The sequence below is a fragment of the Peptoniphilus sp. oral taxon 386 str. F0131 genome (genome assembly GCF_000090945.1).
GTDB lineage: Bacteria > Bacillota > Clostridia > Tissierellales > Peptoniphilaceae > Anaerosphaera > Anaerosphaera mikwangii.
This window is the reverse complement of sequence record NZ_GL349422.1, coordinates 554,736-608,458: the sequence shown is the minus strand read 5'-3', so window position 1 is coordinate 608,458 and position 53,723 is coordinate 554,736. Positions and strand designations below refer to the sequence as shown.

Sequence of the window (53,723 nt, the reverse complement as noted above, 5' to 3'; positions counted from 1 at the left end):
TTGTTATTTGACAACCGAATTTTTTATTCTATTTTCTTTCTTTGATATATTAAATTTTAAATAACTATTCATATCTTAATGCATCAATCGGATTTAATTTTGCAGCTTTATTTGCAGGATAATATCCAAAAAATATCCCTATTACCATAGAAAATCCTACTGCAACTAAAACTGATACGGCTGATGGCAGTGTAGGCGATTTTAATAAAATACTTCCTCCATATCCCAAAGATGTTCCAAATAGAATCCCAATTAAGCCGCCTATTGAGCAAATTATTATACTCTCTATAATGAATTGACCTCTTATATCAGAATTTGTAGCCCCAAGCGCTTTTCTAATTCCAATTTCTCTTGTTCTTTCCGTAACTGATACAAGTAATATATTCATTACTCCTATGCCTCCTACAATAAGAGATATGGCAGCTATTGCTCCTATTGCAAGTTTTATTGTTCCCATAACTTTATTTATCTGTGATATTTGAGATTCAATTGTTTGACAAGTTACCTTATAGTTTTCATTTTCATTATAGTAATTATCATTAAAAAACTTTTCAATCATAGCTGAAGTTTGTGATATGACTTCTCGGCTCTTGGCATTTACATTAATTGTCTGGTAAGATTCAGTTACTGTATTACTTGTTCCAAATTGCCTATTGCCTACTGTCATAGGAATATATACGTTTGTTGTTTCTCCCGAGGTATCTCCTCCAAAAATTCCAAAATCTATAGGTTCATATTTATATACCCCTACTACAAGGTATGTTCGTATTCCGGAATTATTTGTATTTATCTCAATTTCTGACCCAAGTGCATTTTCAACTTTCCCGCCATAAATTTTATTTACAACTTTATCTGAAATTACAGCAACTTCTTTTTGTTGATTCACATCCTTATCATCAATAAATCTTCCCGACACCATCTTTAAATTGTTTACATCTTTTGCCCCGGCTGTTACTGATTCTATTCTTACATTTGATTTTGCTCTACCCGCAAAAACTTTTCCCGATGCTCCCATACCCGAAATACTTATTGACTTTATATAATCCGAATATCTATTTAACATTTCATCAATTTGATATTGTTTAATTTTATCCCTGTCATTTATATCGGGCGTATAATCAAAATTCTGATCTTTTTCTCTCGCAGTAACAGATACACTTATAACCGTATTTCCAAATGAGTCGAAGCCTTTTGATACAGAATTTGACATTGCATGACCTATTGTCCAAATCCCTATTACCGAAGATATACCTATTATTATCCCCAGCATAGTTAAAAAGCTTCGCATTTTATTTAACCTAAGCCCTTCAATAGCTATCTTTATATTTTCAAATATACTCATTTAGACACCTCTATTCTTCCATCAGACATCGTTAAAATCCTTGGAGTTTCATCTGCGAGTTCTCTATTATGAGTTATTAAAATAATTGTCTTTTTTTGAACATCGTTTAATTTATGAAATAAATCCATTACTATTCTTCCGGTTTTTGAATCAAGTGCTCCTGTTGGTTCATCAGCAAGAATAATTTCAGGATTATTCGCCATAGCTCTTGCTATCGCAACTCTCTGTTTTTGTCCTCCTGACAATTCATTTGGATTATGATTTGCCCTTGTATCCATTTCAACAAGCCTTAACAGTTCCATAGCTCTTTCTTGTCTTTCAGCTTTGGGTACTTTACCATATAACATGGGTAATTCAACATTACCGAGTGCAGAAAGTCTTGGTATAAGGTTAAAATTTTGAAATACAAATCCTATTTTTTTATTTCTGATTATTGACAGCTCAGTATCAACCGCCTTATTTATGTCAAGTCCTCCAAGTATATATGAGCCCTCTGTGGCCCTGTCTAAAAGACCTATTATATTCATCAAAGTAGACTTTCCGCTACCGGATGCTCCTACAATTGATATGAAATCCGAATCAAAAACCTCTATATCAATCCCGTGAAGTATTTCAAGTTCATTGGGCTCGCCAATATAATATCTCTTCACAATACCCTTCATATCTATTATTTTTTGCATATTACACACCTGTTTGCATATCTACTACATTTACATCTACACCTGCACTATAATTATCAGGAGAATTTATAACTCTCATTTTCTCATTTAATTCTTTAGACTCTATAACAGACTCAAAATCATTTCCGGATGAAACGGTTACTTCGATTTCTCTGATTTTAAAAACTCCACTGTCTCCGTCAACGGCTAATATAAATGATTTTTTATTTTTCTCATATATTGCATCAGATGGAACTACAAATACATTTTGTTTTTTCTCCATAACATATTTAACTCTAATACTCATGCCGGGTTTTAAATCTGTTACTGATGTATCATCAAACGAAATTTTTGTAGTATATACAACTTCATTTGAATTTTGAGATTGGTCCCTCTTCTTTGATGGAGTAGGATTTATAGATTCAACTTTCCCCTTGAATATTTTGTCTTTACCAAATGCATCACTTGTTATCTCTACATCCATTCCAACCTTTACTCTATTTAAATCAAATTCCTTTATCTGACTTTCCACTATTGTTCTGTCTATTGTCTCAATTTTTGCAACGTAATCTGTCGGCACTTGCCCCTGTATTAAATTTTTTTCTGTAATTGTTCCATCCATTGGTGCTTTTATAACTGTTCTTTCTAAATCTTGATATAAATTTTTAAGTTCAATTGAATTTACAGTAGTATCTCCATTAGCACCCGCTGTTTTTAAGTTGTTTTTCAATGCATTTATCTCATTATCCTGTGCAACTTCAGCAACTTTTACATTTTTTATCGCATTTTCATATGCATGTTTTAAATCATCAGCATTCTTTCTATAAGACTTCAGCATATCCTGTCTTGATTTATCTGAAAGATTTTTTTGTTCTACATTTGATGAAATATTTTTGTTTGCATTTTCAAGCGCAAGCCTTTGTTGTTCAAAGTCTTTTTTCTTTTCATCAATTGTTTTTCTACCTGTTTCTACCTCTGCCTGATATTTTTTAATATCTGATTCAAGCTCAACTATTTTCGCCTTCAAATCTTTTGAAATAGTATTTAATTCAGAAATTTGATTTGTAACATTCTCAAGCTCTTTAATTAAAGAGGAATTGTCTATCATTGAATTTTTAATTTCTGCCTGAATTGAATCAATTAGCTTTTGTTGATTCTCTACACTTAATTGTAAAATATTTATTTCATTTTCATCTTTCGGAACTCTAAGCTTTTCAAATTCTAATCTATTTTTCAGATTAACCATATCCGAATTAGCCTGAGTAAGTCTCGCAGATAACACCGGATCAATTTGAGGTGCCGTACTTTGCGCTTTTAATGTCTCCTGTTTTCTCTGAAGTTCGGCAATTCTTCTGTCATTTTCCGAATCTCTCGCCTTCAAATTTCCAAGCTCTACCGATTTCATATAAGCAAGTCTTCCGCTTTCGTTAAGTGACTGAATTTCTTTATTCAATCTGTCATTAGATTGAGCATAGTTTAATCCTGCACTATTCGCTCCATTTTGTAATGAATCCATTGTGCTCTTATTGGCAACAAGCTGTTCATTATATCCTTCTTCAAGACTTTTCTTATAGTTATTATAAGTTTTTTCCGCAGTAATCCACGCATCATAAGCTGCAGTTACTGCATTATTTGCAGATACAACACTTCCATTAGTACCGTCAGATTTATTTTTTAACGCCTCATCCAACTTATCTTGAGCATTTTTAACTTGAAGTGATGTAGACTTATTTGTTGCTCCTATCATTGCACTCTTAATAGCTATCTGTTGTTTTATAGTTGTATCATCAAGTCTTGCTATCACATCACCTTTTTTTACCTGCATTCCGACTTCAATATTAATTTCTTTTACAGGTAGTGATTTCTCAGCATAAATTTGCGCTGAATCTTCGCTCAATACTTTTCCGGATTCATTTACCGCACTTACAAACTCTTTCTTTTTTAATTCTGTAGTTTCATTCTTTAAAAGAGGTTGATAGTTTCCTCCTTTATTTCTAAAAGAAAAAAATCCTATTATTAACAATAAAAAAATTCCCGCGACAATGACGGTTTTTTTACGTCTTTTAAAAAATCCCAAGATTCTTGTCATAATATCCTCCTAAATTTTTCAATATTATAATTAATTATATACCCTTATATTAAAATCTTATACGCAATATTTTTAAATAATAACAAATAAAAGTCTAAGATTTATCTAAGCCCATACTATCTCCATATAAAAATAGAGGTAAGAAATACCTTACCTCTAACATCTCATTAATCTAAATCTTCAAATCTGTACAGCGGACTTCTTTCATATGCAATTTCAGAAATTTGTGGAACGATTCTTTTAAAGTGCTCTGTACTTTGATGAGCTTCAAGGCTCTCTTTACTGTCCCACTCTTCATAAATACACAAACCGTATTTATTGTCAATATCTCTGAAAGCTTTATATACTATACATCCCTTTTCAGCTTGTGATTTTTTTACAAGTTCTTCTATAAGCTCCAAAGCTTTCTTATAATCTTCTTCTTTAAAAATTTTTCTGTTAAATAAAAACATTTTATCTTTCCTTTGCAAGTGATCCCATCGGATCCCATGGTTCAAGTTCAATTGTTTCTGTATCCCACGCCTTTAATATTTCTTCCGATAAATATTTTTTATTTACAACAACTTGATACATATATTGATCAAACCATCTATCACTCATTACAAGATATCCATCTTTTCCGCTGTCTTTTCCCCAAGAATTTTCAACTCTCCATCTTTTACTTATTCCGCCTTCATCTACTTCAACGCCCATAAATACCATTGCATGAGTCATAAGAGATTCACCGTAATCAAGTTTTTCTTCTTTTGTCATATCAAATTCCACATTAAATAAATCGTCCATTTTTATCGTTTCTGTATCAAGAACAGAACCCGACCTGTAGAAAAATTGTCCTACATCGCAACCAAACCATACAGGTTCTCCATCCTTCATTTGGGATATTGCAGCCTTCTTCAATTCTTCAATCGGCAGATTCAAATATTTTACTTTATTTCCCTCAACAACATTTCCAAGATATTTTACCGTAAATGTTCTGTTATACGGCTTATCCTTTGTAGGTGCATTTATAATTGAAATATAGTCATCTAAATTCATCTTTACATATTTATTGAAAAATTCAATCGGCGTTAAGTTTTTCTCACATATATAATTATCATCCTTATCTCTAACTTCAAAATCAAATTCTGTTGGAGGCGTACCAAGACTTATGCAAAGAGCATTATAAATTTCTTCCATGTATTTTTCTACCATGGAATTTAATTCATCCATTCCTTTTTTGCTCTCATGAGCCTTTCTAAGCTTTACAGCATATCCTCTGAGAAGTTTAGTAAGATAATCATCAAGTGCTCTTGTGTTTGATGAATTTGCACTTTCACCCATTACATATTTTGGAACCACACCATACTTCTTCACAAGATTTACAAACATGTCCCACTGTCCTCCGTCCCCAAGAGGATCTCTTAAAATATGAGCAACCAGTCTTGAATGAATATCTTCATCAAGAGTTTTTAATATACTTTCTAAAAAGTAATTACTTTTTTCAAGCTTATCGTAAAACAACGGATATGATTGAGAAAGTTCAAATGTCTTTAAATTTAAATCTTTTATTATTCTGTATCTCATCACATTAAGTGCAGAAAACATCCAACATCTTCCGGATTGTTTTTGGTTGGTGATGTCTCCTTGATTTAAATTTACATTAAAACTGTGTCTTTGTTCTTCATACACCATATTTTTTACTGCAGCTTTATCAATTCCATTTTCCATTGCAGCATTTTGTGCAACTCTATTCGCTCTATCAGCACCAAATTTATTTCTAAGTTCATCTAATTTATTAATTTTTAATTCCATATTATCACTCCTTCATAAATATTATATAATAATAAATCAATTAATTTTTTCAAGTTATAACTAATTTTCCATTTATCTAAATTAATATTTTAAAAAAAACAAAAATCTCAACTTATTTTCCATAAGTCAAGATTCTATTTAATTATTTAATATTTCTTAATATATTCTTCAACTGCAGGTATTAATGTCTCTAAAAAACTGACTTCCCCAAATGCATTTACCTTTGAAAACACATCTTGAGAACCTCCTGATGTTATAGCCGATATAAAAAGTTCTTCATCACTTTCAATTAAAGTAATGCTGAGACTTACTCTATTAGAACCTCTATAGCTGAATCTTTCAAAAATACTCACAGATGCCTTAAATTTTTCATTTTCAAAATAGCTTTGATCTTCTAAACTTGCAGTCAAACTCTTTTTTTCAATTGTATCCTTACATAGTTTTAAAACTTCATCAAAATTTCCTTTAAAACGTCTTTCATATTTTGCCATAATCTTCACCCTTATTACATAATATACTTAAAACACTTTTCTCTATTATAATTATTAAATAACAAAAATGTAATTTTCAATATTAAATTTCTAATTTCACATAGATTAATGAACATTTTTTAAATTATTTTTTCCTCTCAATATATCTATACCATGTTTTAAGAAAGGTATTATAGCTTCAAAATTTTCTCTTATCGCTTTAGGATTTCCGGGGAAATTTATTATCAAAGTATTTTTTCTAATACCCGATTCTGCTCTTGACAAATAGCTCATAGGTGTAAATTTAGCTCCATAGCTTCTCATTGCCTCTGAAATTCCCGGCACTCTCCTATCACATAATTCAATTGTAATTTCCGGAGTTATATCTCTATCAGAAAAACCCGTTCCACCTGTAGTTAATATAAGAGCTAAATCATCTTCATCAACCCATTCTTCAATAGTCTCTCTTATATTGATTCTTTCATCCGGTACTATTTTAAAATTTTTAACCTCAAATCCAAGCTTTTCTATCAATTCTATGAGTATAGGTCCCCCTAAATCTTCTCTTTCTCCCCTATACGATCTATTGCTGATAGTTAAAACCCCGGCGCTGTATTTATCACTCATAATCACCTTACAGAAGCCCCCCGACAGACATTTTTATAAATTCATCTTTATTTACAGGAGAATTTGAAAATATTTTAGGTAACAGCAAGTCCAAACTTGTCTTTGAAGAATGGATTGAAGCTCCCGGAACTCCAACTATATATGTCTTTTTTAAAACTCCTACTGTCAGCATATTTCCAGGCTGTATCGGAACTCCCTTAAATATTATATCCGAACTGATATTTCTTATAGCTGTCGGTGTAATGTCGTCAGGATCTACACTCATTCCTCCGGATAATATTAAAAGCTCTATGTCTTTACTCAATAACTCTCTCATGGATTCAAGTAATTTATCAATATCATCCGGAACAAATATTACATCTACGATTTCTCCACCATAAAATTTTAACTTTTCTCTAATCATCGGCTCAAACATATCTTTAATTCTTCCCGAATATATTTCACTGCCTGTAATTATTATTCCCACTCTCTTTTTATAAAATTTCAATACTCGATATATGGGATTATTTTCTTCTGATATTTTTTTAGCCTCTTCAACTACATCCCTTGTAGTATATAACGGAACAATTCTTCCGCCTATAAGCTTATCTCCTACATCAACAACCGTATTATTAGAAATTGAAGCAAATGTATAATCTTCGATAGAATTCAATTTAAAGGCGGCTTCTTCATTTACTTTAAAAAGTCCTCTTACTTTACTTTTAAATGTAATTTTTCCTTCAGACGGAAGTCCCCACTCAATGTTATCATCAACAATTTTAGGAGCAATTTCTAAAATTGCATCCTCTTCATGCACTTGATTATCTTCCAATTCTCCGACATATATATGTTCTTTGCCTATGTCTTTCAACTTATCTATATCATCACTTTGAATTATATGATTTCTCTTGAATAAAACTCCCTTAAAACCGTCTTTTCTGATAGATGTTATGTCGTGAATTAAAGGTTTTCCAACCGCATCTTCTGTTCGTACTTTTTCTATCATATCGGTCACCTACCTTTCAATAAAATTAATACTGTCTCCCGGAAAAATTTTTCCCTCTTTTAAAACTATACCAAAAATTCCCTCTCTCGGCATTACACAATCGCCTGTGATTTTTCTTATTTCGCATCCTTTATGACATTCTTTTCCAATCTGTGTAACTTCTATTTTTGTATTTCCTATCTCAAGTACCGTACCTACAGAAAGGTTATACAATTCTATACCCTCTGTCAAAATATTTTCAGCAAAATCTCCGGCAGATAAATTAGGAAATTCTAATTTCATTTTATTAAGACTCTCAATTCCCAACAGGCTTATTTGACGATGCCAATTACCCGCATGTGCATCTCCAATAATCCCATGATCCTTCTTTATTTCAATATATGATACCGGAATTTTCTTAGTTCCTTTTTCTTTACTTATAGATACGCTCACAACTCTCATATTACAATACTTCCATATTCTCCACTTTTACCTCCGACTTTTCCCATCAAATAAATATTAGTTAGAATAATATCTTTCTGAACAGCTTTACACATATCATAAATTGTAAGCATAGCTACTGATACAGTATGTAGTGCTTCCATTTCCACTCCGGTTTCAGAAGTAGTTTTTATTATTGACTGAACCTCAATTATATTTTTATCCTCATCCAATATAAACTTAATATCTACTCCGGACAAATTTATATTATGACACATCGGAATAATATCCGATGTTTTTTTTGCCGCCATAATTCCTGCAACTTGAGCTACTGCCAATACATCTCCTTTTTCAATAGTCTTATCCTTAATTCTCTTGAAAGTTTCGGCATTTAGCAATACTTGTCCACTTGCTGCAGCTATTCTGACTGTCTTATCTTTTTTGCTTACATCAACCATTTTTGGCATTCCATCTTCATTAAAATGAGTAAATTTTTTCATCTCATCCTCCGATTAAATTCATAGTTCTATTAGTTTCACTTTCTCCTCTAAGTAATTTATGTTGAAACGGCTTTGCAAATACTGCCTCTTTAAACTTTTCTTCTACTTGTTCTTTTGATAAATTACAAATATCAAATTCTTCCTTAGAATGTAAACATGGTTTTAATTTTCCGTCAGATGTCATCCTAATACGATTACAGTTTTCACAAAAACATGAACTTATAGGACTGATTAAACCAATTTCACCACAATATCCCGGTATTTTATACACAGATGCAACTCCAAAATTTCCAATTTGTTTTAATCCTTTAATTTTATCTAAAACTATGTCGTTTTTTACAAAAACATCTTCTTGCCAATTTTTTGTAACACCCATTCTCATTAATTCAATAAAACGCAATTCTACCGGTAATTCTTTTGTAAGTTCAACTAAATTTGATATTTCATCCACATTAATTCCGCCCATTAATACTGTATTAATTTTTACTTTAAATCCCAATTTTAAAGCTTCATCCAATCCCTCTAAAGTTGATTTTAATTTTCCCCCTCTTGTTATATCGCTAAACTTTTTAGAATCTAATGTATCCAAACTCAAATTTATCCTTTTTACATTAACTTTTTTAAGATCTTTTGCCATATCTTTCAAAAAACTACCATTTGTAGTCAAGCAAATTTCATCAATCCCAATTTTATTTGAAATTTTATGACAGAGGGGCAGAAGTCCTTCCCTTAAAAGAGGCTCTCCTCCTGTAAATCTAATCTTTTTTATACCATTTTGAGCAGATACTTTTATAATCTGCTCAATTTGCTCCATAGGAATAAGATTTACCTTATCAAAAGATTGATTATATGGCATACAATAGATACAACGAAAATTACAAACAGGAGTCAATGAAATTCTAAAATAAGAAATCTCTCTAAAATATTGATCTTTCATCGCTTATTACTCCATATTAAAATTTAATTATCTCAAAAAAATTATATCATCCGACTTAATTTGTATAAATATGTCTTCAAAATTTTTAATTCTTTCCCACTCATTATTTTCAATTTCAATATATAACGGCTTAGCAAAACTTGAAATTTTTGCAATAATCATAACTGAAAATAATTCCACTTGAACTTTATATTCATTTAAGTGAAATATATTTTCCTCTCTCTCAATATTTGCATTTAAAATTTTAAAGCTACTTGAATTTATTCCTACAATTTTATTTTCAAAATTATTCTCTAAAACTGATAAATAAATATCCCAATCAATTGCATATACTCTATCTTTTTCAACATATTTGATCTCAGAATAATTTTTAAATCCTGACAGCATTGCAGCTGAAAGTGTATTCGGCTTTAAAAATAAAGATTTTGTTTCTTGAATCGGTTCTGATTTTCCACAATGTAATACACAAACTTCATCACACATTCTATATACTTCATCTTTATTATGAGAAACTAAAATAGACGGAATATTATATTCCTCTAAAACTTGTTTTACTTCAATTTCAATCTGCCACTTTAAATATTCATCAAGTGCCGAAAAAGGTTCATCTAATAAAATCAATTTAGGATTATTTACTAAAATTCTACCAAGTGCAACACGTTGTTTTTCTCCTCCGGATAAATTATTCGGAAAACATTTTTTTAATTTTTCTATCTTTAAATCATTTAAAACAGAATTTACCTTTTTAATTTTTTCTTTATAGCTTCCGGTTCTAACTCCGGCTAATATATTTTTTTCTACAGTCATATTGGGAAATAGTGCATAATCTTGAAATAAATATCCTATGTTACGCATCTGGGGCTTAAGATCTATCGAGCTGTCAGAATCAAAAAGTACGGTATCATCCAATACTATATATCCGCTATCAGGCTTTACTAAGCCTGATAGCATCTTAAGAGTCATACTCTTTCCGCTTCCGGATGCCCCTAAAAGCCCAAGGACAGATTTGCTAAATTCAAAATTAACATCTATATTAAAATCTTTTAATCTTCGTCTTATATCAAGTTTAAGCATTATTAAAAAACTCTCCGTGATTTTTTCTTTTCTAATAAATTTATGGTAATTAAAACTGCAAAAGAAATCATTATATTTATAATTACCCATTTATATGCTATATCATCTCTTCCTATTCTCCACATATGATATACTGTTGTTGAAATAGTTGCAGTTTTCCCTGGAGTAAACCCTGAAACCATACTTGTTGCTCCATATTCACCAAGTGCTCTTGCAAAACTGAGTACAACTCCGGCAATAATACCTTGTTTACAATTCGGAAATATTATTTTCCAAAAAATCCAAATGTCATTTTTACCCAGTGTTTGAGCTGCATATTTTAAATTCCAATCAAAAGATTCAAATGCACCTCTTGCTGTTCTATACATTAACGGAAATGTTACAATCACAGTTGCAAATATTGATGAATACCAATTCATAACAAGTCTTACAGAAAATGTTTCAAGAAACCACATTCCTATTACAGTATTCGGTCCCAATAACTTAAGCAGAAAAAATCCGATTACTGTTGGCGGAAGTACCAATGGCATAGTCAGAATAACATCTAAAACACCTTTGATAATTCTAGGCAATCTTTCTATATAATATGCTATAAATATACCTGTCAAAAAAGTTATAATTGATGAAATTGATGCAATTCTAATTGAATTTAGAAGCGGATAATAATCTGTCATATCTTTATTCCACTACAGCAAATCCGACTGATTCAAAGATTTCTTTAGCGCTATCACTTTTTAAATATTCCAAAAATTCCTTAGCTTCTTTTGCATTTTTACTATTCTGTAAAATAGCCGCCGGATATATAACAGGAGTATTAATTTCACCTTCTTCTGCCTCATCTACTACTTCAAGTCCTGCTGAAAATGCATCAGTTTTATATATTATTCCACAATCAACCGCCTTTTCTGAAATCCATGTTGTTACTTCCTTTACATTTGATCCAAAAGTAATTTTATTTTGAATTTCATTCCAAATTCCCAAATTAGTTAATATTTCTTCTGAATATTGTCCTACAGGAACATCAGAATTTCCAAGTGCTATTGAACTTACAGTATCTGTATTTAAATCTTCAAAATTTTTTATCGATTTTACATTTCCGTTCGGAACAACAAGAACAACTTTATTTTCCAATAAATTAATTCTGCTTTCAGAATCTATCGGATTTGAAATTTCTTCTTTTGATTCTTTCGGATCAATGGCATTCATTTGTTTTAATGCTGCTGAAATAAATACATCACAAGTTGCTCCCTCATCTATTTGTGTCTTTAATGTTCCTGATGAATCAAATGTATATATCAATTCTATTTCAGGATGTTCTTCTTCATAAAGAGTCTTAATTTTTTCCAATGTTTCAGTCATAGATGCCGCCGCAAATACTACCAACTCTTTTTTCTCATCATTCTTTCCCATTTCCTTATTATCCTTTCCTTGACATGCTGTTAATATAACAAGCAAAGTTACAACTAACACTAATAATTTTTTATTCATTTCTTCCTCCTAATATGATACTAAAAACTTTCATACAATATTTTTAAACTTTCGATTTGTTTTTAAATACATGATGAAAATGAGCAAATACTATCTTAAAAATTATACCATATAGTCTTTAAAAAGTAACTCTATCATTTAAATGTATAATCAGAAATTTTATATCTTCTAAAGATTAAAATAGAATAAATCTTGTAATTTACTTAACTTTTTAAATCTGTTTACTCTTATGATTATATACAATTCTTATAATAGTTTTAATTTATTATTATCCTGCCGACATAATTCTCAATTCGTATTGTTTTTAATAATAATTCAATATTTTTCAATATCAGATGAGTAGGATAATATGAAATCAAAAATAATTTATCCTTAATTTTCAGTTTTATAAATAAAAAAGGAAAGTGATTTTTCACTTTCCTCAGGTGTTTTTATTGCTCTACTAATTTTTGACCGTTAATCTTAACTCCGGGTCCCATAGTTGTTGCAACTGTAACCGACTTTAGATATCTTCCCTTTGCAGCTGCCGGCTTAGCCTTTATTATAGCTGACATAAGTGATCTAAAGTTGTCTTCTAACTTTTCAGTTCCAAATGAAACTTTTCCGATAGGTACATTGATTATAGCAGCTTTATCTACTCTATATTCTACCTTTCCGGCTTTAGTTTCTTTTACTGCATTTCCTACATCAAAAGTTACTGTTCCTGATTTAGGGTTTGGCATTAATCCCTTAGGTCCTAAAACTCTACCGATTTTACCAACTACACCCATCATATCAGGTGTTGCAATTACAACGTCGAATTCAAACCAGTTTTCTTTTTGGATTTTTTCAACTAATTCTTCTCCACCTACATAATCAGCACCGGCTTCCTCAGCTTCTTTAAGTTTATCTGCTTTTGCTAATACAAGAACTCTTTTAACTTTACCTGTTCCATGAGGAAGTACTGTAGTACCTCTTACTTGTTGGTCGGCATGTCTTGGATCTACTCCAAGTCTTACTGCAAGTTCAACAGTTGAATCGAATTTTGTAACTGAAGTTTTTTGAACAAGTTCAATAGCTTCTGTTACATCATACAATTTAGTTTTATCTACAAGCTTTGCGCTTTCTAAATATTTTTTACCTCTTTTTGGCATTAAAATCCCTCCTTGTGGTTTTAACGGAAACTTCCTCCCACTACTCTACTACTTCTACACCCATACTTCTTGCTGTACCTGAAATCATGCTCATAGCAGCTTCAACGCTTGCTGCATTTAAGTCTTTCATTTTTAGTTCAGCAATTTCTTTTACTTGTGCTTTTGTAATCTTACCTACTTTCTTCTTATTAGGTTCTCCACTACCTGAATTTAGATTGATAGTTTTCTTAATAAGAACTGCTGCCGGTGGTGTCTTAGTTATGAATGTAAATGATCTGTCTTGATATACAGTCAATACTACCGGAATTATAAGACCGGCTTGATCAGCTGTCTTTGCATTAAATTCCTTTGTAAACTGCATAATATTTACACCGTGAGGTCCAAGTGCTGTACCTACCGGTGGAGCTGGTGTTGCCTTTCCAGCCGGAATTTGTAATTTGACTAATGCTATTACTTTTTTTGCCATTTTCTTTCCTCCTTGTGGTTTAGGCGGGAATATCCCTCCCACTTCTTGAAGCTTTTAGCTTCTACTACTGTTTAATAACTTGATTAAAATCCAATTCAACTAATGTGTCACGTCCAAACATAGAAACCGATACTTTAATTTTTTTCTTTTCATAATTACAAGAATCAATTTTTCCTACAAAGTCATTGAATGGTCCGCTAATTACTTTAACAGTCTCTCCAACTTCGTATTCTCCAAAAATTTCTTTATTATCACACACTCCGAGTGTAATAACTTCTTCGTCTGAAAGTGGCACAGGTTTTGATCCCGGTCCTACGAATCCTGTTACGCCTCTTGTATTTCTAACAAGATACCAAGATTCATCGTTCATTATCATTTTCACAAGAACATAACTTGGAAATAATTTTCTCTCTTTAACTTTTTTTGAACCTTCTTTATTCTCAACGTACTCTTCAATTGGAACTTGGATGTCAAAAATCAAATCTTCCATGTTTCGATTCACGACCATGGCTTCCATGTTTGCCTTAACTTTGTTCTCATGTCCTGAATAAGTGTGGATCACATACCATTTCGCTTCTTTTTCTCTATCTTCCAAATTGATTTGTCTTTCATCTTCCATAAATACCACCACTTTTAAATGATGAATTTAAACAATGTTAACACAATTTTGTCGTATAGAGCTAAAAGAAGAGAGAATAATATGCTAACTACAATTACTATTGCACTGTAATTTAAAACTTCTTGTTTAGTTGGCCAAACAACTTTCTTGAATTCAGATTTTACTCCTCTAAAGTATTTTGATAGACTTTTTTCTTCAGTCTTTTTTACAGAATCCTTTGCTGCCAATTTTATTCCTCCTTTTAAATTACTTTGTTTCCTTGTGAGTTGTGTGCTCCTTACAGAACTTACAATATTTTTTTAGCTCAATTCTTTCAGTATTAGTCTTCTTATTCTTGTAGGTAATGTAATTTCTTTGTTTACATTGTGTACATTCTAATACTACTCTGTCAGCCATAAAAACACCTCCTATTAATAGGGGTATACCCTTAATTTAAGTCATAATGACCCTATATTAAAATTTACCTAAATAGATTATCACAACTATGCAATTTTGTAAAGTAATTTCGATTTTATAACAACAGTTTATTTATTCTAATCCTAAAAAATCAAGTTGCCTTAATGCTTCAAATAATATTATATTTGCAGAATTCGAAAGATTTAAACTTCTTCCGTAATCTTTAAGCATAGGAATTTTTATGCAATGCTCAATATCATTAAATAAAATACTTTCGGGAATACCCCTTGTTTCAGGACCGAACATTATATAATCTCCGTCTTTAAACTTTACATCCGTATACTTCTGCTCTGCCTTTGTCGTTGCAAAATATAAACTTGCTCCGTCTTTCATTTCATCTTCATTCTTTTCTAAAAAATCATCGTAACTCTTGTAGTAATTTATATCTACCAAGTGCCAATAATCAAGCCCCGCTCTTTTTAAATGACTGCTGTCCACCGAAAATCCAAGAGGCTCAATTAAATGAAGCCTTGTTTTTGTAAGTCCACATGTTCTTGCAATTGCTCCTGTATTAAACGGTATTTCCGGTTCATAAAAAACTATATTTAACATTCTATTCTCCTCTTATTATCTTTTCTGCCGCCTTTATTCCATCGATTGCAGAAGAAACTATCCCTCCGGAATACCCTGAACCTTCTCCTATGGGATATAAATTCATAATTCCCTCCGCTTTTAAATTTTCATCTCTCAATATTCTGACAGGACTGGAACTTCTTGTTTCCACTCCGGTTAAAATTCCGTCAGATATGGCAAATCCCTTCAGTTTTCTGTCCATATTTATAATACTGTTTGAAATTACTTCGTCTACTATATCCGGATATATACCTCTGAGATTTGAAAGTGTATAACCGGGCTTAATTGTAGGCTTAACAAGGCCAAGTTTTGTTGTCGCTCTATTTTCCAGATAGTCTGCTATTTTTTGAATCGGAGCAAAATAGTTTGAACCGCCAAGTTCAAACGCTCTTTTTTCTATCCGTTTTTGGAACTCCATCCCCGCCAATAATTCTGTTCCGTAAATACTCTCATCAACTGTTACTATAAGCGCGGAATTTGCATTCTCTCCATTTCTCTTGTGATAGCTCATTCCATTTACACACAACATTCCCCTTTCAGATGATGCATTTATTACATATCCTCCTGGACACATACAGAATGTATATCCGCTAAGCCCTAAATTTTTATCATTGTATGTCAACATATAACTTGCGGCAGGCAAGCTTTCATTTTCACACTTATACTGGCTGAAATTTATATTTTTTTGTAAATGCTCTATTCTAAAACCGACTGCAAACGGTTTGTTTTTCATCTTTATTTTTTTAGACAACATATAAAAAGTATCTCGAGATGAATTTCCGAGAGCAAGCACATAATTATCGGCATACATCTTTTTATCTTTTGCAATTATATTTTTAACTTTTGCATTTTCTATGCATATGTCTGAAAATACTGTATTAAATTCAAATTCGCCTCCATTTTTTAAAATGAAGTTTCTCATGTTTACAATTACTTTTCTAAGTATGTCAGTTCCTATATGAGGTTTAGCATCATACAATATATCTTGAGGTGCTCCATTTTCTACAAATATTTTAAGCACCTCTCTAACTCTGATATCCTTTGAACGAGCTGTGAGTTTCCCGTCAGAAAATGTTCCCGCTCCGCCTTCGCCGAATTGAATATTTGAATTTATATTCAGTTCTTTTCCGTTCAAAAAACTGTCTATGCTCTTTATTCTGTCCTCAATCTGTTCTCCACGCTCAATTATCATAACATCACAGTCGTACTTTGAAAGTATATAGCCGCAAAACAATCCGGCAGGTCCGCTACCTACGATTACAGTTTTAGATTTTTTATGAGGTAATGAAATTTCAAAATTAGGCTCCTCATAAAAAACCGCATCCTTTATTTTTGAAAGTTTTTTCTCGGATATATTTTCTTTTATAATTACCTGATAATTAAATGTAATGCTGTTTCTTGCATCTATTGATTTTCTATATATTTCATATTCAAATTTTTCAAGTTTTAAAACCTTTTTTAACTTGGATTCAAGCAGTTGTATGCTATCCTGCTCAAGCTTTATATTCTTTATTAAAATCATATTATCCTCTATTTAATTAGATAAAATCCTATGCCGAATGAAATTAAATTTGCAATTATAACGCTAACAGTATTTCTAAATTTTCCGAAACTCTCAAGTGTAGCTCCAAGATAAACTCCCTCAAGTGCGAATATAAAAATCTCAACCGGAATTATAATGGTCAACGCAAAAAAACTTCCACTTTTAATCAGTGCATATGTCAAAATAACATTAAGTAAAATTTGAGTAATTAAATTTAATATAACAATTTTTCTTAAATCCCTCTTTGTTCTATATCCTACTAAGTACAAAAATCCAACTTCCAAAATCAGTGTAATAACAAAAGTTTTTAAAAATTGCAGCGAATATAGTGCCAACAAAAAGTAATTTCTCTTTACCTGCATATTCTCATAATTAAAGCTGAACTCTTCATTAAAAGCTTTTACCTCGACTTCATTTGAATATGACACTTCACCTTTTGAATTTATGACTGCTATTTTAAATTTACTCGGAACTCTATAGCTATAGTTATATGTATCGTAACCTTTTGTTTCTGATACTCTTAACCATATGGGAATTCCTCCCTCACTTTCTCGATGAACAATCAATTTATGCTCATCAGCAAACTTTAAAAATTCAGATTCCCCTATTTTTTCTTCTTCATACAAATTATAATCCTTATAGTTATCGCACGATAAATATATCTTGAAACCTTGCGGTACATTATATACTCTTATATTCATTTCAGGCTTAGGTCCCATATCTGCAAATACTGATGTCGGTATCAAAAATAGCAATATTAGAAAAGAAAAAAAATTTTTCATATCCTCACCCTCCAAACTCAAATTAAAAATAGTAGTCTTTCGACTACTATTATATAATAATAAGCTGCCTATTCAAAATATTTCTTATAAACTCATCTTATAAATTTCAAGCACATCTTTTTCGTCAAGTTTAGCAAATCCGTTAATAATTCCATTTTTGTGTTCGATCGTAAGTTTTGCCATCTCTTCAAGATGTTCCTCTCCTATACCTACTTTTGTAAGTGTATCCGGAATTTCCATGCTATTAAAAAATTCTCTTAATGTATCTATCGCCTTATTAGCATCTGCAAATTCATCATCCGATTGCTCTATACCAAAAACATTTATACCGAATGTTCTTATTTTTGAAACTGTATCTTCATTTAAAACATATTTTAACCAGTTTGGAGTCAAAATCGCAAGCCCAACTCCATGAGTTATATCATAAAATGCACTAAGTTCATGTTCCATTGCATGAACGCTCCAGTCTGTTGCCTTTCCGCTATCTAAAATTCCGTTTATTGCCCAAGAATTTGCCCACATAATATTTGCACGAGCATCATAATTTTCAGGATTATTATATACAACAGGTCCATACTCCACACATGTCTTTAATATGCCTTCCGCAAAACGATCTTGTAAATAGCAACCGTCATTTAATGTAAAATAGTTTTCCATAGTATGACTCATAATATCCGCTACTCCTGCCGCAGTATGTTTTTTCGGGACAGAAAATGTATATTCAGGATTCATAAATGAAAATTTAGGCAACACAAGTTTTGTTCCCCACGCAAGCTTTTCTTTAGTTTTCAAATTTGTAATTACAGATACATTATCCATTTCAGAACCTGTCGCAGCTATTGTAAGTATAGTTCCAAGAGGCACAGCTTTTTCAACATTACATTTTGAAATTACAATATCCCAAGGAGTACAGTCTGTATAAACACCTGCTGCGACTAATTTTGCACAGTCTATTACAGAACCTCCTCCTATTGCAAGAATAAAATTCAAATTATTTTCTCTTACAATTTGAATTCCCTTTTCAGCGGATTCAACACGAGGATTTGATTCTATTCCATCTAATTCACAATAAAATATTTCATTGTCATTAAGGAGCTTCACTACATCATCATATAGTCCGATTCTCTTAATACTTCCTCCGCCATAGCATAATAAAACTCTGTTTCCGTATTTTTTTATTTCCTTCGGCAATTTTTCTAATTGATCTTTCCCAAATAAAATTTTAGTTCCAACTTCAAATGTAAAATCGTACATACAATCCCTCCTAATTTAATAATTACCCATGATTATAACCCCAAATTAGGTTTTGCATAGGAATTTTTATCATAATTTCCGCTTTTATATAAATAATATCCTGCAGATGCAATCATTGCAGCATTATCTGTACAAAGTATCTTATCCGGATAATAAATTTTTATATTTTCATCTTCCGCTCTTTCTTTAAGAGCTTGTCTGAGCCCTTCATTAGCTGCAACTCCTCCCGAAAGAACTATTTTATCCATATTTTCACTTTTTGCAAGACGTATTGATTTTTCCACTAACACATCTGTTACTGCAACTTGAAATGATGCTGCAACATCTTCAACTATATAAGGCTCATTTTTTTGTTGCTTATTATGAAGATAATTTATAACTGCCGTTTTAAGCCCGCTAAATGAAAAATCATACGATCCTTCTTCAAGCATTACTCTTGGAAATTCTATATTGGCATTTCCCTCTTTTGCAAGCTTATCTATTATAGGTCCTCCGGGATATCCTATCCCCATAGCTCTTGCAACTTTGTCAAACGCTTCACCTGTTGCATCATCTCTTGTTCTTCCGACAAGCTCAAAGTCTACATAGTCCCTAACTTTTATAAGATATGTATGCCCTCCCGATACTATAAGTCCTATAAATGGAGGCTCCAAATCTCTATTAGATATATAATTTGCACACACATGCCCGTAGATATGATTTACCCCTATAAACGGTTTCTCTATCGCATATGCAAATGCCTTTGCAGAATTAAGTCCTACAAGTAACGCTCCTATAAGCCCGGGACCCCTTGTAGCAACTACAAGATCTATATCTTCATATTTTACTCCCGCTTCTTTTATTGCCTCTGCAAGCACCGTATTCATAGCCTCAACATGCTGTCTTGACGCTATTTCAGGTACTACTCCGCCAAATTGTTTATGAGTTTTTATCTGTGATGAAATTATATTTGAAAGGACAGTTCTACCATCCTCAACTACCGCTACTGATGTTTCATCACACGATGATTCAACCGCTAATACTTTCATTTTACCTTCTCCACATTATTATTGCATCTATTCCCAATCCATAATAGTCTTTACGAAGTCCCGACTCCGCAAATCCATATCTTTTATATAAGTTAACAGCTTCTATATTATCCGTTCTAACTTCAAGCGTGATTGGATTATTTCCGTATAAATCAATCAATTTATCCATAAGCAGTTTTGAAATTCCGATTCCTCTATAATTTTTATCAACTGCTATATTATCTACTGATACATCTCCAAGAATCTCAGAAATGAAAATATACCCGACCAAATCCAATTTTTCATTTTCCGCTACATAATTATGTGCAAATTCATTTTCTAAAACGCTTGTAATTAATTTTTTAGACCACGCATCGTCAAATGAGCTTTCTTCTATCTTAAATATGGCGTTGACATCTTCTGTTCTCGCTTTTCTTATTCTAAATTCACCATTCATATCTGTTTTAATTTTTTAAAATTCTCTTCCGCCTGAGACAGATTTATATAATTCGGCAAAACATCAAACAAATTATCCGACCCACGCTCTCTATATTCGATTATGCCGAGTCTTGCAACATTCGCTCCTCTTATAAGTCTTTCCTTAGGCATTTTCAAATTCATCTTATCTTTTAATTTATCGTAAAAAAACTCAGCTCCCGCTCCAAGAATTACAACAGCTTTTCCCGAAAGTTCATTTGCAATTTCATCTATATCCATAAGTCTGTCATCTTTAACAGTCCTAATAACATCTGAATTTTTATATATACCAAAATAAGCTCTGTTTCTCTTTGCATCTATGAGCGGAACTATAAATTCACTTCCCTCATAAGTCATGGCAACAGCTTTTAAAGAAGACACTCCTACTATTTCCTTATTTAATGTCTGCGAAAGAGTTCTTGCTATTGTAACAGCTATTCTCGTTCCGGTAAATGAACCCGGACCGATTCCCACGGAAATTAAATCTATGTCCTTTATTGAAAAATTTATCTTGCTGAATATTTCAGATATCATATTTACCACTTCTTCCGAATTATACATGTTCGCTGATAATTCATAAGAGGCTATTTCTCTGTCATCCTCAACAAGTCCTACAGAAGTTTTGAAAGTAGAAGTATCTATCCCAAGTGATATCATCTTAAATCCTCCATTAATTCTTTAGCTCTATCTCCCACGGCATTGATTTCAATTTTCCTTTTATTTTCATCCAACTGAGTTATATTTAACTCCAAATAACATTCCGGTAAACTTGAACTTATTCTATCTGCCCACTCCACAACACATACTCCGTCTCCATAAAAATATTCATCAAATCCAAGATAATATACATCATTATCTCCCTCTAATCTATATGTGTCAAAATGGTATAAATTAAGTTTTCCGTAATACTCATTCACTATCGTAAATGTAGGAGAAGTTATATAATCATCTATTCCCATTCCAATGCCTATACTCTTTGTAAGGGTCGTCTTGCCTGCGGCAAGGTCTCCGTTAAGACAAACTACATCACCTTTTTTCAAAAGGCTGCCAAGTTTTTCTCCAAATTTTTTTGTTTCTTCAAGATTATTTAAAATTAGTTCCATTCTGCCCTCAAAATTTTTCATAATGTACATGACTTTCAAATTCCTTTTTCCTTTTTTCTGAAGGAATTTCAGCCTTATAGCCAAGTCCAATAATACATTCTACATTATATTTAGCAGGAATTTCAAGAGCTTCTCTTATAACATCTTCAGAAATTCTACCCTCATCATTTGTTGCACCTCTAACATTAGCCCAGCAGCTTCCTATATCTAAATCTTCTGCCTGAAATTGAATTACTGTAGCCGCTATGCAGGCATCTTGGTTATATGTTACCGACGCTAACTCCTTATCTGTTAAAACTGCTATTGCCGCTTTAGCTCCTTTCAAAAATCCTGCACCATGACTTTTAAAATGCGAAAGCTCATCAAGTATTTTTTCATCTTCTATCAAAATGAATTGTAAACTGTCTAAATTTTTACCGGTAGGAGATTTAAGAGCACTTTCTAATATTATTTTCAATTCTTCTTGTTTTATTCTATCCGATTTATATTTTCTGATACTTCTCCTTTTTTCAACAAGCTCTTTAAACATAATAATTCCTCCTTGACTTTTTTATATTATACCATTATTTTGTACTTAATATCCTAAAAATCTTTGATTTTTTATAACATTATTCGGGGGAAGTAAACATGAAATTATTGGAAGAAAAAATAATAAAAGACGGCTATATTTTAGATGAAAATATAATAAAGGTCGATTCATTCTTAAATCATCAGCTTGATATAAAATTTTTATCTCAACTTTCCGATGAAATATATGAGCATTTTAAAGACAGAAACATAAATAAAATTCTCACAATTGAAGCATCGGGAATTGCACTTGCAACTGTATTGTCACAAAAATTCAATTATATTCCCGTCGTATTTGCCAAAAAGCAACATCACAAAAATTTGGGTGACAAAGTCTATCAGGAAGAGGTAAAGTCATTTACAACAGACAAAAAATATTCAGTCACAGTTTCAAAAAAATTCCTCTCCGAAAAAGATAATTTACTGATAATTGATGACTTCTTAGCAGAAGGTAATTCTTTAAACGGTCTTATAAAAATATCTCAACAAAGCGGTGCAAAAATAATAGGACTTAGTGTGGCAATAGAAAAAGGATTCCAAGACGGAGGAAAACTTATAAGAAAACTCGGTTACGATTTATTTTCTCTTGCAATTATAACGGATATCAAGGATAACAAATTTACATTCAAAAAATAGAACAAATAATATAACTTTTTAAACACAAAAAATGATATGTATCCCGCTTGTCAAAAGAGGATACATATCATTTTTTCATTATTTATATAATTCTAAAAATACTTTATATAAATATAAATTGTCATCTACCGCACAAAGTTCCCTTACAGAATGCATTGAAAGCATAGGATTTCCTATATCAACCGATTTTATATTTATATGATTTTGAGTTATAGGTCCTATTGTTGAACCTCCTCTCATATCGGAACGATTATAAAAACTTTGACACGGAACTTCCGCTCTGTCGCAAAGCCCCTTAAATATTGATGCCGAAACCGCATCAGATGTATAAGCTTTGTTCGCTGCATATTTTATAACAGGTCCTCCTCCAAGCAAAGGTCTGTTTGTAGGATCCGCTTTTTCTCCAAAGTTAAGATGAACAGCATGTGCCATGTCCGCCGAGATAATATAACTCAAATCTATCGCTCTAAAAAATTCTTCTCTGTTTTTTCCAAGTCCTATTGCGATTCTTTCAAGCGTATTCTCAACCATAGGGCTGTCTGCACCTTGTCTTGAACTGCTTCCGACTTCTTCGTTATCGGTACATACCATAACATTAACACCGCTACCCGAGTCGGTATCCATAAGTGCTTTTAAACTTATATATGCCATAGCAAGATTATCAAGTCTTCCTACAGAAACAAACTCATTATTTAATCCAAGTATTTTGCCGCCGTTTCTGTCATATAAATATAAATCATAGTCTGTAATGTCATCTGTCGAAACCGAAAGTTCTTTTGCCAATAAATCAACAAGCATATCTTCTTTTATTTCTTCATTAGCTAATCCCATAAGAGGAAGTGTATGTGTTTGCGGATTAAACTCAAATCCTTTATTAATATCCCTGTTCATATGAATTGCAAGGCTTGGTATTATAAGTAAATCCCTATCAATTTTTACCAGTTCAATCTTAGGATTTAATAAATTATCTGATTTTAATACAACTCTTCCGGCAATGCTTAGCGGTCTGTCAAACCATGTCGATAAAATTGCTCCTCCATATACTTCAGTGTTTAATTTTAAATTGTTTTCAAATTTCATTTGTGCATTATTTTTAATTCTAAATCCGGGTGAATCACTATGAGAGCCTACTATTTTAAAACCGGTTTTCTCAACATCATTGCTTCCAATTGTAAATGCTATAATAGAACTGTCATTATTAGTTATATAACATTTATCACCTTTTTTAAGTTCCCAATTATCCTTGCACTCAAGTTTTTTAAAACCGAATTTTTCCAAAAGCCCCGCCATATTTCTTACCGCAAAATAAGAACAGGGACTGTTGTCTATAAATTCAATAAGCTCTTTTGAAATTTTTACTGCATCCATTAATATACCCCCTATTTAAAAATTACTTTACTTAATCTATTATACCTCTCATCTATATCTTTTTCACTTATATCTTTAAGTTCTCTTATACTAAGTGCAAAATCAATTTCTTCTTTGAGATCAACATCATTTTCTTTTTCAAACCTTTCCTGCGCTTTTTTTATAAGTCTGCCAAGTTCATTATATTTATTTACAATTTTATGTTCATCTTTTATATGAGATATTAAATATCTGAAACTCCAATTTTTTGATGTAGGTGTTATAACCGCCTTATGCGGAATAATTATCCCCTCTTGTTTAATTTCAAAAGTAAATTTTCCAAGAACTTCTCTTTCAAAATCAGAGAATAATAAAAATTCAATTTCTCCTATTTCGTCACAACTTGAATTATATTCTGTATCATCTACTTCGACTCCCATTAAAATTCCGACTTTCTTATCTATATCATCATGTTTTACTGTTTCAGTTTCAATACCAAGATTGTTTGCTATTTCTATAAGCTTTAAAAATCTTTCACTTTGAACATCAAACCCGTAAACCAACATTCTTTTATCCATAATTCCTCCCTTTTTTAACTCTATCAATCTTTACATTTATACCCAGATTAAAGTATAATACAAATCGGAGGTTTTTTATGCAAAAAAATAGTAAAATCATGTTAAGAGGATATATTATGACAATAATCGGAGCGACCTTTTGGGGCTTTTCCGGCACCTGCGGACAATATCTGATGAGTACAAAGGGGCTGGATGCTAAAATTATTGTAAACACAAGACTTATATTTGCAGGACTTATACTTATTTTATTATCTCTATATAAGAATAAAACAGAAACCTTCAAAATTTTTAAAAATAAAAAAGATACATTGACTTTAATAGCCTTCGGTATATTTGGAATGTTATTTTGTCAGTTTTCATATTTAATTACAATTTCAAAAACTAATGCACCAACTGCAACGGTTCTTCAATTTTTAAGTTCAATATTTATTGTAGTAGGTGTTTGTATAAAAGAAATGCGTGCACCAAAAATTAAAGAAATAAGTTCAATTGTACTTGCACTATTGGGAACAGTTGTACTTGCAACTCACTTGGATCTAAGTACACTTGTAATAAGTAGTTCCGGACTGTTCTGGGGTATATTAGCCGCATTTTCCGTAGTTATTTATACCTTACTTCCAATAAACATATTAAAAAAATACTCAAGTTCTGTTGTTACAGGATTCGGTATGTTTATCGGAGGCATTGTCATTACTTTTTTACTCCAACCTTGGAAATTTTCCGTTAATTTTGATATGATGACAATACTCGGTCTAATTGCGATGATAGTATTTGGAACTGTCCTTGCATTTAATTGTTTCCTAACCGGTGTTTCTATTATAGGACCTGTTCGCGGTTCTCTTATCGCCGGACTTGAAGCTGTTTCTTCACTTTTGTTTTCAATAATTTTATTAAAAGAGAGCTTTATGATGATAGATTTATTCGGAATGCTACTTATACTTATGGCCGTTACGGTTTTAAGTTTCAATAAATAAGGACTTACTTTGAAAGTAAGTCCTTTTTATTATTTATTCAATGATATAGTTTCATTCTTCATGGTATTTACATTGAAGTATGTCAAATTGCTTCCTTCTATTTTTGCATTTTGTGTTTGATCTTCTGTTTTGTAAATTGCCATTCCATTTTTATCAAATACTATTAATTTATATTTAACTCCCAAATCATATGTGAATGTAGAAAGAACATAATTACCTTTTTTCTCAAGTGTTTCTACCTTCGCGCCCGGATTAAGATTTACATTATTTTTTGAATACAACTCTCCATTACTTGCACTTACATAAAATACTTGACTTCCATTTGAAACTATCTTTCCATCTTTTACATTACTATTTGAAATTACAGTGTCAAATGTTCCCTTATCCATATCATAAGAATAAAAGCTATTTCCCGATGTAAAATATAGCTTATTTCCATCTTGATAAAAACTCTTTACTTCAAGGTCACTTAACATTTTAACATCCTTATTTATTGAACTTTCTCTAAACAATCTATAATTTGTTCCATTTGTCTTTATCACATAATAATTCAAGTTATAATATATTGTACTTGAATAATCTTTGTAATTATCAATTGGATTTTCAGGTGGCTTAGGAGTAGGAACACTGCCGCCGGAATTGTTGTTTGATGTAATAACAAGACCTTTCTGATGTGTAAAATTATATTTCCAGCCAAATTCATTTACACAAAATCTCCATGTCATAGGAAAATATGTCACATCTCTGAAAACCAATAGAGGATATTCCTCATTCCTGTTTACTATTGTCTTTCCATTTACTGTTATTTTAAAATTAGGAACCGTTACAGGATATACATCTGCATTTTTTCTGTTAGTCTGATAAAAATCAAATTTACCGTTTATTCCGGTTTGATTAATTTGAAGTCCTGAATACTCGCTCCAATTTGTTTCAACTCCTAAAAATCTTGTTGTATTGTATGTCATAGGAAAATATGTTATGTCCTTATAGACGATAAGTGGATACCTCGCATAGCTATTGTCTACACTAACTCCATTTAACGTAACATTAAATCTCGGAAGTCCAACATAAGTTCCCTGTGCACTTACCTTTGGAGCAAATGCTATTAATAGTACAAATGCTATTACTAAGGAATAAATTTTTTTAATACTCTTCATTTTTTATCATCTCCTTAACTATAAGTTTAACCTATTCCATTTAAAAAATAAATTGACAATCTAATTACAATTAGAAGTCAAAAATATTAAATTATCAAAATTTACTATAACTTTTTATTTCATCATAATTTTAATTTATGTTATAATAAACCTTATAGTGATGGTGATTTTATGCATAATAATAAACAGATATTCAACAAATTAGTTCAACTTTCAATTCCTACAATGGCTGCAATGCTATTGCAATCAATATATGATATAGTGGATATGTACTGGGTTGGAAAAATTTCTTCTCAGGCTATTTCCGCTGTAACTTTATTTTCAACTATACTGTGGTTATTTGAAGTTTTAAACGAAATTATAGGCGTAAGTTCCGTATCAATGATTTCGCAAAGTGTAGGAAGAAATGACATTGAAATGAAAGAAAAAATATGCGAACAAACTCTTTCTTTTAAGTTTTTGATGGGAATTCTAACTTCGATATTACTTTTTATTTTCATTAAACCTCTACTACACTTCTACACCCCCGACAAGACTGTAATAGATATAGCACTTTCTTATGGTTATTTAAGAATCTTTTTTATTCCTATTATGTTTTCGTCATTCTCTGTAAATTCAATATTCAGGTGTACGGGAGATCCTAAAACACCAATGAAAATAATGGGATTTTGTGCAATACTGAATATGATTTTAGACCCTATATTTATGTTTGAAAAAGTTCCTTTTATAAATATTACGGGATTTAATTTAGGAACATTTGGTGCAGCGGTTGCCACCGTAATTTCAACATCAGTCAGTTTTCTAATCGGTTTTTTTATTTTACTTAAGGGAAATAATTATATAAAAATTAAATTTAAAAATTTATTCAGATTAATTCCAAATATTGACTATAAATTAATTACCGTCGGAATTCCCGGTGCTTTTGAATCATTCCTTACATTTTTATTTGAGGCAGCAAGAGTAAAATTTGTAGCAAGTTATGGGTTAATTCCACTTACAGCTGCCGGAATAAGTTCTAAAATTTATGGGGTCTCAATGTTGCCTATGATGGGATTGTTAATGGGCGGTTCAGTCCTTGTAGGTAATTTTCTTGGAGAAGAGAATATAGATGCAGCAGAAGAGACATCAAAAACAGCTGCAAAATTTAATGCCATAATATTATTTGTTTTTACATTGATTTGCTTTATTTTTTCCAAAAAATTAATATCCATTTTTACAAATGATATTGATGTAATAAATATGGGAGCAATTTTCTTGCTGGCTTCGGCAATGTGTATATCTTTTTTAGGATACGGACTTGGAAGAGCTACAGTATTTATGGGTTCAGGATATAATACTCCTCTCTTAATATCATCCTTAGTTTCTCAGTGGATATTACAAATGCCTTTAATTATACTTTGTAGAAAACTTAACTTGCCTGTACAATATTTATGGTATACTTATATACCATCAGATTTTCTGTTTTTTGTTATGATAATGGTGTATCATAAACAAGGCAAGTGGAAAAATAAAAGAGTATAAACTGACAATAATTTATTTTATAAGAATATAAAAAAGGGTATCAATTGATACCCTTTTATTATTACATCATTCCCATTCCAGGATTCATCGGCATTTGTGGCTCTTCTTTAGGAATAACCGCAACAGCAGCTTCTGTTGTAAGAATCATAGCAGCTACACTTGCCGCATTTTGAAGTGCAGATCGTGTAACCTTTGTAGGATCTACAATACCGGAATCAATCATATTAACATAATCTCCCTTAAGTGCATCATAGCCCATTCCAACTTCAAGCTCTTTAACTCTTTCAACTATTACGCTTCCTTCAAGTCCTGCATTAACCGCAATTTGTCTTACAGGTGCTTCAAGCGCCTTAAGAATTATATTCATACCTGTTCTTTCATCCCCATCGGCATTTTCTAAAAGTTTTGCCACTGAATCTATACAATCCAACAGAACTGTTCCACCGCCCGGAACTATACCTTCTTCAACGGCAGCTCTTGTTGCTGAAAGAGCATCTTCTATTCTGAGTTTTCTTTCTTTAAGCTCTACTTCTGTCGCAGCACCAACTTGAATAACTGCTACACCGCCTGAAAGCTTTGCAAGTCTTTCTTGTAACTTCTCTCTGTCAAAGTCGGAATCAGTTGCCTCAATTTGTGATTTGATTTGAGAAATTCTTGCATCAAGTTCGTCCTTGCTTCCGTTTCCGTTTACAATTACAGTAAGATCCTTTTCCACTCTTACCTTTGAAGCGCTACCAAGCATTTCAACAGTTGCATCTTTTAGATCTTGTCCTAAATCAGAAGAAATAACCTTACCTCCTGTTAATATTGCAATATCTTGAAGCATTTCTTTTCTTCTATCTCCATAGCCCGGAGCTTTAATTCCAACTACATTAATTGTTCCTCTAAGTTTATTTAATACAAGTGTAGCAAGTGCTTCACCTTCAATATCTTCCGCAACAACAAGAAGTGGTTTTCCGGCTTGAAGAACTTGTTCAAGTAGAGGTAGTAAATCTTGAATATTTGTGATCTTCTTATCTGTTATTAGAATGTATGGACTCTCAAGCTCAGCAACCATTTTTTCATTATCAGTAACCATGTATGGAGATACATATCCTCTATCAAATTGCATACCTTCAACTACATCAAGGCTTGTTCCCATTGATTTGGATTCTTCAACAGTAATAACTCCGTCTTTGCCAACCTTTTCCATTGCTTCCGCAATAAGATGTCCTACTTCCTCATCTGCTGCTGAAATTGTCGCTACTTGTGCTATTGATTCTTTTGTTTCAACAGGCTTTGAAAAAGCTTTTATTTCTTCAACCGCTTTATCAACCGCTTTTTTAATTCCCTTTTGTAAAATCATGGGATTAGCTCCTGCAGCTAAATTTTTCATTCCCTCAAGTATAATCGCTTGAGCAAGTAATGTCGCAGTTGTAGTTCCATCTCCAGCTACATCATTTGTCTTTGTAGCAACTTCTTTTAAAAGTTGAGCTCCCATATTTTCAAACTTATCTTCACACTCAATTTCTCTTGCAATTGTAACACCGTCATTTGTAATAAGCGGTGCTCCATATTCTTTATCTAATATTACATTTCTTCCCTTAGGTCCAAGAGTTACCTTAACTGTATTTGCAAGTTTATTAATTCCATTTATTAAACCGCTTCTCGCATCTTCTGAAAATTTAATTTCCTTTGCCATTTTATATCCTCCCAATTACTTTAATACCGCTAAAATATCTGTGTATTTAACTATTGTATATTTTTCTTTTTCAACTTCAATTTCTGAACCTGCATATTTAGAAAATACAACTTTATCTCCAACATGCACTTCATCACATCTTTTCTCATCATCCAATATAGCCTTGCCTATTGCAACAATCTCCGCTATATTTGATTCTTCCTTTGCTGAACTTGGCAATACAATGCCTGACTTTGTAGTTTCTTCTTTTTCAACTTTTTTAATTACAAGCTTATCATCTAATGGTTTTAAATTCATTTTTAAGCCTCCTAAATATATTAATTATTTTATTTTTAAACTATTTAGCACTCATAAAGATAGAGTGCTAACTTACTTATTATTTTAATACACGCATAAAATTTTTTCAAGTGATATTTGAAAAAATTTGACATTTTTTTACCTTTAATTTCTATCTGACATTTTTTACTTTATCAATATGTTTAATCTAAATTAAACTATTTATAATTCCTAATTGCTATGTTTTATTTTCACAGATGATTTATTTATATGCTATTTCAAATAAAAAAGGAGCTTTCGCCCCATTTTTATATTTCTGTTTCTTCTCCTGCCGGTGCGGCAAATATCTTATAGCTTCCGCCGCAAACTTCTTTTATACTTTTACATATCTCGTCAAGAACTTTCATTCTCATTTCAGTACTTGTATTCTGATTGCCCTGAATTATAAGAAGTACATTTTTTGTATCTTCAACTATTTTAAAATCCTCAGCATCTCTCGCATCCAAATATGCGGCAATCTTTTCATCGTCCCTATATACAAAATCACCTTCATGAACAGGTTTTGTTCCTCCTCCAACGGGTACAAAACTTTCAGTTTTATCTGTAAAAGTAAATCTTATAGCCCCCTTAAATGAGTCCGCATCATGTGCTCCGATTGATAACATACTTTTTAATGAGCCCATATTATATAAATCTATAAGTGAGTTTATCCTCGGCATAGCTCCGCGTCTTTTTATATTGTTAATAAGTGCTTCTGCTGATGGCGGATATCTCTTTAAAGATCTTCCTATTGCCCTTATCTTTTCTCTATATCCTTCAAGCACTTCATTTTCTTCAAGCATTTGCTCTGTAACATCAAGAGCTCTGTCAGTGAGATATTTTATCTCATCTTCATACTTTAAAGGTAATGCGGCATTCAAATTCACATTTTCAAGTAATGCACCTACTATTGCATCAACACCAAGTACACTTCTTATTTTTTCATCTACTATAAATTTCAAATCAATTCTCCTTAATTCTACTAATTATTTCACTAAGAGAAAGTTCTTCCTGATTTCCTGTCACCATATCTTTTAACGCATATTTTTCTGTTTTTACTTCATTTTCTCCAACAACTAATGTATACGGAACCTCAAGAGCATTTGCATATTTAAATTTCTTTGCAATTTTAGCATCTTCTGTATATATAATTGTATTAATTCCACCATCTCTCAATTTTGAAACCAGCTTTATAGCTTCATCTACAAAACCGGTCATCGGAATTACAATCAAATCTATAAGACTTTTCTTCTTAGCTTCAATAATTTTAGCTTCATTTAATTGATAGAACAGTCTCGAAAGTCCGATAGAAAGACCTACTCCCGGCAGTTTTTTATCCGTATAATAGCTTGCAAGATTATCAAATCTTCCTCCGGAACACACTGACCCTACGTTAGAATAATTATCAAGAGTTGTTTCATATACAGTGCCGGTATAATAATCAAGTCCTCTTGCAATTTTAAGATCAACTGTAAAATTCTTTTCAGGTACTGCAAATTCTGTAATGTATTTTACAACTTGTTTTAATTCACTCAGTCCCTCATTAAATATTTCATTGTCAATTTCAAGTCTATCAAGCGCATCAAAAATTTCACTGTTTGTTCCTGAAATTAATATAAAATCAATTATTTTAACGGCAATATCTTCTTCTATCCCGTTATCACAAAGTTCTTCTTTAACTTTTTCTCTGCCTATCTTGTCAATTTTATCAACTGCTCTTAATACATCTACAGAATCTAAAATATTTAATGATTCAAAAAATCCCTTTAATATCTTTCTGTTATTAATTCTTATTGTAAAATCGTCAAAGCCGAGATCTTTAAAAGTATGATAAATTACTACAGGGAATTCCGCATCATTCAATATATCAAGTTTTTCATTCCCTATTGTATCTATATCACATTGATAAAATTCTCTGAAGCGACCTTTTTGAGCTTTTTCTCCACGATATACTTTTCCTATGTGATACCTTCTGAACGGAAAAGACAAATCGTTAAAATGCTCAACAGTATATCTTGCAAGAGGCACCGTTAAATCAAAACGAAGTGACATATCGGTATCTCCCTTTGTAAATCTATAAATTTGTTTTTCAGTTTCTCCTCCACCTTTTGCAAGAAGCACTTCACTTTTTTCTATCGCAGGAGTATCTATAGGCAAAAATCCGTGTTTCTCAAAATTTTTCCTAATAGTATCCATCATTTCATTAAAAAGAATTTGTTCCTTCGGCAACAATTCCATAAACCCCGGAAGTGTTGAAGGCTTTACAATTTGAGCCATAATAATCCCCCTTATTCCCTAATAAATTAATAAACTAATTAAATTATAACATAATTACAATGTATAAAATATATATTTAAGTCAAAAATATAAAAAGATGATTTAATTTCCAGCCGTCAATATTTAATATATTTAATATATTTATAAATTCACTAAATCTATAAATATATTAAATATTGCTTTCTTATTATGATTTTTACTAAAACCTATTTTAGAACTTATCTTTAAATATGATGATGAGTATAGAATTTTTTTATTTATCAATTTCCAATTTTTAAAAACATATAATGGTATTAAAAAATTTTTTTCATTATACACTACATCTTCTTCTACTCCATTTTTAAAATAGCTGATATCCATTACAAATCCGCTTCTAATAAATCCGTCAGATGCTTTTTTAACTTCTTTCGGTGTTAATAAAATATAAGATTCTTCGCCAACAACAATTCTTACATTACTTTCAAATCCCATCATGGCCATTGAAGTTTCAATACTCGAATTTTTAAGTTCATCTTCAATTTTATCAATAGACAAATATGCATTATATTCTCCGCCGCCAAGAATATTTATTAACTCATTATAATCCACATTTGTACTTTTAAACTTTAACATCTTTTTAGATTTTTCCGCTAATATCTCATTTAAGATATCCAATTCATTTCCCATTAATTTATATGATAACTCTTTAATTTTATCTTCTTCTAAATTAAGCAAAATATTTAGAAATTTTTCTATATTTATTCTGTTTTTATTAAATTTTTCTGCAAAATCATTTCCTTTTTTTGTCAACATATATCTGTTTTCTTCTTTGCACAAAACTCCATCATTTAGCATTTTATCGAGGATTTTTTTAGAATTCGGTTTTGTACAGTTAAAAGCGCTCGCTACACTTGTTATAGTATTTTGGTTTTTATTTTCAATCAAATGTAACAAATATAACTTTTCCATATTTGTAAACTTCATGGTTTCTCCTCATTACTCCGCAAGAGTTTTCACCTGTTTTATTCTATCTGAAATTCTAAGTGTTGAATCTTTATGACTCGCTAATATAACTGCCTTATCTTTAGACTCTTCCCATATAGATTTTAAAATTATACCCTCATTTAAACTATCTATATTTGCTGTAGGTTCATCTAATAGAAGTAAATCTCCATTTTGTATAAATCCTCTTGCAACCGAAATACGCTGTTTCTCACCTGTCGATAATGAATTCTCGATATCACCGACTTTAGTATTGTAACCATTTGGAAGTTCTTCTATAAATTCTCCTATAGATGCTTTTCTACAGGCAGCTTTTATTTCTTCCATAGTTGCATCTTCTTTCGCTATTTTTAAATTATCAAGTATTGTTCCATTAAATAAATGAGTACTTTGTGTTATATAGCAGTGATTTTTTCTCAATGTCTTTGTATTTATTTCTTTTATATTTATCTTATTCTCTTCAATTTTACCGCTATCTACATCATAAAATCGCATTATAAGTTTTAACAATGTCGATTTTCCGCAGCCGCTCTTTCCTTTTAAGCCAAGTATTTCTCCTTTTTTTACAGCTAAATCAAAATTTTTTAATACTTCTTCGGAACCATATGAAAATGAAACTTTTGAAACATCTATTTCTTCAAAGTTAATATCCTTACCATTTACAACTTCTTCCACTTCCGGAACTTCTTCCAACAAAGACATAACTCTTTTACCACATGCAAATGTTGTTACTAAATTATTTGCTAAATTTGAAAGTGCAGATACAGGCCCAAAAGAACTCATAAATGCTATTATGGGAACAACAACTTCTATCTTATTTACATATCCGAATTTATATAAATACATTGCAGAAATTAATATACAAATATTTCCTATTAAAATTACACTATTTGAAAGAGCCATATTTCCACCATATATTCTGCTGAGTCTCGTTGCAGATCTGCTTAATTTTTTTGTATATTCAAGCATCTCATTTCTACGTTCTCCGCCAAACTGATACTGTGCCGATTCTTCTATGCCGTAAAATGTATCAATAATAGATGAATTTATATCGCTTAAATTTTTTCTTTGAATATCGCCTATACTCTTTGCTCTATTTGAAGTTATTATAGGTACTATTATTGCCATTATAAGATGAAAAATAACAAGCACTACCGCATATAATACATTTATTTTAAACATTAATATTGTTAAAAATAATGTATGAATAAAAGCTATTGAAATCGGTGAAATTGTATGTGCATAAAAAACTTCAAGTAATTCTATATCTGAAGTTATAATTGTAATTAACTCTCCTGTATTTGTATTTTCCATTTTTGCAGGAGCAAGTCTTCTTAGAGCTTTGAAGACTCTATCTCTTATAATTTCCAAAACTCTAAATGCAACAAAGTGATTGCATAGCTGTTCTAAATACCTAAGCACAGATCTAAGTAATGCAAATATCACCAAAATTGTAATTAATTTAAAAAAGTAAAATTTGCCGATCATTGCTTTTATAAGTGCATATCCTCCAATTACAGGAATTAATGTTGCTATTATATGACCTATACTTCCAAATAAAATTGCAAGAATCATAAATAATTTCAGAGGACTTACAAGAACAATTAACTTTTTTACCAATTGCGTATATTCTCTAATCTTACTCATATTTAATCCCCCAGTTTTCTAAAGCCATTTGATTATCGTAAAGTTTTTTAAATTCACCGTTAATACTTATCAACTCATTATATGAACCTTTTTCTTCAACTGCTCCATCCTTCATATAATATATATAATCTGAATTTATTGTATATTTTAATCTGTGAGAAATCAAAATAATAAGTTTGTTCTTTCTAAATGTATCTAAAAACTTCATTATAATTTCTTCACTCTCAGAATCTATATTTGAAGTTGCCTCATCAAATATATAAATCGGAGATTTTTTTAAAATTGCCCTTGCAATAGCAATTCTTTGTCTTTGACCGCCGGAAAAATTACTTCCATTTTCAAAAATTAAAGTATCTAATCCATTTTCGTGTTCAAAATATTCCTTTAGAGAAAATTTTTCTAAAACATACCACATTTCATCATCTGTTATATCTTTATTTCCCATTTGCAAATTATATCTGAGTGTTCCTTTAAATAAATATGGATTATTTGTTACCAATGTACAATTCTTTAATATTTCTTCTTCTGAAACATTATCGGTATTATTATATAAAACCTCACCTGTGAAAGGAGTGACCTTATTGATTATCAAATTTGCAATTGTAGATTTTCCACAACCGCTTTCTCCTACTATATAAGTTATTTTATCTTTACCGAAATTCATATCTATATTCTTTAAAATTGTTCTTTCTTCATTGTATGAAAAATTAATCCCTTTAAGCTCTACATTATAATCCTCATCTGTAATTTTACCGCTTCCATCCTTTACATCAGGCATATCTAAAACTCTAAATAAATGATCTACTACTCCCATTCCATTCATAGCTATATGAAAAAATGAACCTAAAAGTCTTAATGGCAAAAAGAATTCTGAAGAAAGTAAAATAATTATAATTGCATCTCTTAAATTGATAGTTGCATTAGAATAGTAAAATACTGTCAGAATAATACCAAGTACAGCTCCTCCATATGCAATTACATCAAGTACCGTAATATTATTTAACTGTACTCCTAAAACACGCATAGTATTTTTTCTAAAATCTTCAGCATATTTATTCAATTTCTTATTATATCCGTCATCTGCATTAAATATAATTAATGTTACAAGACCTTCTAAAAAATCCACAAATACTTCAGAAAGATCGACATAACTTTTCCACTGCTTTGCATTAATTTTCTTGGCAATCTTTTGTACCATAATTATTGCTATCGGAATAAGCGGTATCATTAAAAATAACGCAACAGCTATTTTTAAATTTATCCTACCTATAAAAATAAATAATATAATCGGAGATAACATTGAATAAATTAATTGCGGTATAAAAGAATTAAAATACACCTCCAAATTTTCAACGCCGTTTACAGATAGTTGAACTACTTCCGCTACATTAAATTTCGTTGAATATTTCATTCCATAACTATATATCTTATCGAACAAAATTGTCCGAATTTTCTCCTTTATATTAATAGATATATTATTACTGTACTTGCTTATTAAGTTAATTATTAGTGCTTGAAGTAAAATAACAACTATTAAACTTCCTATTGTAAAAAATAAAATATTTTTATTTAAAAACATTTTCTCTATAAAATTTGCCACTGAGTAAATCATAAATATATTTAAACAAAGCGAAAATAGTTTTAATATAACAATATATATAACATATTTTCTCTCCTTATCCATCATATTTAAGAGCCTTTTATTTAACATACATACCTCCTGATTTCACAATCTGATTTTAGACAATTTTAAATACATACCTTATATTTATATAAAGAATATCAAAAAGAAATTTATATGTAAATAATTTTGATATATTTTATCAACACAGAAGCGTTTAAAATTTCTTATACTTATTGTCTTTTTAACCTTTAAGGTAGTTAACCTATGTTAACTTAAAATTAATTATTCACAGTTTCAACAAAAAGACGATTGAATTTTCAATCGTCAAATATTTTTACTTCCTTAAATTAACTTTGGTCAAGATTTACATTAAAAACATCCACCTTAAAATTATCTATCAGCAATTAATTTCGTTACAAAAAATAAAAAAGACGTAAATACGCCTTATATTTTGCTGTTTTCTTCTACTATATCGTCTATTTCCTTTGCTATTTCTTCAACATTCTTACTTCCGTCTAAAATATAATCTGCATATGGTGAAAAATCTTGTGCGTTTTCCACTCTATTCTTTATTTTTTGCGGTAAGTCTCCTCTTATCTCCATTCTTTTAATCATTTCTTCTTTACTTAATTTTAAATAAATACATATCGTATTCTTTAAAGTATTTTTAATTTCAATTACACCAAATAAATCAATCACAAGGACTACATTTTTCTTACTTGATACATATTTTTCAAGTTGAAGCTTCGGAATCCCATAAAAATTTCCTGCATATTCTGTAATACCTACAAAATATTCTTCATCATCAAGACGTTTAAACTCATATTTATCTACAAAAAAATAATCTATTGCATTTTTTTCTCCTACTCTCGGTGCTCTTGTAGTATACGTAATTATTCTGTAAAAATTGTCTCTTTTATTTAAAATATTTGCCTGTGTACTTTTACCTGAACCGGAATTCCCTGCTATTAGATATATCATTATATCAGTCCCCCATACTTTTGATTAATTATACATTAATTTTATAAAAACAACAATAATATTAAAAAGCATATCATTTTAATTTGTGATATAATTAGCATAAAATTTTAATAATAAGGGGTTTTAATTTATGAAGAAAAAAATACTCAGTATATTTATTATGCTTGTTCTTACATTCGGGATTATAGGCTGCGGTAAAACAAGTTCCGAAAATAATTCTGAAAAGAATTCGCCGGCGCCTCAAACTGCTGAAAGTGCCGAAATAAAAATTGCAGCACTTAAAGGTCCTACTTCTATGGGTCTTGCTAAACTCTTTGATGACGCTAAAAATGACGTAGAGCAAAAAAATTCATACACTTGTACAATTTTACAAAGTCCTGATGAAGTTGTTGTCGGACTTTCAAAAGGTGATTTTGATGTAGCTGCAATTCCTGCAAATTTGGCATCTGTTTTATATAACAAGACAGAAGGTAAACTTCTAAAAGTTGCAAATATAAATACTCTTGGAGTTTTATACATCGCATCCAAAGATGACTCTATAAAAAGCGTTGAAGACTTAAGAGGAAAGACAATAATTACAAGCGGAAAAGGTGCAACTCCGGAATTTGTACTTAGACACGTCCTTTCAAAACACAATATAAATCCGGATACCGATGTAACAATTGACTTTAAAACTGAACATCAGGAAGTAGTTTCATCATATATGCTTCGTTCTGACAATTCAGCTGTCGTAATGTTACCTCAACCGTTTTTAACAGTTGCAGAAGGCCTTGTCACAAATCTTTCTCTAAATGACCTTTGGCAAGAAGTCAATGATTCAAAATTAGTTACCGGTGTATTAGTCGTAAGAAACGAATTCTTAAATTCTCATAAAGAAGCTTTTGATAATTTTATGGAAGAATATAAATCTTCTGTTGAGTTTGTAAATTCAAATACTGATGAAGCTTCAAAAATTATAGCCGCACTTGATATTGTTCCTGAGCCTATAGCAAAAACAGCACTTCCTCAATGTAACATAGTTTATATTGACGGAGCGGAAATGAAAGAAACACTGTCAAATTATTTACAATCACTTTATGATGAAGATGCTAAATCTGTTGGAGGAAATATGCCTGATGAAAACTTCTACTATGAAAAATAAGATAAAATCTTTTTTAATAGTATTGTTTTGGATTTTTGTATGGCAGATTTTAAGTCTGTTAATCCCAGAGGAGATACTTTTTGTGTCTCCTCTTAAAGTTATTCCTCAGATTATTAAAATTTTAACTGATAAAGTATTTTATGTCTCTCTTTTCGCAAGCATTTCAAAAATTACAACAGGATTTTTAATAGGTGTTTTTTTTGCAACCATACTTTCTATAATCTCATATAAGAATACACTCTTTAAGGAACTCTCGGTTCCTCTAATGATGTTTTTAAAATCGGTACCTGTCGTAAGTTTTATAGTTCTTGCTCTTTTTTTTGTAAGTTCCAAATATCTAAGTATTATAATCAGCATGATAATAGCTACTCCAATAGTATATTCAAATTTAATCGAGGGGCTTATAAGTATTGATGAAAATTATTTGGATATGGCAAAAATATTTGATGTTAGTTTTAATAGAAAATTGAATTACATTTATCTTTCTCATTTAAAACCATTTATAATTTCAGGCTTATCTCTTGCATTTGGAATGGCATGGAAATCCGGGCTTGCTGCAGAAGTTATTTCTCTTCCTAATTTTGGAATCGGAACGCTGATTTATAACTGCAAAATATATTTGGATACAGTAAACCTGTTTGCATATACTATAATCGCAATGATTGTTTGCCATGTCCTTGAAAAATTACTTTTATTTCTAATTAGGAGGATATGCAAATGAAACTTGAAGTTGAAAATCTTACAAAATACTTCGATGATAAACTCATTTTTAAAAATGTTACATTCTCTGTCAAAGATTCTGAACGTTTGGCAATAATAGGTAAGTCGGGCAGCGGTAAAACAACACTGATAAAAATAATAATGGGGCTTACAAATTCAAACAGCGGTAAAATAATATTTGATACTCCTCCTGAATTTTCTGTTGTATTTCAAGAAAATTTGCTGTTTGAAGAAAGAACTGTATATGAAAATTTAATATTCTGCTGCGAAATAGATAAAACTACTGCACTTAAATTATTAAGTGAACTTGAACTTGAAGATTATATCAATACAAAAGTTAAAGCACTTTCAGGCGGTATGAAAAGAAGAATTGCAATTTTAAGAGCTATTGTAAAAAGAGGAAATATCTTTATATTTGATGAAGCAATAAGAGAAGTTGACGGATATACTGCAAACTTAATAATTTCTTTTTTAAATAAAAGACTAAAAAATGCACCTTTAATTTATATTACACACGATGAATCTGAAATAGAAAAATTAAACTTTGATAAAATAATTAAACTATAAAAATTTTCCAATTAATATTTGTTTTAATTGGATTTTTTAATATAATAACTATGGTGATTATATGAATAAAATTCTTTTTATACTCAGTACTAAAGCAGGATCATCAGATTTTAAGTCTTTTAAAGAAAACATAATTAATACTTATACAAAGCATAATATGCTGGAAAATCTTAAAATCGTTGAAACATTAGATAAAGAACATGCAAAAAGAGCCACTCAAGAATTTATTGAGCTTCCATATGAAAATAAGATAATATACAGCTGCGGTGGAGACGGAACACTAAATGAAGTTGCATCGGTAGTATATGGTAGCAATACTGCTCTTGGATTAATTCCAATGGGTACGGGAAATGACTTTTCCAAAAATTTTGACTACTCAAATTTTAAAATTGAACAGACAATAAATCCAAAAATTTCACCAATTGATATCATTTCAATAAATGATAGAATAAGTGTAAATGTAATGAGCCTCGGTTTTGATACCTCAGTGCTTAGAAATGTATATATGATTTTAAAAAAATATCCTTTTTTTAAAAAACACAGTTTTATGCTCGGTGCAATTTATTCTCTGCTAAATATTGAAAGTGATACATTAAATGTAGAGCTTAATTTAGCAAATGGAAAATCATTAGTTTTAAATGACACTTATACTATAACAGCACTTTGCAACGGCAGATATTACGGAAGCGGTTTTAATCCATCTCCAAACTCGATTTTAGATGATGGTATTTTAGAACTTCTACTTGTAAAAAAACTGTCCCTTCTAAAGATATTAAAATTACTTCCAAAATATAAAAAGGGAACTCATTTAAATAATAAAAAAGTTGCAATATATGAAGTTACAAGTGGAAAAATTTGTTCAGAAAATGAAATATACGCAAACTGTGACGGAGAAATATTTAAGAGTAAATATTTTAATTTTAAAGTTCTTAAAAATTCAATCCTATGGGCAAATTTAAAGTAGGTGATATTATGAAAACTGTTTTAATAACCGGTGCATCTCGTGGAATTGGGTCTGCCATTGCAAAAAGACTTTCGCTTGAAAATTATAATTTAGTTTTAAATTATAACAACAGTGAAAAATCGGCTTTGTCACTAAGAGATGAAATAAGAATTACAAACAAAAACTGTATAGCAATAAAAGCAGATGTATCTAAACTCGAAGAAGTCCAAAATATGTATTCCGAAATCGAAAAAACATTCGGAAGTGTTGACATCCTTATAAATAATGCCGGAATTTCTTTTACAGGACAATTTCAGGATACATCTCCTGATATTTGGAACAAGATATTAAACACTAATGTAACCGGGATGTATAATACAATATATACCGTCCTTCCAAAAATGTTATCAAACCATGAAGGTGTAATATTGAACTTTTCTTCAATATGGGGTTCACATGGAGCGTCTTGTGAAGTTGCATACTCCACAAGTAAGGGTGCTGTCGAATCGCTTACAAAATCACTTGCAGTTGAACTTGCTCCTTCAAACATAAGAGTAAATGCAATTTCACCCGGAACTGTAAACACAGATATGATGAAATCATACAGCGCTGATGACATGAAAATAATATGCAATGAAATACCGATGCAAAGAATTTCTCAGCCGGAAGAAATTGCAGAATTGGTTTGCTTTTTAATATCATATAAAAATTCATATATGACAGGTCAAATTATATGTGCCGACGGAGGCATGTGCGTATAAAAATACCCTCTTTACCAACTGTTCGGTAAAGAGGGTATCTTTTTCTCCTTCTTTATTTACCTTCTATGTTTTCAGTATCTTTTAGATACTCTCCAAACTCAATCTCGACTTGTTTTTCTTTTCCGTCTCGAACTATTGTTATCTTTTCTCTGTCTCCCACCTTATACTTATATAATGCAACTCTAAGTGAACTTTCATTTTCAATTTCAGTATCACCTATCTTTGTAATTACATCGCCCGCTTCTATTCCAGCCTGTTTAGCAGGTGAATTTTCTCTGACGGCAAATACAAACACGCCCTTGTCAACTCCAAGATCCTTATTCAAATATCTCTGAACGTCAACTGCATTTACAGGATTTTCTATACCCATGAACACAATATTATATGTTCCGGTGTTTATTACCTGCTCAATTATAGGCTTTACAGTATTTATCGGAATTGAAAAACCAAGGCCTTCGGCAGAATTTACCTTAACTGTATTTATTCCTATTACTTCTCCTTTTTCATTCAAAAGAGGTCCTCCTGAATTACCTCCGTTAATTGAGGCGTCCGTCTGAATAAGACCTGTCATATATCCTCCGCCATTTACCTGACCTACATATCTGTTAAGTCCGGAAATTATACCCTGTGTAACACTTCTTTGATATGCTATATCTATGGGATTACCTATGGCTATTGCCGTTTGACCGATTTGAAGTGTACTTGAATCGCCAAGTGTAGCCGCCGTTAATTTTCCCTTAGGCTCAATTTTCACTATGGCAATATCAATATTTGAATCCACCCAAATAGGCTTTCCCTCTAAAGTTGTTCCGTCATCCAAAAGTACAGTTGCTGTATCTACAACTTGAGATCCCACTTTAACAACATGCGCATTTGTAAGAATATATCCTCTTTCATCTACAATTATTCCTGAACCTGTTCCTTTTGCCTCAACAGCTCCGAACATGCTATTTACCTGTCCTTTAGTTGTAATTCCAACTACTGATGGAATTGCCTTTTGAGCTACTGCCTGTGCAACATTAACTTCGCCTTTTGTGCTTATTGTGACTGCATTATTTCCATTAGCCGATGCCAAGTTCGTCTCCGATGACATTTTTTCTCCAAACAATGCATAAGTTATTGATGAACCTACTATTCCTCCGATAAGAGAAAATACTATCGCAAGAACTATTACGGATTTATTACTCTTCTTTTTTCTTCTTCTATTATTCTCATTTTCATAATTATATTCATATTTTTGTTCTTGATATAAAGTTTCGTTTTCCATAATCTTTTCCTCCTTCACATAGAAATTTATACCCATTCTAAAAAAACTATGTGAAAAGAGTGTGTTTTTTTTATAATACATTTGAAAAATGTTATAATGTGAAAAGGAGGTACTCTATGAAAATAACATTTATAAGACATTCTTGCTATACAGTTGAAACTGATAATTACTTCTTGATTTTTGACTACATAGGCGGAAAACTGCAACTACCCGAAAATAAAATTTCAATATTTTTTGTAAGTCACAGACATTCAGATCACTTTAAAAAAGAAATTTTTAACTTTAATGCTGATCACTATATAATAAGTGATGATGTAGATATTAAAAAAGCTGAAAACATAACTTCAGTTTCTCCCGATAATGAACTTGATCTATTGGGAATTAAAGTTAAAACTCACGGCTCAACTGATGAAGGTGTAAGCTTTTATGTAAATGTTGATGGAACAGGAATAGTTCACTGCGGAGATTTAAACTATTGGATATGGCCGGAATATTCTAAATCAGATATTGAAAATATGGACAGATGGTTTAAATCTGAAGCGGACAAATTTAAAAATGAAAATGTCTTTGCAATAATGCTTCCTGTCGATCCAAGACTTAAAGACAATTATTATTTAACTTGTGATTATTTCTTAAGGACAAATTCCGCAAAACATTACTTTCCGATGCATATGTGGGAAAATTACTCGATATCACAAAAATTAAAAAATAAATATAAAAATATATATCCGCAAAAAATTATACACGTAATCCAAAAAGAAAATCAAATTTTTGAATTCCAAATAAAAAAAGAGTGGTAATCCACTCTTTTTATTTTAAATTTTCAAGAAGTTTTAATGTGAATTTCCACATTCTCTCTGTTGATGAAATACTTACCCTTTCCTTTGGAGAGTGTACATCATGCATCTCAGGTCCAAAACTAATCATATCACAATTAGGAAGAACTTTTTTTAATAAACCGCATTCAAGTCCGGCATGAATTGCACTATATGTTGCTTTACTACAGAATAACTCCTCATAAGTTTTTATGGAAATATCCCTTAAAATACTTTCTTCTTCAAATTGCCATGCAGGATATCTGTTACTTTCTATTGTTTTGGCATTACATCTCTTAGCAGAAATCTTTAAAACATCTAAAACTCTTTCAAGTTCAGATTCTGTTGAAGACCTAACTGATGTTGTATATACAATCTTATTATCTTTTTCAAATAACACCGCATTATTAAGTGAAGTTTCTACCAATCCCTCTATATCTTTTGACATAGAAATTACTCCGTCAGGCACAATCATTGAATAATCTATGAAGTCATCTGTAAGCTTTTTTGTATATGAATCTCTATTTTCACAAGACTCTATATCAATTACTATTCCATCATCTTCTACTCTGTATTCATTTTTTATGGCAACTGCAAGCTTTTCTATTGTATCTATTGCAAGCTCCTTTTCTTCTACCAATATTTCAGCTTTAGCAGAATCCGGAATTGCATTATGTTTTGCTCCTCCTTTAAGTGAGATAATTCTAAGTTCTGTAACTTCTCTTACGGCACTTAATAATCTTGAAAGAATTTTATTTGCATTAGCTCTTTGTCTTATTATTTCTCCTCCGGAATGTCCTCCCTTTAGTCCCCTTACAGTTATTCTTAAAGCTTCTCCTTTAAAATGTTCTCTTTCAATATCAAATATAACATTTATTGATGAACCGCCTGCACAACTTACAAGAAAGATACCTTCCTCCTCAGAATCAATATTTAAAAGCATATTTCCATTTAACATACCTTCTTTTAGAGCAGCTGCTCCATCCATTCCCGTTTCTTCATTTGTAGTGATTAAAACCTCAAGTGCAGGATGCTTATACTCATTTGAGTCTAAAATTGCAAGTGCATAAGCTACAGCAATGCCATCATCTGCTCCAAGTGTAGTTTTATTTGCTTTTACAAAATCTCCGTCTACTATCATCTCTATCGGATCTGTATCAAAATTGTGGTCTGAGTCCTCTTCTTTAACACAAACCATATCCATATGTCCTTGAATTATTACAGGTTTTGAATTTTCATAGCCGTTTGTTGCAGGTTTTTTTATTATTACATTGTATACATCATCTTGAAATACTTCTAAATTTCTTTCTTTTGCAAAATTTACCAAAAAATCAGAAACTCTTTTTTCACTTCCTGAACATCTTGGAATTTGGTTTATTTCATAAAACCATTTAAATACTTCTTTAGGTTCAATATTTAAGTTCATTTTTACCTCCTAAATTTTTAATATAATATAATTATAATACATCTTAAGCTAATTTAGCAGAGCTAAATTCTTTATTCTCTAAATAAAAAAGTTGACCTTCTCAACAAAAGCCAACTCAATTTTAATTTAAAATACTAATAATTCATCTACAGTGTAATTTTCTTCAACCGGTTCTGAATTTACAGGTGTATTTATAGGAGCAACAGAATTATCTTTTTTCTCCTCTACAATTTGTCTTACACCCCAACTTGCAAGTTCTTCATCAGTCCCTATCCAAACAGGCATACCAACTCTTGCTCTTGGGAATATAAATGTTTCAATATCATAATTAAACATTCTCATACAACCGTTAGATGCATACGTCCCTATCTGATGAGGCTTTATTGTGCCATGAATTCCATAACCCGAATATCCCGGAAGACTAAGTCCCATCCAACGTTCTCCAAGAGGATTGTTAGGATCATCAGCTTTTGCCGGCTTATATTTTCCGTTCATTCCACCCCATGCAGGATTTACATGCTTACTTTGAATCTTTCCCTTTGCTGATGGTGTAGGAGTTTCATTAGTCCCTAACGCTATTGGAAATTTATACATCGGAGCTGTTCCGCTATAGAAAGTTAATGTCTTTTTAGTCTTATTTACAACTATCCATTCTCCGCTTGTAGGAGCGTTTTGAATGTCATCCTTTACAACCATATTAGAATTATATAAAACTTTTTTTGTAATATCATTTATTTTTCCTGTTACCGTCAGATTTGACAGTGCTTGAAATTTTTTAATTTCAGCAACTTTCTCCGCACCACTCTTATCCATAAAGTGATTCGGCCTCACATATTCAGCTCTTACTGATGTAGGAAACAACATCAAAGCTGATAATACAATTAAACCAAAACTATTTTTTATCTTCAATTAATACACTCCATTCATCAATGGTACTATTTTATAATAAATCATTTTTCAAGTCAAACCTTAATTACAATAGAATTTTCTTTAAAAATTGTCCTGTATATGATTTTTCTATATCGGCAATCTCCTCAGGTCTACCTGTGGCAATTATTGTTCCGCCATTATTTCCTCCTTCAGGTCCAATATCGATAATATGATCTGCCGTCTTTATAACATCAAGATTATGTTCAATCACAACTACGGTATTTCCTCTGTTCACAAGTTCATTTAAAACTTTTAATAATTTTCTTATATCTTCACTATGAAGACCTGTTGTAGGCTCATCCAATATATATATTGTTCTTCCTGTAGCTTTCTTTGAAAGCTCCGTTGCAAGTTTAATTCTCTGTGCTTCTCCTCCGGAAAGTTGTGTTGACGGCTGTCCCAATTTAATGTAAGACAATCCGACATCTCTTAGTGTTTCAATTTTCCTTAAAACTCTCGGATGATTTTCAAAATATACAAGTGCCTCTTCAACAGTCATATCAAGTATATCTGAAATATTCTTATCCCTATATTTAACTTGTAACGTTTCTCTATTATATCTCTTTCCCTTACATACTTCGCACGGAACATATACATCAGGTAAAAAATGCATTTCAACCTTTATTATTCCATCGCCCTTACAAGCTTCACATCTTCCGCCTTTAACATTAAAGGAGAACCTGCCTTTTTTATACCCTCTAATCTTCGATTCATTTGTCATTGTAAATATATCTCTTATTAAATCAAATGCTCCTGTGTAAGTTGCAGGATTAGATCTTGGAGTTCTTCCTATTGGACTCTGATCTATATTTACAACTTTATCCAGATTTTCAATTCCTTCAATTTTTGTATGCTTACCCGGCTTAACTCTTGATCCGTTTAAATTTTGTGTAAGTGATTTATATAGTATTTCATTTATGAGAGAACTCTTTCCGCTCCCTGATACTCCTGTTACTGCAACAAACTGACCAAGCGGAATTTCAACATTTATATTTTTAAGATTATTTTCTCTTGCTCCATAAATTTTTATACTTTTTCCGGTATAAGGGCGTCTTTGCTCAGGTAATTCTATTTTCTTACGTCCTGAAAGATATGCCCCTGTTATGGATTCTTCAACTTGCATTATCTCATCGGCACTTCCCTGTGCAACAATTCTTCCTCCGTCTCTTCCCGCCAAAGGTCCTATATCTACAATTTGATCCGCCATTCGCATTGTGTCCTCATCATGTTCGACAACTATAAGTGTATTTCCTATATCAGTTAAATTTCTAAGAGCCTTTAAAAGTTTTTCGTTATCTCGTTGATGAAGTCCTATACTCGGTTCATCTAAAACATATATAACTCCGACAAGCTGTGAGCCAATTTGAGTTGCAAGCCTTATTCTCTGTGCTTCTCCTCCCGAAAGAGTCCCCGCCATTCTTGAAAGTGTAAGATATTCAAGTCCAACATTTTGTAAAAATGATAATCTTGCCTTTATTTCTTTTAAAATTTGATTGGCTATTATGGATTCTTTTTCTGTAAGCTTTAATTCTTCAAAAAATTTAACAGCATCAGACACAGAAAGTTCCGTAAGCTCAAATATATTAAGCCCATTTACTTTTACCGACAACGATGACTCTTTAAGTCTTGCTCCATGGCAATGCGGACATGGTTCTTCATTCATAAACTCTTCTATTTTACCTATTATAAAATCTGAAGAAGTTTCCATGTATCTTCTTTTTAAATTTTTAAGTATTCCTTCAAAATTTCCCCTGTATGTTTTTGCTCCTGAAAAATGTGAATCAAAATCAAATTCTATTTCTCTTTCAGTTCCATATAGAAGCGCATTCATAAATTCTTCAGGTGCTTCTTTTATCGGTTTACTTGTGCTGAAATTAAATTCCTTGGCAAGTTGTTTAACCATTTCCGTATAGTAAGTTCCTTCTGCTCCGGAATAACAAACTATAGCTCCTTCATCTATTGAAAGTTCTCTATTTGGAATAACAAGTTCCGGATCTACTTCCTTTGAAAATCCTATACCCTTACATGTCTCACAAGCTCCTATCGGAGAGTTGAACGAAAATGAACGCGGAGATATTTCCTCAATTACAATTCCACAGTCCGGACATGCCAGCTTTGAAGAAAATGTAATTTTTTCTCCTCCAACCACATCAATGTTTACCATACCCTCAGATAATCCAAGTGCAAGTTCAATAGAATCCGCAAGTCTTGATTCGACTCCATCTTTTATGACAATTCTATCTACAACTATTTCAATATCATGCACCTTATTTTTTTCCAGTTCTATATCTTCTTCAGATATGTCCTTAATTTCTCCATCGACTATAACTCTTATAAATCCGTCTTTTTTAATATTTTCAAGAGTTCTCTTATGAGTCCCCTTTCTCCTTCTAACTACCGGAGCCAATACCTGAATTTTGGTTCTATCTTCAAGAGTCATTACCCTGTCTACCATTTGGTCCACTGTAAAAGAACTTATTTCTTTACCGCATTTAGGACAATACGGATGTCCTACTCTTGCATATAAAAGTCTGAAATAATCATAAATTTCAGTTACGGTTCCTACTGTTGAACGCGGATTTTTACTTGTAGTTTTTTGATCTATGGATATTGACGGACTCATTCCCTCAATATAATCAACTTCCGGCTTATCCATTTGTCCTAAAAATTGTCTTGCATAAGATGACAAACTCTCTACATATCTTCTTTGTCCCTCCGCATAAATTGTATCAAATGCTAACGAACTTTTCCCGGAACCTGATAGACCTGTAAAAACTATAAATTTATTTCTTGGAATTGTTAAATCAACATTTTTTAAATTATGCTGATGTGCTCCTTTAATTACAATATTCTCTTCTGACAAAATTTCACCCTCAATTATCTTTCATCTTTTCCATTTCAGCTCTAAGCTCAGTTATTTTATCTCTTATTTCTGCAGCTCTTTCAAAATCAAGCTGTTCTGCAGATTTATACATTTCATTCTTAAGAGCATCTATCATTGCTAAAATTTCTTTATCACTAAATTCATTAATGCTACTATAGCTTTCAACTCCCTCAGCCGCAACAGTAGCTTCTATTACTTCTCTTATTCCCTTTTCAACTGATTTTGGAATAATTCCGTTTTCCTTATTATATTTATCTTGAATAAACCTTCTTCTATTTGTTTCATCAATAGTATATTTCATTGACTTTGTTTCAAAATCAGCATACATTATTACTTTACCGTCTACATTCCTCGCAGCACGTCCTGCAGTTTGGATAAGCGAAGTTTCCGAACGAAGAAACCCTTCTTTATCCGCATCAAGTATTGCAACAAGTGATACCTCCGGTAAATCTAAACCTTCCCTCAAAAGATTTATTCCCACAAGTACATCATATTTACCTAACCTTAAATCTCTAATGATTTCCATCCTTTCAATAGTATCAACATCAGAATGCATATAAGTAACTTTCATACCTATTTTTTTAAAATGATCAGTTAAATCTTCTGCCATTTTTTTAGTAAGTGTTGTAATTAAAACTCTTTCACCGCGTTCTTTTACATTCTCTATTTCATTTATTAAATCATCTATTTGATACTTTGTAGGTCTTACTTCTATAACAGGATCCAAAAGTCCGGTAGGTCTAATTATCTGCTCAACTTTATTCTGTTCATGCTCTTTTTCATATGGACCCGGCGTTGCAGATACATATATACACTGATTCATTATGCTTTCAAATTCTTCAAACTTAAGCGGTCTGTTATCAAGAGCAGATGGAAGTCTGAATCCGTAATCCACAAGCGTCTGCTTTCTTGAACGGTCTCCGTTATACATTGCCCTTATCTGAGGAACAGTTGCATGCGATTCATCTATTATAGTCAAAAAATCCTTAGGAAAATAATCTATCAAAGTATAGGGTCTTGAACCAGCCTCTCTTGCTGAAAGATGTCTGGAATAATTTTCTATTCCACTGCAAAAACCCATTTCGGAAAGCATTTCTATATCATATCTTGTTCTCTGTTCAATTCTTTGTGCTTCAAGTAACTTTTCCTGATCTTTAAGTTCCTTAACTCTTTCATTCAGCTCTTCTTCAATTGTAACAATGGCTCGCTTAACCTTTTGCTCCGTTGTCGCAAAGTGAGATGCCGGATAAATTGCAACATGTTTTCTATATCCAAGAACTTCCCCTGTAAGTGCATTTATTTCAGAAATCCTATCAATTTCATCTCCAAAAAATTCAACTCTTATGGAATTTTCAGATGACCATGATGGAAATATCTCAAGTATATCTCCACGAACTCTAAATGTACCTCTTACAAAATTAAGATCATTTCTGACATACTGAATCTCTATAAGACGCTTCATAATTTCATTTCTATCTTTTTCCATTCCCGGTCTTAAGGATACGACAAGATTTTCATAATCTATCGGATCTCCAAGTCCATATATACAAGAAACTGATGCAACAATAATTACATCTCGCCTTTCAAACAAGCTCATTGTTGCAGAATGCCTTAGCTTATCAATCTCATCATTAATGGAAGAATCCTTTTCTATAAATGTATCAGTTTGAGGAACATATGCCTCCGGCTGATAATAATCATAGTAGGACACAAAATATTCAACCGCATTGTCGGGAAAAAACTCCTTAAATTCACTTGCAAGCTGATATGCAAGCGTCTTGTTATGTGCAATAACAAGAGTCGGTTTTTGAACTCTTTCTATAACATTTGCCATTGTAAAAGTCTTACCCGAGCCTGTAACACCGAGTAGAGTTTGATGCTTTAAATTTTTATTAATTCCATCTACAAGACCATCTATTGCCTGTGGCTGATCTCCGGTTGGAACATAGCTTGAATGTATTTTAAATTCCATTAATATCACCTTCTCATAATATACCCGAACAACTGTTTATTATAACATAAAATATCCAAATTAAATAGCTTAGCATATCTATATATCAATATTTACCTAAGCCTGTTTTTAATATATAATCTAACTATGAAAAATATAATAATTATGTCACCTTCTAAAGAAATGATAGAACTTTCAAAAAACTTTAACATTTCATTAAAAGATGAAACCAAAACAATTTTAAATTCACTAAAAAAACTTAATATAGAGGAAATCGAAAAATATTTTAAAATAAGCACTGCGCTTGCAACGCTAAACTATAATAGATTTCATTCCATAGAAACATCTTGCGGAAATATAGCACTTAAAACATATAACGGCATTGCTTTTAAAAATATGAATTTAAAAAACTTTACCGATGAAGATTTTGAATTTGCATATAAAAATCTGATAATACTGTCCGCTCTATACGGCCCAATATTTTCAAAAGAAATTATATCACCTTACAGACTTGACTTTAACGTGCCGATAAAAATAGATAATTTGTCATTGAAAAATTTTTGGGAGAACTACTATAATAATTTCTTCAAAGACTACAGCATTTACAATCTTGCATCATATGAATTTTCATCTTTCATAAATAAAGAAATTTCAAATTTTATTGACATCGAATTTTTTGAAGACTTTGAAAAAAATAAACATGCACACTCCACAACTGTAAAAAAATTAAGAGGAGCTCTTGCAGCAGAAATTATTAAAAATAAATCATTTGAAAAAGAAATATTTAAAAATTTCAGTTACCTTGAATTTAGACTGTCGGAAGAATATTCAAATACAAACAGAATTGTATATGTAAAATCAAATTTATAGAAAAATAAAAATCTCCTTTAAGTAAAGGAGAAATTTTATTTTTTAAATATAAATAAATATTCATGTGCTATCAATAAAAAATTATATTTTATGCTATTAGTTTTCCAAAAACCTGTCGCTCTACAATTATGTTGTTCTTTTATTATAAGTTCTTTTAATTTAAAACCTTCTTTTTCAAAAATTTTCATAACTTCAAACGACATTGGAATCATGTGTCCCTTTTATTCTATTTGCCAATATCTCACCTTCTTAATTTTGGGCATCAAAAAAGCACCTACCAATAGTAAGTGCTTAAAAATTACATGATTATAAGTGTAAACCTGACGTTTTATATTCCAAATGTTTTAGAAGATATGTTTAAACCAAGCATTTTACTGAATGCTAAACCAAATTTTACAAAATTATAAGATATAGATGTTATTATATTATCATCAATGATGTAACCATCCACTACCGGATTTTGTAAATTGTCATTCCAGCCTACCATATTAGATAAATCAGTTTCATCAAAACCCTCTTCTAATAAATCTTCCTTATTTACTCCTGCCATAAAAGATTTTTCATTAAGCATTCCAGCTTTCAATAATAAAATTGGTGCGATAGAAATTGCTCCTATAATTTTACCATCAAAATTTTTAATAAACTCTATTATGCTTTCATCTTCAATTGTGTTCCTGATATCTGTTGCTCCTGTTAAAAGTAGACTATCAAACTCATCAATATTTAATTCATAAATAGTTTTTTCAGCTTGCATTATTAAGCCTTCTTCACTTTGGATAGGTTCTTTTATTTTTGAAAATACAGTTATTTGTTTCCCACTTAGTGATAATGACTCAAGAGCTACGCTAAACTCAAAGTTACAAAAGGAATCATATATTAAAACTGCTGTTTTTTTCATTTAATCTACCTCCAGACTATAAATGTTCTAATATTATATACCCATTTAAATAAGTAGTTAAAACCTATCAAAATCATTCTGAGTTGCTACTTTCTTGTATTTCCAATCATCATTATTCTTTTCTGTAAACATATCATTGGCAACATTAAAAAGTACAATACTTTATTTTATAGGGGTGTGCATAAAAGATAAACCTTAAAATGAACAATAAAAAAGACCTCTGTGCAATGGTCTGTATAAATCATATTTCGTTGAACGGCTTGAAATAGGCATATTTTAAACTGTTAATTTGTCTCATTTTAATAACTTGCATTTCTGCATATTCTGTAATGTTTCCATCAAACGGATAGTATAAACTTATATACTTTAAAAGCTGTCGTTTTTTTCCTTCCCATCTCAAAAACGGTCTTATCTCTTTTATATAACCCAAACTAATTATTACACATATGTTGATTAACTCATAAAAANA

56 protein-coding genes are annotated in these 53,723 nt (G+C 31.2%); 10 read left to right on the top strand and 46 right to left on the bottom strand.

What is annotated here, in order from left to right; all coding sequences use genetic code 11:
• Positions 1 to 64: 64 nt before the first annotated feature.
• From HMPREF0629_RS02900 to HMPREF0629_RS02765, 28 genes are all read right to left on the bottom strand, one after another.
• Positions 65 to 1,342, bottom strand: coding sequence for an ABC transporter permease (locus HMPREF0629_RS02900; RefSeq protein ID WP_039856531.1), 1,278 nt, complete (start codon positions 1,340 to 1,342; stop codon positions 65 to 67).
• Positions 1,339 to 2,022 carry an ABC transporter ATP-binding protein gene (locus tag HMPREF0629_RS02895; protein ID WP_036729529.1) on the bottom strand — a complete coding sequence of 228 codons (684 nt, stop codon included), beginning with the start codon at positions 2,020 to 2,022 and terminating at the stop codon, positions 1,339 to 1,341. Before HMPREF0629_RS02895 ends, HMPREF0629_RS02900 begins: the two co-directional genes overlap by 4 nt.
• Before the next feature lies 1 nt (position 2,023).
• Positions 2,024 to 4,090 (bottom strand): HlyD family efflux transporter periplasmic adaptor subunit, encoded by a 2,067-nt coding sequence (locus HMPREF0629_RS02890; RefSeq protein ID WP_009221877.1) that lies wholly within the window; start codon positions 4,088 to 4,090, stop codon positions 2,024 to 2,026.
• 167 nt (positions 4,091 to 4,257) lie between these two features.
• Entirely contained in the window at positions 4,258 to 4,542 is a 285-nt protein-coding gene (locus HMPREF0629_RS02885; RefSeq protein ID WP_009221876.1) for a putative quinol monooxygenase, read from the bottom strand.
• 1 nt (position 4,543) lies between these two features.
• Positions 4,544 to 5,881, bottom strand: a complete 1,338-nt coding sequence (locus HMPREF0629_RS02880) for an aminopeptidase C (protein WP_009221875.1) — start codon at positions 5,879 to 5,881, stop codon at positions 4,544 to 4,546.
• A gap of 146 nt (positions 5,882 to 6,027) precedes the next feature.
• Positions 6,028 to 6,372 (bottom strand): DUF6054 family protein, encoded by a 345-nt coding sequence (locus HMPREF0629_RS02875; protein WP_009221874.1) that lies wholly within the window; start codon positions 6,370 to 6,372, stop codon positions 6,028 to 6,030.
• A gap of 105 nt (positions 6,373 to 6,477) precedes the next feature.
• A complete protein-coding gene (locus HMPREF0629_RS02870) occupies positions 6,478 to 6,978 on the bottom strand; it encodes a molybdenum cofactor biosynthesis protein B (RefSeq protein ID WP_009221873.1) in 501 nt (166 codons plus the stop codon).
• Between the two features lie 7 nt (positions 6,979 to 6,985).
• The gene (locus tag HMPREF0629_RS02865; protein WP_050747985.1) at positions 6,986 to 7,963 is read right to left on the bottom strand and encodes a molybdopterin-binding protein; all 978 of its coding nucleotides are present in this window, start codon (positions 7,961 to 7,963) and stop codon (positions 6,986 to 6,988) included.
• A gap of 9 nt (positions 7,964 to 7,972) precedes the next feature.
• Positions 7,973 to 8,404, bottom strand: a complete 432-nt coding sequence (locus tag HMPREF0629_RS08130; RefSeq protein WP_009221871.1) for an MOSC domain-containing protein — start codon at positions 8,402 to 8,404, stop codon at positions 7,973 to 7,975.
• Positions 8,401 to 8,883 (bottom strand): cyclic pyranopterin monophosphate synthase MoaC, encoded by a 483-nt coding sequence (gene moaC / locus HMPREF0629_RS08125; protein WP_009221870.1) that lies wholly within the window; start codon positions 8,881 to 8,883, stop codon positions 8,401 to 8,403. Before moaC ends, HMPREF0629_RS08130 begins: the two co-directional genes overlap by 4 nt.
• A 1-nt stretch (position 8,884) precedes the next feature.
• Positions 8,885 to 9,820, bottom strand: a complete 936-nt coding sequence (gene moaA, locus HMPREF0629_RS02850) for a GTP 3',8-cyclase MoaA (protein WP_009221869.1) — start codon at positions 9,818 to 9,820, stop codon at positions 8,885 to 8,887.
• 27 nt (positions 9,821 to 9,847) lie between these two features.
• Complete coding sequence (locus HMPREF0629_RS02845; protein ID WP_050747984.1) at positions 9,848 to 10,894, bottom strand: sulfate/molybdate ABC transporter ATP-binding protein; 1,047 nt, start codon at positions 10,892 to 10,894, stop codon at positions 9,848 to 9,850.
• A 2-nt stretch (positions 10,895 to 10,896) separates the two neighbouring features.
• Positions 10,897 to 11,568 carry a molybdate ABC transporter permease subunit gene (gene modB / locus HMPREF0629_RS02840; protein WP_039856527.1) on the bottom strand — a complete coding sequence of 224 codons (672 nt, stop codon included), beginning with the start codon at positions 11,566 to 11,568 and terminating at the stop codon, positions 10,897 to 10,899.
• A gap of 4 nt (positions 11,569 to 11,572) precedes the next feature.
• On the bottom strand, positions 11,573 to 12,382 hold the full coding sequence (modA, locus tag HMPREF0629_RS02835; protein WP_009221868.1) for a molybdate ABC transporter substrate-binding protein: 810 nt from the start codon (positions 12,380 to 12,382) through the stop codon (positions 11,573 to 11,575).
• 431 nt (positions 12,383 to 12,813) lie between these two features.
• A complete protein-coding gene (gene rplA, locus HMPREF0629_RS02830) occupies positions 12,814 to 13,515 on the bottom strand; it encodes a 50S ribosomal protein L1 (protein WP_009221867.1) in 702 nt (233 codons plus the stop codon).
• 40 nt (positions 13,516 to 13,555) lie between these two features.
• Complete coding sequence (rplK, locus tag HMPREF0629_RS02825) at positions 13,556 to 13,981, bottom strand: 50S ribosomal protein L11 (RefSeq protein ID WP_009221866.1); 426 nt, start codon at positions 13,979 to 13,981, stop codon at positions 13,556 to 13,558.
• Positions 13,982 to 14,045: 64 nt separating this feature from the next.
• Complete coding sequence (nusG, locus tag HMPREF0629_RS02820; RefSeq protein WP_036729551.1) at positions 14,046 to 14,600, bottom strand: transcription termination/antitermination protein NusG; 555 nt, start codon at positions 14,598 to 14,600, stop codon at positions 14,046 to 14,048.
• 14 nt (positions 14,601 to 14,614) lie between these two features.
• Positions 14,615 to 14,827 carry a preprotein translocase subunit SecE gene (gene secE / locus HMPREF0629_RS02815; protein WP_009221864.1) on the bottom strand — a complete coding sequence of 71 codons (213 nt, stop codon included), beginning with the start codon at positions 14,825 to 14,827 and terminating at the stop codon, positions 14,615 to 14,617.
• A gap of 19 nt (positions 14,828 to 14,846) precedes the next feature.
• Positions 14,847 to 14,996, bottom strand: a complete 150-nt coding sequence (rpmG, locus tag HMPREF0629_RS02810; RefSeq protein WP_009221863.1) for a 50S ribosomal protein L33 — start codon at positions 14,994 to 14,996, stop codon at positions 14,847 to 14,849.
• A gap of 132 nt (positions 14,997 to 15,128) precedes the next feature.
• Positions 15,129 to 15,608, bottom strand: coding sequence for a tRNA (cytidine(34)-2'-O)-methyltransferase (locus HMPREF0629_RS02805; protein WP_009221862.1), 480 nt, complete (start codon positions 15,606 to 15,608; stop codon positions 15,129 to 15,131).
• A gap of 1 nt (position 15,609) precedes the next feature.
• A complete protein-coding gene (locus tag HMPREF0629_RS02800) occupies positions 15,610 to 17,151 on the bottom strand; it encodes an NAD(P)/FAD-dependent oxidoreductase (protein WP_009221861.1) in 1,542 nt (513 codons plus the stop codon).
• A gap of 8 nt (positions 17,152 to 17,159) precedes the next feature.
• On the bottom strand, positions 17,160 to 17,954 hold the full coding sequence (locus tag HMPREF0629_RS02795; RefSeq protein WP_009221860.1) for a hypothetical protein: 795 nt from the start codon (positions 17,952 to 17,954) through the stop codon (positions 17,160 to 17,162).
• A gap of 84 nt (positions 17,955 to 18,038) precedes the next feature.
• Positions 18,039 to 19,208, bottom strand: a complete 1,170-nt coding sequence (locus HMPREF0629_RS02790) for an iron-containing alcohol dehydrogenase (RefSeq protein ID WP_009221859.1) — start codon at positions 19,206 to 19,208, stop codon at positions 18,039 to 18,041.
• Positions 19,209 to 19,240: 32 nt separating this feature from the next.
• The gene (gene tsaD, locus HMPREF0629_RS02785; protein WP_036729564.1) at positions 19,241 to 20,236 is read right to left on the bottom strand and encodes a tRNA (adenosine(37)-N6)-threonylcarbamoyltransferase complex transferase subunit TsaD; all 996 of its coding nucleotides are present in this window, start codon (positions 20,234 to 20,236) and stop codon (positions 19,241 to 19,243) included.
• 1 nt (position 20,237) lies between these two features.
• Entirely contained in the window at positions 20,238 to 20,672 is a 435-nt protein-coding gene (gene rimI, locus HMPREF0629_RS02780; RefSeq protein ID WP_039856523.1) for a ribosomal protein S18-alanine N-acetyltransferase, read from the bottom strand.
• Entirely contained in the window at positions 20,669 to 21,349 is a 681-nt protein-coding gene (gene tsaB, locus HMPREF0629_RS02775) for a tRNA (adenosine(37)-N6)-threonylcarbamoyltransferase complex dimerization subunit type 1 TsaB (RefSeq protein WP_009221858.1), read from the bottom strand. The genes rimI and tsaB overlap by 4 nt, the downstream gene beginning before the upstream one ends.
• Positions 21,346 to 21,816, bottom strand: a complete 471-nt coding sequence (gene tsaE / locus HMPREF0629_RS02770) for a tRNA (adenosine(37)-N6)-threonylcarbamoyltransferase complex ATPase subunit type 1 TsaE (protein ID WP_255263821.1) — start codon at positions 21,814 to 21,816, stop codon at positions 21,346 to 21,348. Before tsaE ends, tsaB begins: the two co-directional genes overlap by 4 nt.
• Positions 21,803 to 22,324: a nitroreductase family protein gene (locus HMPREF0629_RS02765; RefSeq protein WP_009221856.1), complete on the bottom strand. Its 522-nt coding sequence runs from the start codon at positions 22,322 to 22,324 to the stop codon at positions 21,803 to 21,805. The genes tsaE and HMPREF0629_RS02765 overlap by 14 nt, the downstream gene beginning before the upstream one ends.
• A gap of 98 nt (positions 22,325 to 22,422) precedes the next feature.
• Here HMPREF0629_RS02765 and HMPREF0629_RS02760 point away from each other — a divergent pair, with 98 nt between their 5' ends.
• Complete coding sequence (locus HMPREF0629_RS02760) at positions 22,423 to 22,998, top strand: xanthine phosphoribosyltransferase (protein WP_009221855.1); 576 nt, start codon at positions 22,423 to 22,425, stop codon at positions 22,996 to 22,998.
• A gap of 78 nt (positions 22,999 to 23,076) precedes the next feature.
• On the opposite strand, the gene HMPREF0629_RS02755 is transcribed toward HMPREF0629_RS02760, so the two are convergent.
• A complete protein-coding gene (locus HMPREF0629_RS02755; RefSeq protein WP_009221854.1) occupies positions 23,077 to 24,366 on the bottom strand; it encodes a M18 family aminopeptidase in 1,290 nt (429 codons plus the stop codon).
• 11 nt (positions 24,367 to 24,377) lie between these two features.
• Positions 24,378 to 24,923 carry a DUF3783 domain-containing protein gene (locus tag HMPREF0629_RS02750; protein WP_039856521.1) on the bottom strand — a complete coding sequence of 182 codons (546 nt, stop codon included), beginning with the start codon at positions 24,921 to 24,923 and terminating at the stop codon, positions 24,378 to 24,380.
• Between the two features lie 77 nt (positions 24,924 to 25,000).
• Here HMPREF0629_RS02750 and HMPREF0629_RS02745 point away from each other — a divergent pair, with 77 nt between their 5' ends.
• Positions 25,001 to 25,897 carry a DMT family transporter gene (locus HMPREF0629_RS02745; RefSeq protein ID WP_009221852.1) on the top strand — a complete coding sequence of 299 codons (897 nt, stop codon included), beginning with the start codon at positions 25,001 to 25,003 and terminating at the stop codon, positions 25,895 to 25,897.
• A 29-nt stretch (positions 25,898 to 25,926) separates the two neighbouring features.
• Here HMPREF0629_RS02745 and HMPREF0629_RS07650 read toward each other — a convergent pair whose 3' ends face one another.
• Entirely contained in the window at positions 25,927 to 27,054 is a 1,128-nt protein-coding gene (locus HMPREF0629_RS07650) for a hypothetical protein (protein WP_009221851.1), read from the bottom strand.
• A gap of 171 nt (positions 27,055 to 27,225) precedes the next feature.
• On the opposite strand from HMPREF0629_RS07650, the gene HMPREF0629_RS02735 reads away from it, so the two are divergent.
• Positions 27,226 to 28,575, top strand: coding sequence for an MATE family efflux transporter (locus HMPREF0629_RS02735; RefSeq protein WP_009221850.1), 1,350 nt, complete (start codon positions 27,226 to 27,228; stop codon positions 28,573 to 28,575).
• 61 nt (positions 28,576 to 28,636) lie between these two features.
• On the opposite strand, the gene groL is transcribed toward HMPREF0629_RS02735, so the two are convergent.
• The 8 genes from groL to HMPREF0629_RS02695 form a co-directional block, all read right to left on the bottom strand.
• Complete coding sequence (groL, locus tag HMPREF0629_RS02730) at positions 28,637 to 30,256, bottom strand: chaperonin GroEL (protein ID WP_009221849.1); 1,620 nt, start codon at positions 30,254 to 30,256, stop codon at positions 28,637 to 28,639.
• A 15-nt stretch (positions 30,257 to 30,271) separates the two neighbouring features.
• The gene (groES, locus tag HMPREF0629_RS02725) at positions 30,272 to 30,553 is read right to left on the bottom strand and encodes a co-chaperone GroES (protein WP_009221848.1); all 282 of its coding nucleotides are present in this window, start codon (positions 30,551 to 30,553) and stop codon (positions 30,272 to 30,274) included.
• A 287-nt stretch (positions 30,554 to 30,840) separates the two neighbouring features.
• On the bottom strand, positions 30,841 to 31,533 hold the full coding sequence (locus HMPREF0629_RS02720) for a B3/4 domain-containing protein (RefSeq protein WP_009221847.1): 693 nt from the start codon (positions 31,531 to 31,533) through the stop codon (positions 30,841 to 30,843).
• A gap of 1 nt (position 31,534) precedes the next feature.
• Positions 31,535 to 32,848, bottom strand: a complete 1,314-nt coding sequence (gene hisS / locus HMPREF0629_RS02715) for a histidine--tRNA ligase (protein ID WP_009221846.1) — start codon at positions 32,846 to 32,848, stop codon at positions 31,535 to 31,537.
• 141 nt (positions 32,849 to 32,989) lie between these two features.
• Positions 32,990 to 33,811, bottom strand: a complete 822-nt coding sequence (locus HMPREF0629_RS02710; RefSeq protein WP_009221845.1) for a hypothetical protein — start codon at positions 33,809 to 33,811, stop codon at positions 32,990 to 32,992.
• Positions 33,812 to 33,823: 12 nt separating this feature from the next.
• Positions 33,824 to 35,476 carry an amino acid ABC transporter ATP-binding/permease protein gene (locus HMPREF0629_RS02705; protein WP_039856516.1) on the bottom strand — a complete coding sequence of 551 codons (1,653 nt, stop codon included), beginning with the start codon at positions 35,474 to 35,476 and terminating at the stop codon, positions 33,824 to 33,826.
• Positions 35,469 to 37,187 (bottom strand): ABC transporter ATP-binding protein/permease, encoded by a 1,719-nt coding sequence (locus HMPREF0629_RS02700; RefSeq protein WP_009221843.1) that lies wholly within the window; start codon positions 37,185 to 37,187, stop codon positions 35,469 to 35,471. Before HMPREF0629_RS02700 ends, HMPREF0629_RS02705 begins: the two co-directional genes overlap by 8 nt.
• 357 nt (positions 37,188 to 37,544) lie before the next feature.
• Positions 37,545 to 38,081 carry a guanylate kinase gene (locus tag HMPREF0629_RS02695; protein ID WP_009221842.1) on the bottom strand — a complete coding sequence of 179 codons (537 nt, stop codon included), beginning with the start codon at positions 38,079 to 38,081 and terminating at the stop codon, positions 37,545 to 37,547.
• 130 nt (positions 38,082 to 38,211) lie between these two features.
• Here HMPREF0629_RS02695 and HMPREF0629_RS02690 point away from each other — a divergent pair, with 130 nt between their 5' ends.
• From HMPREF0629_RS02690 to fabG, 5 genes are all read left to right on the top strand, one after another.
• Positions 38,212 to 39,222 (top strand): ABC transporter substrate-binding protein, encoded by a 1,011-nt coding sequence (locus HMPREF0629_RS02690; protein WP_009221841.1) that lies wholly within the window; start codon positions 38,212 to 38,214, stop codon positions 39,220 to 39,222.
• Positions 39,158 to 39,943: an ABC transporter permease gene (locus HMPREF0629_RS02685; RefSeq protein WP_009221840.1), complete on the top strand. Its 786-nt coding sequence runs from the start codon at positions 39,158 to 39,160 to the stop codon at positions 39,941 to 39,943. Before HMPREF0629_RS02690 ends, HMPREF0629_RS02685 begins: the two co-directional genes overlap by 65 nt.
• Positions 39,940 to 40,509, top strand: coding sequence for an ATP-binding cassette domain-containing protein (locus HMPREF0629_RS02680; protein ID WP_036729598.1), 570 nt, complete (start codon positions 39,940 to 39,942; stop codon positions 40,507 to 40,509). The genes HMPREF0629_RS02685 and HMPREF0629_RS02680 overlap by 4 nt, the downstream gene beginning before the upstream one ends.
• 61 nt (positions 40,510 to 40,570) lie before the next feature.
• On the top strand, positions 40,571 to 41,473 hold the full coding sequence (locus tag HMPREF0629_RS02675; RefSeq protein ID WP_009221838.1) for a diacylglycerol kinase family protein: 903 nt from the start codon (positions 40,571 to 40,573) through the stop codon (positions 41,471 to 41,473).
• Between the two features lie 8 nt (positions 41,474 to 41,481).
• Entirely contained in the window at positions 41,482 to 42,213 is a 732-nt protein-coding gene (fabG, locus tag HMPREF0629_RS02670; RefSeq protein WP_009221837.1) for an elongation factor P 5-aminopentanone reductase, read from the top strand.
• Between the two features lie 52 nt (positions 42,214 to 42,265).
• On the opposite strand, the gene HMPREF0629_RS02665 is transcribed toward fabG, so the two are convergent.
• Positions 42,266 to 43,480 (bottom strand): S1C family serine protease, encoded by a 1,215-nt coding sequence (locus tag HMPREF0629_RS02665; protein WP_009221836.1) that lies wholly within the window; start codon positions 43,478 to 43,480, stop codon positions 42,266 to 42,268.
• Positions 43,481 to 43,596: 116 nt separating this feature from the next.
• Here HMPREF0629_RS02665 and HMPREF0629_RS02660 point away from each other — a divergent pair, with 116 nt between their 5' ends.
• On the top strand, positions 43,597 to 44,280 hold the full coding sequence (locus HMPREF0629_RS02660) for an MBL fold metallo-hydrolase (protein WP_039856509.1): 684 nt from the start codon (positions 43,597 to 43,599) through the stop codon (positions 44,278 to 44,280).
• A gap of 10 nt (positions 44,281 to 44,290) precedes the next feature.
• Here the strand turns inward: HMPREF0629_RS02660 and HMPREF0629_RS02655 are convergent, their stop codons facing one another.
• The 4 genes from HMPREF0629_RS02655 to uvrB form a co-directional block, all read right to left on the bottom strand.
• On the bottom strand, positions 44,291 to 45,721 hold the full coding sequence (locus HMPREF0629_RS02655) for an aminoacyl-histidine dipeptidase (RefSeq protein ID WP_009221834.1): 1,431 nt from the start codon (positions 45,719 to 45,721) through the stop codon (positions 44,291 to 44,293).
• Between the two features lie 126 nt (positions 45,722 to 45,847).
• Positions 45,848 to 46,630: a L,D-transpeptidase gene (locus HMPREF0629_RS07645; RefSeq protein WP_009221833.1), complete on the bottom strand. Its 783-nt coding sequence runs from the start codon at positions 46,628 to 46,630 to the stop codon at positions 45,848 to 45,850.
• A gap of 64 nt (positions 46,631 to 46,694) precedes the next feature.
• Complete coding sequence (gene uvrA / locus HMPREF0629_RS02645) at positions 46,695 to 49,514, bottom strand: excinuclease ABC subunit UvrA (protein WP_009221832.1); 2,820 nt, start codon at positions 49,512 to 49,514, stop codon at positions 46,695 to 46,697.
• Between the two features lie 10 nt (positions 49,515 to 49,524).
• Positions 49,525 to 51,507, bottom strand: coding sequence for an excinuclease ABC subunit UvrB (gene uvrB, locus HMPREF0629_RS02640; RefSeq protein ID WP_009221831.1), 1,983 nt, complete (start codon positions 51,505 to 51,507; stop codon positions 49,525 to 49,527).
• A gap of 126 nt (positions 51,508 to 51,633) precedes the next feature.
• Between uvrB and HMPREF0629_RS02635 the strand changes: the two genes are divergently transcribed.
• Entirely contained in the window at positions 51,634 to 52,356 is a 723-nt protein-coding gene (locus tag HMPREF0629_RS02635) for a YaaA family protein (RefSeq protein ID WP_083763143.1), read from the top strand.
• Positions 52,357 to 52,391: 35 nt separating this feature from the next.
• On the opposite strand, the gene HMPREF0629_RS07800 is transcribed toward HMPREF0629_RS02635, so the two are convergent.
• Entirely contained in the window at positions 52,392 to 52,568 is a 177-nt protein-coding gene (locus tag HMPREF0629_RS07800) for a hypothetical protein (RefSeq protein ID WP_009221829.1), read from the bottom strand.
• Between the two features lie 116 nt (positions 52,569 to 52,684).
• Complete coding sequence (locus tag HMPREF0629_RS02630; protein WP_009221828.1) at positions 52,685 to 53,254, bottom strand: DJ-1/PfpI family protein; 570 nt, start codon at positions 53,252 to 53,254, stop codon at positions 52,685 to 52,687.
• Positions 53,255 to 53,723: the final 469 nt, after the last annotated feature.

Excerpts from the sequence above, each read along its gene's own strand:
- HMPREF0629_RS02900 (WP_039856531.1), bottom strand. The coding sequence starts at position 1,342 with ATGAGTATATTTGAAAATATAAAGATAGCTATTGAAGGGCTTAGGTTA.
- HMPREF0629_RS02895 (WP_036729529.1), bottom strand. The coding sequence starts at position 2,022 with ATGCAAAAAATAATAGATATGAAGGGTATTGTGAAGAGATATTATATT.
- HMPREF0629_RS02890 (WP_009221877.1), bottom strand. The coding sequence starts at position 4,090 with ATGACAAGAATCTTGGGATTTTTTAAAAGACGTAAAAAAACCGTCATT.
- HMPREF0629_RS02885 (WP_009221876.1), bottom strand. The coding sequence starts at position 4,542 with ATGTTTTTATTTAACAGAAAAATTTTTAAAGAAGAAGATTATAAGAAA.
- HMPREF0629_RS02880 (WP_009221875.1), bottom strand. The coding sequence starts at position 5,881 with ATGGAATTAAAAATTAATAAATTAGATGAACTTAGAAATAAATTTGGT.
- HMPREF0629_RS02875 (WP_009221874.1), bottom strand. The coding sequence starts at position 6,372 with ATGGCAAAATATGAAAGACGTTTTAAAGGAAATTTTGATGAAGTTTTA.
- HMPREF0629_RS02870 (WP_009221873.1), bottom strand. The coding sequence starts at position 6,978 with ATGAGTGATAAATACAGCGCCGGGGTTTTAACTATCAGCAATAGATCG.
- HMPREF0629_RS02865 (WP_050747985.1), bottom strand. The coding sequence starts at position 7,963 with ATGATAGAAAAAGTACGAACAGAAGATGCGGTTGGAAAACCTTTAATT.
- HMPREF0629_RS08130 (WP_009221871.1), bottom strand. The coding sequence starts at position 8,404 with ATGAGAGTTGTGAGCGTATCTATAAGTAAAGAAAAAGGAACTAAGAAA.
- moaC (WP_009221870.1), bottom strand. The coding sequence starts at position 8,883 with ATGAAAAAATTTACTCATTTTAATGAAGATGGAATGCCAAAAATGGTT.
- moaA (WP_009221869.1), bottom strand. The coding sequence starts at position 9,820 with ATGAAAGATCAATATTTTAGAGAGATTTCTTATTTTAGAATTTCATTG.
- HMPREF0629_RS02845 (WP_050747984.1), bottom strand. The coding sequence starts at position 10,894 with ATGCTTAAACTTGATATAAGACGAAGATTAAAAGATTTTAATATAGAT.
- modB (WP_039856527.1), bottom strand. The coding sequence starts at position 11,568 with ATGACAGATTATTATCCGCTTCTAAATTCAATTAGAATTGCATCAATT.
- modA (WP_009221868.1), bottom strand. The coding sequence starts at position 12,382 with ATGAATAAAAAATTATTAGTGTTAGTTGTAACTTTGCTTGTTATATTA.
- rplA (WP_009221867.1), bottom strand. The coding sequence starts at position 13,515 with ATGCCAAAAAGAGGTAAAAAATATTTAGAAAGCGCAAAGCTTGTAGAT.
- rplK (WP_009221866.1), bottom strand. The coding sequence starts at position 13,981 with ATGGCAAAAAAAGTAATAGCATTAGTCAAATTACAAATTCCGGCTGGA.
- nusG (WP_036729551.1), bottom strand. The coding sequence starts at position 14,600 with ATGGAAGATGAAAGACAAATCAATTTGGAAGATAGAGAAAAAGAAGCG.
- rpmG (WP_009221863.1), bottom strand. The coding sequence starts at position 14,996 with ATGGCTGACAGAGTAGTATTAGAATGTACACAATGTAAACAAAGAAAT.
- HMPREF0629_RS02805 (WP_009221862.1), bottom strand. The coding sequence starts at position 15,608 with ATGTTAAATATAGTTTTTTATGAACCGGAAATACCGTTTAATACAGGA.
- HMPREF0629_RS02800 (WP_009221861.1), bottom strand. The coding sequence starts at position 17,151 with ATGATTTTAATAAAGAATATAAAGCTTGAGCAGGATAGCATACAACTG.
- HMPREF0629_RS02795 (WP_009221860.1), bottom strand. The coding sequence starts at position 17,954 with ATGAAAAATTTTTTTTCTTTTCTAATATTGCTATTTTTGATACCGACA.
- HMPREF0629_RS02790 (WP_009221859.1), bottom strand. The coding sequence starts at position 19,208 with ATGTACGATTTTACATTTGAAGTTGGAACTAAAATTTTATTTGGGAAA.
- tsaD (WP_036729564.1), bottom strand. The coding sequence starts at position 20,236 with ATGAAAGTATTAGCGGTTGAATCATCGTGTGATGAAACATCAGTAGCG.
- rimI (WP_039856523.1), bottom strand. The coding sequence starts at position 20,672 with ATGAATGGTGAATTTAGAATAAGAAAAGCGAGAACAGAAGATGTCAAC.
- tsaB (WP_009221858.1), bottom strand. The coding sequence starts at position 21,349 with ATGATATCACTTGGGATAGATACTTCTACTTTCAAAACTTCTGTAGGA.
- tsaE (WP_255263821.1), bottom strand. The coding sequence starts at position 21,816 with ATGAAAAATTTTGAGGGCAGAATGGAACTAATTTTAAATAATCTTGAA.
- HMPREF0629_RS02765 (WP_009221856.1), bottom strand. The coding sequence starts at position 22,324 with ATGTTTAAAGAGCTTGTTGAAAAAAGGAGAAGTATCAGAAAATATAAA.
- HMPREF0629_RS02760 (WP_009221855.1), top strand. The coding sequence starts at position 22,423 with ATGAAATTATTGGAAGAAAAAATAATAAAAGACGGCTATATTTTAGAT.
- HMPREF0629_RS02755 (WP_009221854.1), bottom strand. The coding sequence starts at position 24,366 with ATGGATGCAGTAAAAATTTCAAAAGAGCTTATTGAATTTATAGACAAC.
- HMPREF0629_RS02750 (WP_039856521.1), bottom strand. The coding sequence starts at position 24,923 with ATGGATAAAAGAATGTTGGTTTACGGGTTTGATGTTCAAAGTGAAAGA.
- HMPREF0629_RS02745 (WP_009221852.1), top strand. The coding sequence starts at position 25,001 with ATGCAAAAAAATAGTAAAATCATGTTAAGAGGATATATTATGACAATA.
- HMPREF0629_RS07650 (WP_009221851.1), bottom strand. The coding sequence starts at position 27,054 with ATGAAGAGTATTAAAAAAATTTATTCCTTAGTAATAGCATTTGTACTA.
- HMPREF0629_RS02735 (WP_009221850.1), top strand. The coding sequence starts at position 27,226 with ATGCATAATAATAAACAGATATTCAACAAATTAGTTCAACTTTCAATT.
- groL (WP_009221849.1), bottom strand. The coding sequence starts at position 30,256 with ATGGCAAAGGAAATTAAATTTTCAGAAGATGCGAGAAGCGGTTTAATA.
- groES (WP_009221848.1), bottom strand. The coding sequence starts at position 30,553 with ATGAATTTAAAACCATTAGATGATAAGCTTGTAATTAAAAAAGTTGAA.
- hisS (WP_009221846.1), bottom strand. The coding sequence starts at position 32,848 with ATGGCTCAAATTGTAAAGCCTTCAACACTTCCGGGGTTTATGGAATTG.
- HMPREF0629_RS02710 (WP_009221845.1), bottom strand. The coding sequence starts at position 33,811 with ATGAAGTTTACAAATATGGAAAAGTTATATTTGTTACATTTGATTGAA.
- HMPREF0629_RS02705 (WP_039856516.1), bottom strand. The coding sequence starts at position 35,476 with ATGAGTAAGATTAGAGAATATACGCAATTGGTAAAAAAGTTAATTGTT.
- HMPREF0629_RS02700 (WP_009221843.1), bottom strand. The coding sequence starts at position 37,187 with ATGTTAAATAAAAGGCTCTTAAATATGATGGATAAGGAGAGAAAATAT.
- HMPREF0629_RS02695 (WP_009221842.1), bottom strand. The coding sequence starts at position 38,081 with ATGATATATCTAATAGCAGGGAATTCCGGTTCAGGTAAAAGTACACAG.
- HMPREF0629_RS02690 (WP_009221841.1), top strand. The coding sequence starts at position 38,212 with ATGAAGAAAAAAATACTCAGTATATTTATTATGCTTGTTCTTACATTC.
- HMPREF0629_RS02685 (WP_009221840.1), top strand. The coding sequence starts at position 39,158 with ATGATGAAGATGCTAAATCTGTTGGAGGAAATATGCCTGATGAAAACT.
- HMPREF0629_RS02680 (WP_036729598.1), top strand. The coding sequence starts at position 39,940 with ATGAAACTTGAAGTTGAAAATCTTACAAAATACTTCGATGATAAACTC.
- HMPREF0629_RS02675 (WP_009221838.1), top strand. The coding sequence starts at position 40,571 with ATGAATAAAATTCTTTTTATACTCAGTACTAAAGCAGGATCATCAGAT.
- fabG (WP_009221837.1), top strand. The coding sequence starts at position 41,482 with ATGAAAACTGTTTTAATAACCGGTGCATCTCGTGGAATTGGGTCTGCC.
- HMPREF0629_RS02665 (WP_009221836.1), bottom strand. The coding sequence starts at position 43,480 with ATGGAAAACGAAACTTTATATCAAGAACAAAAATATGAATATAATTAT.
- HMPREF0629_RS02660 (WP_039856509.1), top strand. The coding sequence starts at position 43,597 with ATGAAAATAACATTTATAAGACATTCTTGCTATACAGTTGAAACTGAT.
- HMPREF0629_RS02655 (WP_009221834.1), bottom strand. The coding sequence starts at position 45,721 with ATGAACTTAAATATTGAACCTAAAGAAGTATTTAAATGGTTTTATGAA.
- uvrB (WP_009221831.1), bottom strand. The coding sequence starts at position 51,507 with ATGGAATTTAAAATACATTCAAGCTATGTTCCAACCGGAGATCAGCCA.
- HMPREF0629_RS02635 (WP_083763143.1), top strand. The coding sequence starts at position 51,634 with ATGAAAAATATAATAATTATGTCACCTTCTAAAGAAATGATAGAACTT.
- HMPREF0629_RS07800 (WP_009221829.1), bottom strand. The coding sequence starts at position 52,568 with ATGATTCCAATGTCGTTTGAAGTTATGAAAATTTTTGAAAAAGAAGGT.
- HMPREF0629_RS02630 (WP_009221828.1), bottom strand. The coding sequence starts at position 53,254 with ATGAAAAAAACAGCAGTTTTAATATATGATTCCTTTTGTAACTTTGAG.